Origin of the sequence: Dyella monticola (assembly GCF_003363155.1) — a bacterium.
GTDB lineage: Bacteria > Pseudomonadota > Gammaproteobacteria > Xanthomonadales > Rhodanobacteraceae > Dyella_B > Dyella_B monticola.
Genome location: NZ_QRBE01000009.1, coordinates 115,015 through 172,685 on the forward strand (window position 1 = coordinate 115,015; position 57,671 = coordinate 172,685).

A 57,671-nucleotide genomic window follows, 5' to 3' on the forward strand; every position below is an offset into this window, starting at 1 on the left:
TTGTAACTGCCGTGCACCGCTTCGGTCGCGAATACCGCATCGCCACCACGGCGCTGCGTGCTCAGCTGCTGCGCAAAGTACGCACCATGCTCATAGGCGTACGTGCTGCCGTCATCGTCGTAGTAATTGAAGTGAGTGGCGTGATCGGCGGGAAATACATCGACGGTCAGCTCGCTGACCGGCTGCTGCCCCACATAGTCCATCGCAGGCTGGGTGGGGATGATCGCGCCTTCGCGGATAAAGAGTGGAATATCGTCCCAGCTGGCACTGTCCACGGTGAAGTGGAGGGTTTGTCCGCCTTGATAGGTCTTGCCGGTGAAGTAGTCGGTCCACTGGCCGGCCGGCAGGTAGATGTCCTTTTCCGTCTGTCCTTTGTTCACCACGGGTGATACGAGCAAACTGTCGCCGAACATCCACGCATCGACGTCATCGCGCACCTTCGGATCACCGGGGTAATCGAAGGTAAGCGGACGCACGATGCCGATGCCCTCGGTCGTGGCCGTGCGGTCGTAGCTGTAGATGTAGGGAATCAACGCATAACGCAGGCGCATGGCGTCGGTGGCGGCTTTCTCCGCCTTCGCGCCGTAGAGCCATGGCTGACGTTTCTCGCCCAAGGTACCGTGCACGCGGAAAATCGGCACGAAGGCAGCAAACTCGATCCAGCGCGCATAGTTTTCATCGTCTGGATGGCCTTTGAAACCGCCGCCATCCATGCCCCATTTCATTTCGCCGACATCGATGGCGCTGAGCATGCGCTGGCGTTGTGCCGCCATGCTGTCGAAACCGGTATCGATGTCGCCCGACCACAGGCCGTAGGCATAACGTTGCGCGCCAAGGTAGAAATCGCGATTGATCGACCACACGCGCGCCGGCGCATACGCGCGCTGTCCGTCGTAGAGCGCACGCTGCATGTTGAGGAATTGCGTATTGCTGTCGGTATCGTCCGCTTCATCGTTCCACCAGCCGACAATGCCGGTGTCGAAGGAGTGCTTGAGCGCGGCATTGAAAAACCATGCGCGCGCCGCGGCCTGATCGAAATCCACCTCGCGCACCGGCTTGAGCGAGAAGTAATCCATGTTTTGCGGCCGGTTGGTGACCCAGAAGCCATGCGTCTGGGCATAACGGCCTTCCACGGTATCCACATGGATGCGCGGCTTCATGATGCCGGTCATATGCATGCCCAGCTGATCCATCATGGTTTTCAGCTTGCCGGTGGGGCCATCGGGGAATTTCTTCTCGTTCCAGCGGAACTCGCCGTAATGGTCGTCCCCCCAGGCTTTCCAGTCGAAGTCGAAGGTGAAGTTGTCGATGGGAATGTGCCGGCTGCGATAACCGCGCACGATGGCGAGGAATTCCTGCTCATCGATGCCCCACTGGCTGTTGGTGAAACCCATCGCCCATTTGGGGAACATCGGCGGCGCACCGCTGAGCGTGGCGAGGCCTGCGAATATCTGCGACGGCGTGCCGGCGATCACGTCATAGCTGACGTCCTCGCGGTTGATGCCGCTCACGACGATTTGGCCGTCCAAAAGATCGAACTTGGCGCCCACCGTATCGACCAGCACACCGTAACCGTGCGTGCTCCATACGAAGGGACCACCCGGATAACCCTGCTCACCCGCCTTGGCGATCTGCACGCCATGGCGCAGCAAACCACCCTTGGCAGGTTCGAAGGCGTCGTAACCGCCAATGCCGTACAGCGGATCGGACGCATCGTGGTGTAACGCGATTTGCTGCTGCATCAACGTGGCCGGATCGGTTTGCACCAGCACATGGCCTTGCGCGTCGGCAATGGTCAAGCGGGCCGAGGTCTTGTCCCAGCTGGCGATCGCGTCATGACTCGCCACAGAGACGCCGTCGGCGGTGGTCTGGGTGCGCAGATTCGATAACGTATCGCGCGAGCCGCGCGGATCCATCACGATGCCCGGACGTGTGCTCAGTCCATCGGGCATACCGTGGATTTGCACGATATTCGGCGTGACAAAACGAACGCTGATGCGGTCTTTGCCATGCGCCAGCTCGATACCGCGTGCATCGGCATGGTCAAGCTGAAAAGCCGAGGGGGTTTGTTCGGTAGTGGCCGCGTAAGAGGCCGGGGCGATCAACAGGCCGCAGAGGGCCACAATGCGCAGGGTTGTCATCCACCCATCCTTTTTTGTTGCGATGTCGCTGCGAGCGGGAGCGGCGTCCTCCTCAGTCGAGGAGGACCAGGCCATGCCCGAAGTGCCCGACTATAACCGCACTTCGCCGACGCAGGGGACAAACCGGGCTGCGCTCACCCGATTACTGAAGTATCGCCGTCGCATACGCTGACAGCGTCAGTTTGCCGTTCGCCAGCACGGCGCCCGGCTTGGTTTGCAGCAGCACGGAGGAGGCGTGCACGTTACTCCCCAGATCGAACACGCGCACGTCGCGCGAAAGGTTATGCACGACCAGTACGCGCGATTGCGCATCCGCGAGCGTGTAAGCCAGCACATGTGGATCGTCCGCAGGAACATTGGTCAACGCGCCATCACGCAATGCGCTGACCTGTGTGCGCCAGCTGATCAACGTGCGATACAGGTTGAGCAATGAGCCGGGATCGGCATTCTCCGCTTGCACTGACACATCCGCACCATCATTCGTGCTCCAGTCTTTCCAGCTCGCCGTGCCCGGCCCCTTGCCGTTGCGATACCAGCGCATCGGCTCGCGGATGTCTTCATCGGGCTTGGTGCCCTGCATGCCGAGTTCTTCGCCGTAATAAATGAAAGGCTCGCCAGGCAAGGTCAGCAGCAGCGCGGCGGCAACGCGCATGTGCGCCATATTGTCGTCGAGCTGGCTCATCACGCGTTCCTGATCGTGATTGGACAGGAACGGCGCATCGTCGAAATGGCCACCCGCATGGGTGCGGTAGGCCGCATACGTAAATTGAAGGCTGTTGCCGATACCGAGGTTGCGCTCCTGCCTGACGCTCTCGATGAGCTGCGTCGCCACGGGGAAATTGAACACCGTATTCAACGGGCCCAGGTAGGGGGTCAAATCATCGGGATTCTGCCGCGCCACTTCGCCGACCAGCCACACGTTGGGATTCGTCGTTTCCAGCGCGTGCCGGTATTCGGACCACCAGCGCACGTTTTTCTGCAGTGCGATCGGATCATCCATATCCGTGCGCAGGTCGTCATAGATATGTTGCGCGGCATCCAGACGGAACCCGTCCACGCCCTGGCGCAACCAGAAACGACCCACCTCGATCATGGCCTTGCGCACGACCGGATTGTCATAGTTGAGATCGGGCATGGCGCCCGTGAACGTACCTTCGTAATACTGGCCATTGGAGGCGCGATGCCAGGCCGGACCGCCCACGGCGCTGATGGCGTGGATATCCGTGCCGGGCTTGGCCCAAAGGTACCAGTCGTGATGCGGATCGTTCGGGTTCAGCGCCGCCTTGAACCATGGATGCTGATCGCTGGTGTGGTTGATCACCATATCCATCACCACCTTGATGCCGCGCTTATGCGCTTCGTCCAGCAGATGCTTGAAATCCTGCATCGTGCCGTATTGCGGGTTGATGGCCTCGTAATCGGTGATGTCGTAACCGTGGTAGCTGGGCGACGGATTGATCGGCATCAGCCAGATGCCGCTGACGCCCAGCGACTTGATGTAATCGAGCTTTTCCGTGATGCCGTTGAGATCGCCCACGCCCTGGCCTTTGCTGTCGTAAAAGGCGCGGACGAAGATTTCGTAGTAGACGTCGGAGGGCTGGTTTTGTGCAGCTTTCGGTTGCCCGGCCAATGACACGCCGGAAAACGCACAGAGCGCTGCAGCGATGGCAACGGCGCGAAGCATGGAAAGGAACTTTGGCATGACCGTCTCCCGGGGATGGAGCGTTGTCGTAGGACTATCGACTGATTGCTATCCCTTGCACAGTCTACGCTTGCGATAACGTCATTCCGGCGCAGCCCGGAATGATGCTGTGGCAGTTACCACTATCTCGAATGGCGGACACCAAATAAAAGAACCCGGCTCCCTAAACCAACAACGGAACCGGGCCGGGGAGGTCCGGCCGGGCATGGCCGCAAAACAATGCCCGACCGGTGGTTTTTACAGCTTCAGGTTGAAGCCACCGTAGAACGTACGACCGAAGTACTGGATCGTGCCGGTTTCCGACGGCAGGCCGAAGTAGGTGCGCGTCGGCTGGTTGGTGATGTTCAACACCTGGAACAGCAGGCTGATGTTCTTGGTGAGATTGTACGAGGACTGGAAGTCGTAGACCGTTTCCGGTGCGAAGTACACGATCTGGTTGGTGACCGAGATCTGCGAGTCGGAGACGAACTTCGAGCGGTAGTTGCCTTCCAGGTTCGCCGAGAACTTGCCGTTGTCGTAGAAGATCTGCGCGCTCGCCACGTTACGTGACAAGCCAGGCAACGCCTGCACTTCGACCGGACCGCCCAGCGTGGAAGTCGCACCGAACGGACTCTGCGTCAGCGAATAGTTGGCGCCGAAGCCCAGGTTCTTCCAGATACCCGGCAGGAAGTGTGTCTTCTGGAACGACAACTCCAAGCCGCGCACCATCGTGCCCTGCGCATTGTAGGCCGTCGCATACGAACCGTTGAGGTACGGCTGCCCGGTCGACGGGTTGATCGGCACCTGGATGCCAACCGACGAGAACGGGAAGTTGTTGTAGCTCACCAACTGGATAAACGTATCGATGTGCTTGACGAACACGCCGGCGGTGAACAAACCACTGGAGTCATCGAAGTAGTGCTCGTAATCGAGGTCGTACTGCATGGCCGTCAGCGGACGCAGCAGCGGGCTGTAGCCACCCCAGACGTTGAAATAACCGTTGCTCTCGTATGACCCGGCGCCCGCCAACATGTAGTTGATCGTCGGACGCGACAACACTTTGGACACCGAGAAACGTGTCTGATCCTGATCGGTCCAGTGATAGATCAGGTTCGTCGACGGCAGCCACTTGGTGTAGCTCATGCCCTGGTTGAGCGGGGCGTAACTGGTGGAGGTGTAGCCGAAGCCATCCGTCATCGGGACGCCCGTACCGGTCGGCACTTCTTCCAGACCGCTACTGGATTGCGAGGTATGCGATACGCGCAAGCCGATGTTGCCGGTCAGCTCGTGGCCCCACAGCGTCGTATCGATATCACCCTGGAAGAACAGGTCACGCACCTTCTCCGACACGGTACCGCTCTGCACGCCCGTCCAGGATTGACCGTTCGGGTTGAGATCGAGTTCCGGATTCGGCTTGAGACCATAGGCCGCCAAAATCGCCGGTGCATTGAGCTTCAGGAAACACGGGAATCCACTGAACGAACCCTTCCAGCACACCTCCGACGTGTCGCTGCTGCTAAGCGGCAGCGGCGGCTGGCCCGCCACGGGGTAGGAGCCCCATTCCGAGCCGTACACCCACGCCGTGCGATTGGCCTCATAGAAATGGTTGTTGATGTAAACACCGGCCTGCAGATCCGTGAAGATCGGGTTGCTCTCGAGGTCATACTGTACGGTGCTGCGGAACGCCTTGTAGCGGTCGTGATAGATGTACGGATACACACCGTAACGCGACAGCGCCATGTCGTTCGGATTGGTATAGATGCCCGGATTGGTGAACGATATCGAGCCGACGTTCAAGCCGTTGAGCTTGTACGTGGTCGACTGATTCATCAGCGTGGGATTGGACGTGCCAAGGCCGTTGTACGGATCGGCGGTGGTATCGACGTTGATTTCGTTGCTTTCGGCGTGCGACAGCGAGGCATCCGCCTCCACATGCCACGGACCATCGTTCCACTTCAGATTCAGACCGCCGGAGAAAATACCCGTGTCGGTCGTGTAGTTGTCAGCGGTCGTTTCATTCGAGAACTGCGCATTGGCCAGACCCGGAATGCTGGTCACGGTGCCGCCGACCAACGTATCGCCCGGACCATATACCGGATTGGTAATGGTCGCGTTGTTGCTGCTAAATAGCTGCGAGCGGAAGCCGTAGCCATAGTAGTCGTCATCGAACTTCGAATAGTAGGTATCGCCGGTGATCTGCCAGTGGTCGTCCGGACGCCACACCACCGTGGCCAGGTAACCGGTACGACGCTCGGTGCCCCCGTCCTGCTGCAATTGCGTGCCCTGCGGCACATAAGCCTGCGGCCCCGTGTTGGTCGGCGGGTTCAGGTACTGATAGTCGCCATTGGCCTCGCCCACGAACTGCTCGGAGATATGCGGCTGATACAACTGTGCGAAACCGGCGCCGACGCCCAGTGTGTTATCCAGGAACTTGCCCTGCCAGGCCGCGCTGACGCGGTAACCCTGCGTATTGTCGCCAACGACGTCATGCGCCTGGCCGTTGTAGCTGCCGCGCGCGTCGATGTCGAGCGACTGATCCTTCTTGCTGTCGAGCGGATTGGCCGTCTGCATGTTGATCGTGCAGCCCACGCCGCCTTCGATCAGCGATGCCTGCGAGGACTTGTACACCGTCGCCATGTTGATCAGTTCGGAAGGATACTGATCGAACTGAATGTAGTTGGTGCCGCTGGTCGAGGGTTGCTCGCGACCGTCCAAGGTGGTTTCGATGAAGTTACCGGAAAGACCGCGACAGTTGATCTGCGAGGCCTGGCCGGCAATGCGCTCGGCGGAAACACCCGGCAGGCGGGTCAGCGAATCGGCGATCGACTGATCCGGCAGGCCGGTCAGGTCGGCGGCCGTCACCACGTTCTGGATCGTGTCGGCATAACGCTGATAGTCGATCGACTTCTCAACGCTGCTGCTGAAACCGGTAACCGTTACGGTGGCCAGGCTCTTGGCAAGCTGCTGCTGGCTCTTCTGGTTGCTGGTGGTCTGACTGGTTCCGGTGGCTGTGGTGGTTGTGTCGCCCTGCTGCGTCGGCGCCGACTGCGCAACGGCATCGCTCACCCCAAAGGCCATGCAAAGGCTCGATGCCAATGCCACGGCAAGCACATTACGCTTGAGTATCACGCTATCCCCTCCCCAAAAAATTATTTGTAGTCGCCTCTTCTGGTCGCTGCCTTGCGTGTCACTCGCAAATACGCTCAGCGCCCACGCAGACGGACAAAACCGGCGGCGTGAGTGGATGGTAGGGCGCGCTTTTCCAAGCAGACTACACTTTGCATACGTATTCATGTCGTGGCCCTGGACACGGTCATCGCAGTGCAACATGCGCATTGCGCAGGCGTGCGCCGCGCCGCCGAACCACTGAAAAACAGGGTCTTTACGGCGATTTTACGAATTATCCGGTGCGCAACGCGCGGCACGGCGCAGCTGCGCAGCGCACCTCATGACGCAATCGCAGCACGAATGAATACGTATGCAGACTGTGCAAGCAATGGGAACCCGCCAACTAAGCTGCACCACGCCAACATGCTCTGCTTTCTGCCTTGAAAACCTTAGCCTGGTGCGTTGGGAATCGTGTCTTGCCATCCTTCGCGAAAGCGAAATGCCATTTGCTTTGAAGTGCAAAGCAAAGATGAATTCTCGCCTTCGCGGGGATGACGGCAAGAAAGACCCAAGCGGCAGTCTGCTAAGTTTTACGCGAGGAAGCACGCAGAGCCGGCAAGTTTGGGCTTAAGCAGGGAACACGTTTACACATGACCGATGCATTCTGGTGGCGTGGCGCCGTCATCTATCAAATCTATCCACGCAGTTTTCTGGATACCAACGGCGACGGCGTGGGCGACCTGCCGGGCATCATCCAGCGCATGGATTACGTAGCAAGCCTGGGCGTGGACGCCATCTGGGTTGCGCCGTTCTTCCGCTCGCCGATGGCCGATTTTGGTTACGACATTGCCGATTACCGCGATGTGGATCCGTTGTTCGGCACGCTGGACGATTTCGACCGCCTGCTCGCCAAAGCCCATGGCGTTGGCGTGAAAGTAATGATCGACCAGGTACTCAGCCACACCTCCGATCAGCACGCATGGTTCAAGGAAAGCCGCGAAAACCAGCACAACCCTAAAGCCGATTGGTACGTGTGGGCAGATGCCAAACCCGATGGCAGCGCGCCGAATAATTGGCTGTCGATCTTTGGCGGTTCTGCGTGGCAGTGGGAACCGCGACGCGGTCAGTACTACCTGCACAACTTTCTAGCCTCGCAGCCGGACCTGAATTTCCACCACCCCGACGTGCGCGCCGCGGTGCTGGACAACGTGCGCTTCTGGCTTGACAAAGGTGTGGACGGCCTGCGCCTGGACGCCATCAACTTCTGCTTCCACGATCGGCAGTTGCGCGACAACCCGCCCAAGCCGAAGGAAAAACGCGTCGGTCGCGGTTTCAGCCCGGATAACCCGTACGCATTCCAGTATCACCTTTACAACAACACGCAGCCGGAAAACCTCGATTTCCTGCAAGAGCTGCGCACGCTGCTCGATCGCTATCCGACTGCGGTAACGCTCGGCGAGATTTCCTCAGAAGACTCGCTGGCAACGATGGCCGAATACACCCGCGATCATCGCCTGCACATGGGTTACAGCTTCGAATTGCTCGGCAGCGATTTCAGTGCCGGATACATCCGCAGCACAGTCGAAAAACTGGAGGAGCAAGTCCGCGAAGGTTGGCCGTGCTGGTCCATTTCCAATCATGACGTGGAACGCGTGCTGACGCGTTGGGGCAACGGCAATGCATCGCCGCGCCTGGCCAACCTGCTTACCGCCATGGTCTGTTCGCTGCGCGGCTCGGTGTGCGTGTACCAGGGGGAGGAATTGGGTCTGACCGAGGCCGAGGTACCGTTCGAATCGTTGCGCGACCCCTATGGCATCACCTTCTGGCCGACCTTCAAAGGCCGCGACGGCTGCCGCACACCGATGCCCTGGGATGACGCCTCCTTCGCCGGCTTCAGCAAAGTCGAGCCATGGCTACCGATCGATGGAGCACACAAGGCGCTAGCCGTCACCCATCAAGAAGCCGATCCCAACTCCGTCCTGCATGGCTTCCGTCGCTTCATGCAATGGCGCGCCACGCAAACGGCTCTGCGACGCGGCGACATCCGTTTCCTCGACACACCCGAACCGGTACTTGCTTTCGTGCGCAGCCATGAGAGCGAACAGGTATTGGCGGTGTTCAATTTCAGCAAAAAAACACAGTCACTGAACTTGCAAGGGTTCGCCGCTGCACAACCGCTAGCCGGCCACGGCTTGCAACAAGGTACGCTACAGAATGGTCGCCTGGAACTTCCCGGCCACGGGGTGCTGTTCGCGCGACTCTAGGGCCTTTCCATCGTTACCCTAGGCGTGCAGAGAAGAGCCATGGAGGCCTTTCTCTATCTAGAAGGAAGCCGCACCTAGCGTCTTTCCCTGACGTCACCAGACCAGGCTTCCGCCATCACGCACTAGAGCGCACTGATGCGAAAACGCCGCGTGATCATCGCCACGAAGGGCAATGCGAGCGCACAGGAAAGAGCAAACGTAAAGCCCACGAACACATCCTCAGCGACCTCACAATTGCAATTTAATGGATCTAGCGCGACAAGATGCATAACGAAGGTTGAGTAAGCGTGCTGCCATCGCTCCATGTTCTTCAGCGACAAAAACATAGCGCCTGTCAGCAGCCTTCCCACGATAAGCATGGTGATGATATTCAGGTTAAGTGCGAGCACATACCGGACTACACTGCGCGCTGGACGTATAGATCGCTTGCCGTGGTATAGCCTGCCGCCAGCGACAGTGAGCGCTGCCAGCTCGAAGCTCGTTAAGAGCGTGAAGAAATAAAGTAGCGGCAAATAGCGATCATGATCTGAAATCGTCCAGGCTGCATCAATAAATCGTGCCATCAGGTAGAGCAAAAATCCGGTTAGACATACGGTCAAGGCGATCAGCGCCACGTAACGAAGAAAAGCTTTCATTACATGACTTCCAGTGTTCCAAATGCCTTGAGCGAGCTGCCTGGAATGGGTAAATCCGGATCACGCGAACGCAGATAGCCTGAGATTTTTTCAAAATCACACTTTTTATCGACCGTGACACATCCCAAGCTGACACCCATTGGCCCTCTTGGATGGAGCCGAAAATTGCCGCGCGTAACGCCATTCACGTTCTGGCTATCGCACAGGGCGCATTGCCATAGAGCAAACCACTCGCTCTTATTGGGAAGGTCGAATTGTTCATAAAAGAAGTTTCTCGCTTGAGATAGATAACCCCCCGACTGTCGGTTGACGACATAGTAGGCTCCAGGCGGAATAGCGCCGCTATCTTTCCATGCGATACCGTCGGGATTGTTCCGTCCTTTACCATCCCCGGAAAATGCCGCGAAGTCACCTAATCCAGGCACGTGTAGGATGGACATATTTTGCCGATTGAGCGTGTAACACATGCGCACCGGACCAGGTCGGATCGGCCCGGCGTAGAGTGGGCGCGGTGCATAGAGGACCACGTCCCTGCGCATGTAATGCGGAGCAGGTCCCTGCAAAGGCATGCTCAAATCCACCAGTTATCGGCATAGACAATATTGCCGTCGCAATGCGTCCAAGTAATTTTCCCGTAACGCAGGCTCACTGCCTCCCTATGGTTGTAAACGGCTTTGCCTTGCTCCTTGATGTCATGCATGTGCGGTGTCACGGCCGTGATCCGCACGTCTTCCATTTTCATTATGAAATAGACAATTTCACGGCCACTCCCATCAACTTTGTACCAGCGCAATTCAGCAGTCTTGATCGGATGGCCACTGGATACCGCCCGGTAGAGATAAGGTGATGCGCGATCGAAATCCTTATGGATGACCATGGGTTCATGCATACGACTGCCAAGCAATCGTCCAGTGCGGGCATCGGCTGGTGCATATACCCCGTGCGCGAAGCTGAGCACCTCGATACTGCCTTCACGGTCATTTACCAGACTGCCGCCGCGTATCGGAGAGCCCGCTTCATCAGTGATCCAAAGATATGCGGGTATTGCCATGGCATAGTCCTTATGCTTAGTAGTGAACGTCCGAGGTTATCGCCCTGGCTCGCGCCGATATGTAGGCCTGCTGCCCTTCGAACGTCGCTGGATGCAGGATTCGCCTGTGCATGCTCAGCGCGCCCATCTCGAGGAGTGAGGTCCTTTTCTACTTGGGCGGCAGCCCGCTCGCGCTGTCAGCGATCAGTGACTTGGCGCGCAGCACAACCCCCATGCCCGGCGTAGCCATGTCGCCCTGGCGCCGATATGGGGTTAAAATCCTGTAGTTCCGGCCGGGCGCACGCGTCATCCCTGTTTGGACGGCTTTCCGGCCGCTGGCCGGTTGGATCCGGCATTCGGCGCGCTCCCCACGTTCATGTACGGGCGTGCGTTCGTGCGCGCAGGCATGATGGTTGCGGCCGGCGTTGCCCCGAAAACACCGAGGAATACAGGTTTTGAATACAGCGAACGATACGGCAGCACGACGCAATCCTGGCGTGAGCGGCATGAGCCTGTACGTACCCCAGCCCCGTGTCCCCCTCAAGGACTGGTGCGAGTGGACCGGCAACTCCTGGGATAAGGTCCAGGCCGTGGTAGGCCGCAGTTTCCGTCGCCCCGCACCGTATGAAGATGCCTACACCATGGCGGCCACTGCCGTGCTCCGGCTGATCCGCCATTACAACGTCGATCCGCGCAATATCGGCCAGCTCTCGCTTGGCACCGAGAGCAGCAAGGACAACTCCGCCGGCGCCGTGATCGTGCGTGGCATGGTGGATCGCGAGCTGGAACGCCTGGGGTTGCCGCGCCTGTCCCGCAACGTGGAAGTGCCTGAATTCAAGCACGCCTGCCTCGGCGGCGTGTATGCGCTCAAGAGCGCGTTGCGCTACGTGGCGTTCGATGCCAACGGCAAGCAGGCCATCGTGGTGTGCAGCGATATCGCCGAATACGAGCGCGGCTCCAGCGGCGAGCAGACGCAGGGCGCCGGTGCGGTGGCCATGCTGGTGGAAGCGGATCCGAAACTGTTCGAGGTGGATCTGGCTCACGCGGGCAGCGCGTCGGATTACCGCGGCCCGGATTTCCGCAAGCCGTTCGCCCGCCATTTCGATCAGGAATACGGCCAGCGCAGCAAGCGCGCGCACGATTTCCCGGTGTTCAGCGGCAAGTACTCCACCTTTGCCTATCTGGATGAAACCGGCCAGGCGGTGGACGCGATGCTCGAGCGCCTGGGCGTTTCGGATCTGGATTTCCTCAACGGCGCGGACGGCCTGTTCTTCCACCGCCCGTATCACATGATGCCGTTGCAGGCGCTGGCCTTTATCTACGCACGCGCACTGGCGCGCGCGCCGCAACCCAATGCCGAATTCCAGGCATTGTGCGCGCAAGCCGGCGTGGCACCGGAAGCGGTGGTCGAGGAATGCCGCAACAAGCCGGATCTGTTCGGCGAATTCGTGCGCCTGGGCGGCCACGCCGACGCTGCGCACGATGCGCATCCGCTCACCACCAAGCTGTCCGGCGTGGTGCGCAAGAGCCACGCCTTCCAGCAGTTGCTCGCCACGCGCGTGAAGTACGGCACCGATTGGGCGATGGATCTTGGCAACCTCTACACCGCCGCATTGCCGGCGTGGATCGCCGCCGGCTTTGAGCAGGCGCTGGACCAAGGTGCGGAACTGACGAATGCCACGTTCTACGCGATCGGCTACGGCAGCGGCGATGCCTCTGAAGCGATTCCGTTGAAGGTGGTGCCGCAGTGGCGCGACGCCGCTGGCAAGATCGGTTTTCGTAAAGCGCTGGCTGCTGCGGCCGATCTGTCGCAGCAACAGTACGAAGCCTTGCACGACGGCAAGCATCCCGAATTGAACTGCCCGCCGCAGGATCAGTTCGTCATCGCCCGTACCGGCACCACGTACGAAGCGGCATTCCAGGATCTGGGCGTGGACTACTACGATTTCGTGCGCTGACAACGCGCCTCACGCTTGCGTGGGTTCCAACAAACGCCTCACTCTTTCGAGTGAGGCGTTTTTGTTCAGGCGCCTATTTGCAAGGTCCAAGATTCTTCCACGGTTGCCCCATGCCGTTGCGCTGCTCCGGATCGTCCCCTTGCGTCCAAAATTGTTGCTCGTAGTTGTGTCCTGATTGGGACACATATGCCGGCGGGCTGGTGGGTGTAATCACTCCATACACTTTGCTTGCGGACCACGGCTCGTGACACGGCGCGACGCCGCCGGAATCGGCCAGAATCGCCACCGCTTGCGCTGGGGTGGTGTAGGTATGGATTCCATCGCTGATGTTGACGTAGATTTCGCCAGTCTGGCCCTCACCCGCCGCTTTCGCCGTGTACGTTCCGGTTGGGCTGTTGCCAATGTCTCCGTCGAAGTAGGCCGCCGTGTGGTGCCAGCTGTAGCTCAAGGCTTTGCCCGTGGCGCTCTGGGCATCCACGCGTACGGGCACACTGGCGCCAACAGTCACCGTGGACGGCACGGTCAACGTGGCCGTGATCGGCGCTACCGGCACGGTGACGGTAACCGGCTGCGATAGATCGAGCGTTTTGCCCGCGTCATTGGTCACCCGCACCGCGATCGTTGCGTGGCTGTCTTGCGTCACATCGGGCGCAGTGAGCGTCACCGTTGCCGTATTTCCAACCGTGCCGCCCCAATCGACAGGAGTGCTCCATGCGTAGGTCAACGCGCCGCCTTGAGGGTCGGTAGCGTCTACGGTGAACGTGCCTATTTCACCGGCGCCGAGGCTAGCCGGGCCGCTGATCGTGCCTGTCGGTGCCGTGCTGGGCAGCACGGTGACCGCCTTGTTCGGCGTGGTGTACTCGCTGCTACCGACTGTCACCTTCAGATTGATGTTGCCTCTTATCGCCTGGCCGACTTCAGCAGCGGTGTACGTGCCGCTCGCGTTATTGCCGATGGAGCCAGCGAACTGACTGGTTTTCGACCAGGTGTACTTCACCGTCCCACCGATGGGATTGACGACCGTTGCACGCACCGGAACGGGTTGTCCGCTATACACCGTTTCCGGCGCAGTGATCGTCGCCGAAAGACTCGGAGGATGCACCCTCAGCCTGACATGCTGGCTGTCGGACAAACCCACCGCATTCGTCACCACCAATTGGAATTCGAAAAGGCCGCCTTGCTCGATGGTAGGAACCGCCACCGTCGCCGCGGCTTGGTCGCTGTGATCGATGGTCAGCATGGGAGAACCACTTACCTGCATCCATGCGTAATGCAGCGCGCCGCCCACCCCGGTTACCGAGGCCGTACCATCGAGTTCCACCGTTCCAGATGCCAGCTCAGTTGGCTTCGCTCTCGCCACCGCCTTGGGAGGCAGTGAGCCTTCAGGCGGCGAGTAAAAGTTGGCGACGATATCGCGCCGCTCATTCATAAGACGCGCTACATCCTGAAATTGCGCCGTACCGGTAGGAACACCTCGATAGGTCACCTCCGGATTGGAATAATTGGGAAGCTTGGGACACGACGGCTCCGTCTTTGCGCAGGCATACGCCATGCCGGTGCGCCACGAATCGTCTTTAATGCTCGATGGATGTTGCAGCCCATGCGCGTACGGGATGGCTTGCGGAACGCCGCCGTATTGGCCCAGATCGTGAAAGGCGCCGAAGTTGTGCGCGACTTCATGCGCACTGGTAATTTCGCCGGCAAAGCAGGCCTGCTCATCCACTGAAAAGGGCATGTTGTCGGTTGGCGGAGCACCTTTTTCATTGCGTTTGGCTAAGCCGCATAACGACTTGTCCGTCACCAGCATCACCACCACGTCGGCGTGGTGCGTCTTCCTGAATGCGCTTACCGCCGACAGTGGCCCGAGGCCTTTCGCAAGGCTATCGAGCATGACGGAAAAACTCGATTTGCCCGGGATCGCCGGCTGTTCGTCGTAGTCCACGTTCATAACGCCCGCGTTCTCGACCGTCATATCCACGTGACTGTTGACGTTGGTCTCATTGAACACGGCGATACCGAGCGCCGCGAGCACATCGACGTCGGTACCGCTCTCCCGTACCTGGTTGGTGGTCACTACCATCATGCGTACGATGCTGTGTGTCGACACCGCCGAACGCGCGGTACGCGCCTGCGGCACTGACGGTGCAGGCATATCCTCGACATCGGTTCCTTCGGGCCCGGCCTCGGGGGGACGTTTTTCTGGATCAAGCCGGGTCACGGTCTCCTGCCCGTGTCCGTCGGGCATGATCATGTACACGTCACCATCGACCATGACGCGTCCACCAACGCGATGACCGCGTCGTACCAGCACCACCGAATTCAGTGCATCGACCGGTACTTCATGCCGGGTGTCCTTCAACAGCTTGCGCTGGCGTTCCACTTCGCCGTACCACACACCGGTACCGTCGGTTTCTGTCTCGAAGCGTTGTTTACGCGCGGTTACCCAGAGGCCCGGTGATACATCGATCTGGATCTGCTCATCGTCGTCGACCAGGGCAGACGCATCCGCATGGCCGATAAACGTTTCGCCATTGCTCATCGCCTGCGCGACAGCGGGTAGCAAATGCTGCGTTCCAACCGGTGATATCGCGTTGAACAACTTTGTGGGTGTAGCGGCCTGGCCGGCTGCCATCACCGAGGGCACTGCGCCACATAACGCCATCGTGGCAACTGCGAACAGCCAACAACCATTGTGATGACGCATCCACGTAACCATGACAGACTCCTCATGATCCGAGTACGTTGAGTTCGCTATCGATTGAAGGCGGCTGACAACCGGTGTCGCCCCACTTGTATCGCTACGTGTCGTCAGCTGCACATCAACCACCGCTTGACGCCCTGCATCAGATGACTGGGTACACCGTCCTTGGCGCGCGACGCGCTACCACAGTATCCACATCACCACCGGCGGGCTCTTCATCAACGCGTGGTGCCGGCTGAACGCTGCAATGACAAAAAAGCAGCGAGCTCTTGCATATTGATGGTCGCTGGACGTTGCCTCGGCCCTCGCAATGTCCAGGCAGCGCAAACGTCGAAAATCCCGACGCGTGACATCCGTATCAGCGAAGCTCGATCAGATATTTTTGAATCTGTTGAACAGGCCGGTTGCGTTGCGCGCGGCGCCTATCAGTATCGTTGGATACGCTTCGTCTCGTGAGCATCCATTGCCCAGATTCCACCTGTTACTGATTTCGCCAGCAAAAAGCCCGTTCGCTGGCCGTTGCCTCGCGTAAGCAGCCTTCGTCAACAGTGGTAGCAAAATGTTGCATCGTTGCAAGCATTGCATGAAGCCTTTCTTCTTTATCAGATTTCATATACCCCCGCAATATCGTTTTTCTCAACGTTTGCACCTGGCCATGCGTAATCTCGGACCGGCTTTTATTGCCGCGCAATGGGCGCTAACGTGAGTCACGGCATTCGGATAAACCCGTGCAGCGTTTCGGCAATCTTAATTAATGGATGAGTGAGCGCTAAGACTATGTTCAAGTACAAAGGCACGCTTTCGCTGCACGTCGGCGACCAGGCATTGGGCGGCGCCGATCGCATTGCGCTCTTGGCCAAGATCGATGAGACCGGGTCGATCACCGCTGCAGCGCGCGCCATTGGAATGAGCTACAAGGGCGCATGGGATGCCATCGACGCCATGAACAACCTGGCCGAAGAGCCTCTCGTGACGCGCATGACAGGCGGCAAAGGTGGCGGCGGCACCCACCTGACTGAACGCGGTCAGCGTCTGATCGAAGCCTTCAGTGCACTGGAAGAAGTGCATCGCCGATTTCTGGCGCAGTTCGAAACGCTGACCGAAGCATCCGCCGATGACATCAAACTGATCAGGAGCCTTATGTTTCGAACCAGTGCGCGCAACCAGTTCCTGGGCCGCGTAGCGGCGATCCACAAGGGCGTCGTCAATGACACGGTGGAGCTGGAACTGCCGGGCGGCGAGCGCGTCGTGGCTGTGCTCACCTGCGAAAGCACACACGATCTTGGCTTGGCCGTGGGCACCGAAGCGATGGCGCTGATCAAGGCGTCCTCGGTGCTGGTGGGGTTGCCTGACCCGGCCCTGCGTCTTTCCGCGCGCAACCAGTTTCCTGGCACGGTGATCCAGATCACCGAGGGTGCCGTGAATGCGGATGTGCGCATCAAACTGACCGGCGGCAATGTCATGAGCGCCGTGGTCACGCTGGAAAGCGTCGCCGCATTGGGTTTGCGCGAAGGCCTGGCGGTCGTGGCGGTTGTTAAGGCCTCTAGCGTGATTCTGGGCACGCGCCGTTAAGGGCAGGCGGCCGGGCGCCCGACGGCACATTTCTCACCCCTGTACCGTCATATACTCGACCTTATAACGCCTGGATCGGGCGCGGGGATAAGGCCATATGCGTTTCGGAAAGGGTGACACCTCTGCCCGGCGGTCGCACCGCGCGTGGGGGCAAATCAAAGGCGTGGTGTTGCTGCTTGGCCTGCTGGCGCTGCCGTTTTCGGGCATCGCGGCGCAAACGGCAGCGGTCCCGGCGACCGTTCGAGTGCTGGTCGAAGGCAAGCCCGCGGTAAGCCTCGACCGCCAGGCCCTGGCCGCAATGCCACGCACGCGCATCGACACCGCAGCCACCCATCACGAACCCGCCGCCCAGTGGCAAGGCGTGCGCCTCGAAGACGTCTTGCAACGCGCCGGCGCCGTCAGCGGCGAACAACTGCGCGGACATGGCATGACCACCATCGTGCGCATCACCGCATCGGATAACTATCAGATTGTTTTCAGCCTCGGCGAACTCGACCCGATGCTGGGCAACGAGCACGTCGTTCTTGTCGATACGAAAGATGGCCAGCCGCTGACCAAGGATGGCCCCTTCCGCCTGGTCGTGCCCGGTGACAAACGACCGGCCCGCTGGATTCGCAACGTGATCACCATCGAAGTCAGCAACGATCGCACAAGGCCCTGATTCATCGCTTCCGCGCAACAACCGTCGTGCATGTGATGTGCCACTCACCAGGAGTCCCTCATGTCCAAGCGCTGGAACCTTCTTTTCGTTGCCCTCGCCCTTGCAGGCTGCGGCATGGCCGCACACGCCGATGACGACTATGGCCTGGATGACATCTTCAGCAACGGTCACGTGGACGGCGATCTTCGCCTCTACAACTTCAATCGCTTGTACGACAGCAAGACCACGCCGAACGCCAGCGCGTTTTCGCTGGGCGCATTGATCAACGCGCAGACCGGCACCTTCTTTGGCGGCTTCAGCATCGGAGGCTCGTTTGTCACGGTGAACTCGCTGGGCACGCATTCCAATGAAGTGGCCAAAATCGACACCACGCTTGCGGGTCCGAACAATTCGATCGGCGCATTCAGTCAGGCGTACCTGCAATACAAAAACGACATGTTTCTTTTCCGCGGCGGTTATCAATACCTCACCGACGATCCGTGGATGGGCAATAACGATTCGCGCATCATCCCTTCTTCCTACAACGCTCTACTGGCACAAGTCACGCCGATCACCGGCTGGAATATCTTTGCCCTGCGCGAATACAGCTGGAAGAGTCGCACTTCGTACGGCATGTTTCCGGACAACCTGTATTACCCATCCAAATACGACGGCGATTCGATGTACGGCAACAACGGTTCGCTGCCGCTGGATTCGCGATCGGCGCCCGGCACATGGGAAGCGGGTACCACCTACATGCAGGGCGGGCTCAGCGCGCAGCTGCGTTATTACGACTTCCTGAACTTTGCGCGCACCTTCTATACGGTGGACAGTTATGTCGTGAACACCGGCAGCGGTTTCAACCCGGTGCTGGGCGTGCAGTATTTGTTGCAGAACGATGGCGCGGACAATCGCTTTACCGAAACCGACACCGCGCTGTTCGGCACCCATGGCGACCGCGTGAAGAGCCAGGCAATTGGCGGTGATCTCGGTGTGGTGATTCCCAACGGCCGCTTCGACATTTTCTACAACAAGCTTGCACACGAAGATGGCGCGGTGGGTGGCGGCGCGCTGATTTCCCCGTACACCACCAACTATGGCACCGATCCGCTGTTCACGACGTCGATGATCCGTGGCCTGGTGGAAGCCGGCCCTGGTCGCGCATGGAAGGGCAAGTTCACCTACGACCTGTTCGACAAGAAACTCGAACTCACGGCCGCCTACGCGAAATACTTCACCGACTACCGCGGCAACAGCCACGATCTGTATTTCGACGTGATCTACCACTTGGATGGCTACCTCAGAGGCCTGACGTTGCGCGATCGCTGGGAGCTTTCCAACGGCGGTGCCGACAACCTCAACCCTAGCAACAAGACCTTCGTCTACAACCGCGTGATGATCGACTACAAATTCTAAGCATTGTGAAGGCAGCTCGCAGCACCTTTCCTTTGCCATGCGCCAGCACCTATGATCAGTCTGTCCTCACTGTGGAGCAGACCATGCGCATCATCTTGATCGTCGTTGGCCTTGTGCTGTTGATCGGCGGCTTGTGGGTGGTGTTCGGCCACGGCAGTTATTCGGCCACGGACACCGTGTTGCAAGTCGGCTCGGCCAAGCTGACCGCCACGCACGACAAGGCGGTGCCGGAGTGGGTCGGGATCAGCGGCATCGTGGTGGGTGCCTTGCTGGTGCTTGGCGGACTGTTTTCCAAGCGCTGATCACGTACCGCACACATTATGCTCGTCACTCCGCCGAAGGCGGGAATGACAGCAACGCACGCACGGACCATCCCATGCCCCACCGGCTACAATGGCTGGATGGATGTCTCCCACCTGATCGAATCGCTCAACGACGCGCAGCGTGAAGCCGTCTGCGCGGCGCCCGGCCACTACCTGGTACTGGCCGGCGCGGGTTCCGGCAAAACGCGGGTGCTCACCCATCGCATCGGCTGGCTCACCCAGGTCGATCGCGTACCGCCGTGGGCGATCCTTGCCGTCACCTTCACGAACAAAGCCGCGGGGGAAATGCGCGCGCGCCTGGACAACCTGATTCCGGGCGGCACCCAAGGGCTTACCGTAGGCACGTTCCACGGCATCGCCCATCGCCTTTTGCGTCGCCATTGGCGCGAAGCGGGCCTGCCGGAAAGTTTTCAGATTCTCGACGCCGACGATCAGCAGCGCATGGTCAAGCGGGTGATCGCCGGGCTTGGCCTGGACGAGGCGCGTTTTCCGCCGCGTCAGGCCGCATGGCAAATCAATAGCTGGAAGGATGAAGGCAAGCGGCCGGAAAACATCGAGCACGGCCAGCATCCGGTCACACGCACCTTGGTGCAGATCTACCAGGCCTATGAAGACGGCTGCCAGCGTGCCGGCCTGGTGGATTTCGCCGAACTGTTGCTGCGCGCACACGAACTGTGGCTCAAGCAGCCGGCGGTGCTCGAGCATTACCAGCAGCGCTGGCGCTATCTGTTGATCGATGAATTCCAGGATACCAACGCCTTGCAGTATGCGTGGATTCGCGTGCTTGCGGGCAAGACCGGCCAGGTGTTCGTGGTCGGCGACGACGATCAGGCCATCTACGGCTGGCGCGGTGCGAAGGTGGAGAACGTGCAGCAGTTCCTGCGCGATTTTCCCGGCGCACGCACGATCAAGCTGGAGCAGAACTACCGTTCCACGTCCACCATTCTGAAAGCCGCCAACAGCGTCATCGAACGCAATGGCAATCGCCTTGGCAAGCAGCTATGGACGGCAGGCGAGGAAGGCGATCGCATCGCCGTGTACGCCGCCTACAACGAACAGGACGAAGCGCGCTTCGTGATCGAGCGCATCCGCGAGTACATTGCCGAGCACGGCAATGCGAAGGATTGCGCGATCCTTTACCGCTCCAACGCGCAATCGCGCAACTTCGAAGAACAGCTCATCCAGCACGACGTTCCCTATCGCGTCTACGGTGGCCTGCGTTTCTTCGACCGCGCGGAAATCAAGGATGCGCTGTCTTATCTGCGCCTCACCGCCAATCGCCATGACGATGCGGCCTTCGAGCGCGCGGTAAACACGCCGCCGCGTGGCATTGGCGATCGCACGCTGGATGTGTTGCGCCGGCGCGCGCGAAGCGAAGCCAGCTCGATGTGGGAAGCGGCCATGCACGAGCTGACGACGGGCACGGAGCTGGCCGGCCGCGCGAAGAATGCGGTGAAGAGCTTTCTCGCCATGATCGATCAGATGGCCCGCACCTTTTCTCCCTCTTCGGTTTCGGCTGAGGGTTTGGGCGAAGCGTCGATCTTGCCGGACATGTCCCCGACCACGCCGACAACAGAAGCACTCTCGCTCGCCGAACAGATCGACCATGCCATCACGCAATCGGGCCTGCGCGACTTCTATGAAAAGGACAGCCGCGGAAACGCCGAATCGCGGGTAGAAAACCTGGACGAACTGGTCAATGTCGCCAGCCGTTTCGAACTCACGCCCGATGACATCGAAGCGGGCCTGAGCGAACTCTCCGCCTTCCTCTCGCATGCCGCACTGGAAGCCGGCGAAGGCCAGGGTGATTCATGGGACGACTGCGTGCAGCTCATGACGCTGCATTCGGCCAAGGGGCTGGAATTTCCGCTGGTGTTTCTCGTTGGATTGGAAGAAGGCCTGTTTCCCAGTCAGCGCTCCGTCGAGGACGACGGGCGCCTGGAGGAGGAGCGGCGCCTGGCGTACGTCGGCATCACGCGCGCGCGGCAGCGCCTGATCATCACGCACGCCGAGTCGCGCCGTATGCATGGTGCGGAAATGTTGTCGCGCCCCTCGCGCTTTCTGGCCGAAGTACCACCTTCCCTGCTGGACGAAGTGCGTCCGCGCGTGCAGGTCAGCCGTCCGCTCTATGCCGGCCGCTTTGCCGAACCGCCGCCGTCGCTCAGCGAAGATCTCCCTGTCAAGCTCGGTCAACGCGTCAGCCACCCCAGTTTCGGTGAGGGTGTGGTGATAAGCGCCGAAGGCAGCGGCGCGCACACGCGCCTGCAAGTGAATTTCGAAGGTGCCGGCAGCAAATGGCTGGTGGCCGCTTACGCCAAGCTCACGCCGCTGTAAGGACCGTGCGCGCATGAGCTCCCGTCCCATCCGCAGCGTCCGCCGTGAACTGGGCTACTTCCACCGGCAGTTGGAAGACGTCTATCAGCGCTTGCCGTGGGGACATCGACTGGCGAACGGTGTGTCGCTGGCCATACAAGCTGTGGCCGGTGCAAGTCTCGGCTACGGATTTGGATTGCTGCTGCATACCCAACAGGCGTTCTGGGGCGCGCTTACGGCTATCGCGGTAACGCAACAGAGTTATCTGGACACGCGCAAATCCTCCATCGACCAGGTGACGGGTGCGGCGATCGGCGCGACGATCGCGATGATCGGTTCGTACCTCGCCCAGGACAATTACCTGGTTTACGCCCTCACCATGGCGATCTCTATCGTGCTGTGCTGGTGCTTCAATGTCGGTAATGCCGGCAAGCTAAGCGCCACCACCGTCACCATCGTCATGCTGGTACCGCACTCGGGCGCGTTCTGGTCGGTTGCGCTCACGCGCCTGGGCGAAGTCACCATCGGAATTGCCAGTGCGCTGCTTGTTACCAGCATCGCGCACAAACTCGAACAACGCTGGCAAGGTAGCGATACCAAAGCATCGCCCTGAGGCCCCATGCAGCGTTGGATGGGACCGTAGCTTTTGTCGCACGCGCCGCTTGTGTTCAACGCGGGTATTCGCAATCGGCTGCGCGATGGCTGCGTATGCATGGTCGATCCTACAAAAAAGCGTGATTTCGGCCGCAAAGTTCGGGTTTTCATTTTTGCTAGCCTCGAACTGCATCGCCTCGTTGCGATGTCTATCGATGAGGGAGGGTGCGGTCCTTAACCACAAGGAGTAGTGCCATGAGCAAAACGCGATTGATCACGTCCTTAGCCCTTGCGCTGTGTGGCAGCAGCTTGGCAGCGGCGGAACCGGTTCGTTCCGAAGACCCCGCACAACGGCCCGAGCCGGGCATATTGACGGGCGCAGCACTCACGAATGCACCTTTGCTGCGTTCGGACGATGTCGGCGCCGACCGCTTCATACCGGTTGGAAAGCTGCTGACAGGGTCAGGCGGTTACCACTGCACGGCGACGCTGATTGCCGGACCGATGTCGCCACCGCCCAATCAACCCGCATTGATCTTGACGGCCGGACACTGCGTCAATGATGACATGCGCGCCAACGACGTTGTCATCGACCAACCCGCAGGCAACAACTGGTCCTACACACCGGCCTATTTCATCGATACACCTTCGCAACACGTACCTGTTGCGGTGAGTCGAACGGTGTATGCCACGATGAAAGGTGTCGACCTTGCCGTGCTGCAATTGAATGCTACCTACGGCCAGTTGGCAGGTAGAGGCGTGCATCCTTTGCGGCTGGCGCGTGTGCCAGCAACACCGCAGATGGCGATTGAACTGGTGCACATTCCGGTCGTCGGCGTGCCGATCGAAGAACAGTTCCTGCGACATTCCCTATGCCGCACACAGACCGAGGCCACGCACCTGGTCGAAGGCTATTACCCCTGGTTTTGGTCCGCAGCCGTAGCGAACGATTGCGAAGGGGTTGCGGGTGGAACATCGGGCTCTCCCGTATTCCAGCTTGGCGATGCCACCGTTGTGGGTGTTTTGAATACCACGGTGACGCCGGGTTATACCGGGTGCGGGCTGGGGCGTCCTTGCGAACCCACCGACGCAGGTGATTATTCGCGCGAAGGCAGCAGCTATTACATGCCGGTCGACCGGATTGCCCGGGCACTCAACGACGATGGAACGCTGGACCTGGCCCAATTGGATCCAGGTAATGGCGTGACGCTGGAGCGAGAACATCCAAACTGGATCACGCAGCGAAATGAAACCATCGACGGAGAAACGCGTTCGGCCCGCTGGGGTCTGCGCATTGGAGAGAGCTTCGACTGGATCTGGTACAAGACAAGTACAGCCAGATCGGTCGATTGCGCCAACATCAATGGCTACCAAGGCCCGTATCCGTCGATCGATCAATCGCTCCTTCCGCTTCAGACGCCCGCCGCCGAAGGTGTCTATGCGCTATGCGTGATCGGACAAACGCCGAGCGGATTCCGGCAACCGTACGAACATGCCACCGTTGTGCTGCGTCAGATCGATGAAACGCCACCGACCTTGGCGCCGCAGATTCACGAACAAGCGGGCGGCGATGCCATCCGCGTCGCGCCACTTTTCTCGCAACATGAGCTGGTCGATCTCTTCATTAAATATGGGCCGGTCGCGCAGACTGACTGCCAAAATCGCGAGGGTTATCAGCGATACAGGAGAAACCAATACGTCACGGTCGACAACACTCAAGCGTGGCGCTTCTGTGCATACGGTGCCGATTATGCAGACAACGCCGGGCCGCCCACGACACGGGATTATATTCCTTAAAATCCATATACACAGAGAGCGCAGGGACGCGAAAAAAGCCCTGTCAATGAACTGACCCCCAGAGGTTGGACACCCGTCCAACCTCTGGGGGTCAGTTCACAACGACGTGGCTTTTTTCAACTACGGCGCCACACCGTCATTCGCTGCCTGATAGATCGGGAGGAATGTTTCAGGCAACAGCCGAGGCTGCGGGTTCATGTCGATGTAGGCCATGACCCCGACCACATCGTATCCACCGGGATTGCCCGGCATCTGGACGATCGGGCCGCCGCTGTTACCCGATTGCGGCGAGCAGTTGAGTATCCCCACCATGCGTGCCGTCGCCTCGTCCGCGTCATCGATGTATGTGTGCGTCTCACATTGACGCTGGGCCGCAATCGGGTACTGGACGAGGTTGAAGCCGTTCAACCCGGGATAACCCACGAACCTGACGAGCGGAAATGTCACAGAGGCGGTGCTCATGCGTGGCTGAAGGCTTCCCCCCACGACGCTTTCAAGTGTTCGGTCGGGCCCGATCACCGAAGGAAGGGCGTAAACGCGGGCGACTGCGATATCGGCATACCTGGATATCGCTGCCGACGCGAATGGGAGGAAGGCGATCTCCACCGGCCATTTTTCGTAGGGTGTTTGCAGCACGCCATCCTCGCGCTCGCTGTAAGCAGGAACAAACATCAGGTTTCTATGCCATGTTCCGGACGAAGCGGTACTGCGCATGCAATGCGCCGCGGTGAGAATCAGATTCTGATGTGCGGAACGAATGACCGAGGCCGAACAGTGCTTGTAGGGCGTGGGGCTGCCCGGCTCCTCAAAAAAAAGGATACCGGTCAGGGCGTGCGGAGGACGTAGATAGCTCGATGGCGGCACGAGGGTATAGCCGTAAAAATCAGCACCCGGATCCAGGGGATTGTCCGGGCCGGTCGAACCGTGACCGAACACGGTCCACGCTTCTTTCATCCTGTCCTCGGTCCAAAAGTCGACGATGGCAGCGCGCCCGGGCCCCTCGGGGCTTATGCAGATTTGGTCGTCGCCGGGACAGAATGCTTCCTGGGCATGGGAATGCCCTGAAGCGATCAAAGCGAGCGCACCCAGTAACGCCAGAGATAGCTTTTGCATGGCAACTCTCCTTCATGGGTCTGTGCGTTGGCGATACGTCTTCATTGGCTTTCAAATGCGGCTTTCATGACCTCGGCCATTTCTGCGTAGCCCCTTGGATTGGGATGCAAGGCCGAATTCCATCCATTGCCCGGTTCCACGTTGATACTGGCGATCCAGCGTTCTGCAGGCTCCTTGCAGGCGTCGTGACCTTGGAAGTGCCGGTCCATGTCCGCAAAGGCAACGCCGTGCGCCCGTGCGGTGTCCGCCAGCACGCGATTGATGCGCTTCATGGCTCCGGTGAAATAGTTGATGTCGGCGGGCGTGAGCGGACCTGCGTAGTCATCCATCGAAAACGGACATTCAAAACTGTTCTCGGGAAATATCGAGGGATAACCGACCACAACGATTTTGGCGTTGGGTGCTCGCTGGCGGGCTGCATCCAACGCATCTGACAAGTCGTCCCCCAGCACTGCGATGCCGGCTTCAATGTCAGCTTCGTAGCGTCGTTTGCATGGCTCGCCAATTTCCGGATTGCTCTGTTGTGATCCGACGCAAAGATAGAGCGACGTTGCATAACTGGTGTCGTTGCCGCCGAACAGCATCGAGAGATATCGGGTATCGGGTCCGAGCGCTTCGACCTGCGCAGGGTGCTCGTTCGGAAAATCGAATTGCGGCTGCAAAAATCCCGTCGCTATTTTTGCGCCACCGCAGGAGCGATCGTCATCCGACCAGTTCAGCGTGGCCGACAGGATCGCGGATGGATTTTCGACAAAACGTCCGCATCCGCTGTCGTCTTTTTGCGGACTCAGTCCGGTGCCGGATGCATACGAATCGCCCGCCGCCACATAGTGTGGCTGAGGTTGGGTTTGCGCATGGATCATCGGACTCACCGCCAATCCGGACACGATGAGTCCGAAGGTTATGGTGTTGACGGGTGAGCAAGCATTCGCCTTCAGTAAAGAGGACATACGAACCTCCAGATGGTTGCGACGAGGATACTCATGGACCATCTACGGTGTTTACGTTTTACTGGATTACCCTCTGTTAGTTCGTATTAACACATTGATTAGCGTTGGCGATTGAGATAATCATTATTTCTTTTGTAGGTTTAAACTTTTCTCTTGTAGTCTGCGTAAGTGCCACTATAAAAACCAACCCCTGATTTTCTCATTCAAAACGGCAATACATAACCGTTTTCACGCAAACCGGCGGCACCGATGCATGCATTCATGCAGATCGCGCCTTATCCCTAACGCATGAGCGCAATGATCGGAATGGGCCAGTCGCGCCTTTTTCGGCAAGCCATGCCAGAGCAAGGCGAAAGTGCCGCTTACGTCTGCGCGAAACCATCCGGCACGCGCGCGGCACCCACTTTTACGGCAGCGAAAATTTTTACGCGTTGTTTATGCGGGACACCGTTTTCGCTACCCGCTTCTTATACGCCGGCGCCTAAAGTGCGCAGCTGAAAGGCTTTGAGCGGCACCTATGGACTTTGTCTACCTACTCTTCGGCTTCGCGCTGGCTGTGGCCACGCTTGGTTTCCTGTTGCTCTGCGATCGCCTGGGGCCACGCAGCTAACCGCGCACGGCGCGGCCACGACTTCCTATCGGAGCGATTTCCATGAACTTTTTCTACGGATTGGCTGCCGTCATCGCGGTGGCTTTGACGGTTTACCTGTGCGTGGCGTTGCTGAAACCGGAGTGGTTCGAATGACTGCCAACGATTTCATCCAGATCGGCATCTTTCTGGTGGTGCTGCTGGTGCTCATCAAGCCGATGGGCAGCTATATGGCACATGTATTTGCCGACGAACCGAACCGACTTACGCGCACCGGGGCCGGGTTCGAACGCGTCATCTATCGCCTCTGCGGCGTCGATGCGCACGAAGACATGGGATGGAAGCGTTATGCCATCGCCATGCTGCTGTTCAATGTGTGCGGCATGGTGCTGGTGTACGTCTTTCAGCGCGTGCAGCAATGGCTGCCGCTGAATCCGCAGCATTTCCCGGCGCTGAGCCCGGATCTGTCGATCAATACCGCCATCAGCTTCGTCACCAATACCAACTGGCAGGCGTATTCGGGCGAATCGTCGATGAGCTATCTCACACAGATGGCGGCGTTGGCGGTGCAGAACTTCATGTCTGCGGCGACCGGCATCGCGGTGTTGATCGCGGTGGTTCGCGGCTTCGTGCGCAAGACGGCAAAGGGCATCGGCAATTTCTGGGTGGACCTGACACGCACCACGCTGTACGTGCTCATGCCGCTGTCGTTTCTGCTGGCGATGCTGCTGGTGTCGCAAGGTGTGATCCAGAACTTCAAAGCCTACGTGGATGTGCCAGTCGTACAGACCACCACGTACGCCAACCCGGTGACCGATGCGGCGGGCAACCCCGTCAAGGATGCCGCCGGCAATCCTGTCACCAAGCTCGCTCCTCTCACCACGCAAACGCTGCCGATGGGCCCTGCTGCGTCGCAGATCGCGATCAAGATGTTGGGCACCAATGGTGGTGGTTTCTTCGGTGCAAACTCGGCGCATCCGTATGAGAATCCCACACCGTTCTCCAACTTTCTGGAGATGCTGGCGATCTTCCTGATCCCCGGCGCCCTCTGCCTCACGTTCGGCGAAATGGTGGGCGACAAACGTCAAGGCTGGGCGATTCTCGCCACCATGCTGTTGATCTTCATACCGCTGGCGATTGGTGTCACGGCGGCCGAACAAGCTGGCAACCCGGTGCTGCACACGCTATCGATCGATCAGCACGCCTCCGCCCTGCAATCGGGCGGCAACATGGAAGGCAAGGAAACGCGTTTCGGTATCGCTGCAAGCAGTCTGTTTACAGCGATCACCACGGCGGCATCGTGCGGTGCCGTAAACAACATGCACGATTCGCTCACGCCGCTCGGCGGCCTGGTGCCGATGTGGCTGATGCAGTTGGGCGAGGTGATCTTCGGCGGTGTAGGCTCCGGTCTGTACGGCATGCTCGCCTTTGCCGTGGTGGCCGTGTTCATCGCCGGTCTCATGGTGGGCCGCACGCCCGAATACCTCGGCAAGAAGATCGAAGCGTACGAAATGAAGATGGCCAGCCTCGCCGTGCTGATCCCCTGCGCGCTGGTCGTGATCTGCACCGCCATCGCGGTGATGACGCCATCGGCCGTGGCGACCGTGGGCAATCCTGGCGCGCACAGCTTCAGCGAAATGCTCTATGCAGTGACCTCTGCCAGCAACAATAACGGCAGCGCATTCGGCGGCCTTACCGCGAACATTCCGTTCTGGAACGTGATGCTGAGCGTGTGCATGTTCTGGGCGCGTTACACGCTAGCCATCGCAATGCTCGCGCTGGCCGGTTCGGTGGCCGCCAAGAAGCATGTGCCCGCCTCCGCCGGCACGCTGCCGACGCATACACCGCTGTTCGTCACATTGCTTGCCAGCGTGGTGATCGTGGTCGGTGCGCTCACCTTCCTGCCTGCGCTGGCGCTCGGCCCGATCGCTGAATACCTGATGTCGGCCCACTGATCTTTTTGGATATCGATCCATGACCTCGCATACACATGCTATCCGCACGTTTGATCGTGCATTGATCTGGAAGGCCGTTGCGGACGCATTCGGCAAACTCTCGCCGCGCTTGCAGTTCCGCAACCCGGTCATGTTCGTGGTATTCGTGTGCAGCGTGCTCACTACGCTGCTCTGGATCCAAGCCCTGGTGGGCCACGGCGAAGCGCCGACGGGCTTCATTTTCTGGGTGACGGTGTGGCTGTGGTTCACGCTGCTGTTCGCGAACTTCGCCGAAGCGCTGGCCGAAGGTCGCGGCAAGGCACAAGCCGCGGCGTTGCGCAGCACGCGCAAGGATGTGGTCGCCAAGAAGCTCGCCGAGCCCAAACGCGATGCAGCCGTTACATTTTGCCCTTCCAATGAACTGCGCGCCGGCCATTACGTGTTGGTGGAAGCGAACGAGCAGATTCCAGGTGACGGCGAAGTGCTGTTTGGTGCTGCAAGCGTCGATGAGAGCGCCATCACAGGTGAATCGGCGCCGGTGATCCGCGAGGGCGGTGGCGATCGCAGCGCTGTCACCGGTGGCACGCGGGTGTTGTCGGATTGGCTGGTGATCAAGATCACGCAAAATCCAGGCGAGAGCTTTCTCGATCGCATGATCGCGATGGTGGAAGGCGCTTCGCGTCGCAAGACGCCGAACGAGATCGCGCTGACCATTCTGCTCGCGAAGTTCACGCTGATCTTCCTGCTGGCCTGCGCCACGCTGCTACCTTATTCCATCTACAGCGTGCAGGTGGCGGGCAAAGGCAATCCGATCACCTTGACCGTGCTGATCGCCCTGCTGGTGTGCCTGATTCCCACCACCATCGGCGCGCTGCTTTCGGCGATCGGCATTGCTGGCATGGATCGCATGATCCGCGCCAATGTGATTGCCACCTCCGGCCGCGCCGTGGAGGCTGCCGGCGACGTGGATGTGCTGTTGCTAGACAAGACCGGCACGATCACGCTCGGCAATCGCCAGGCCGTGGCATTCCATTCCGCGCCCGGCATCGAAGAGCGCACGTTGGCGGATGTCGCGCAACTCGCGTCGCTGGCCGACGAAACGCCGGAGGGCCGCAGCATCGTGGTACTGGCGAAGGAACGCTTCAATCTGCGCGAGCGCGAACTGCAAGCACTGCACGCCGAATTCGTGCCATTCACCGCGCAAACGCGCATGAGCGGCGTGGATATGGGCGAGCGTCGCATTCGCAAGGGCGCGCTGGATGCGGTGGAACGTTATCTGGACAGCCTCGGCAGCCACCTGCCCCCGGCAGTGAAGCGCATGGCCGAAGACATCGCGCGCCGCGGCGCCACGCCGCTGATCGTCACCGAAGGCGAACGCGCGCTGGGTGTGATCGAACTGAAGGACATCGTAAAAGGCGGCATTAAGGAACGGTTCGCCGAATTGCGCCGCATGGGCATCAAGACCGTGATGGTGACCGGCGACAACCCGCTCACCGCCGCCGCCATCGCCGCCGAAGCCGGCGTGGACGATTTTCTTGCCGAAGCCACGCCCGAAGCCAAGCTGAAACTGATCCGCACCATGCAATCGGAAAGCCGCCTAGTCGCGATGTGCGGCGACGGTACCAACGATGCACCGGCGCTCGCCCAAGCCGACGTGGCCGTGGCGATGAACACCGGCACGCAGGCGGCGAAGGAAGCCGGCAACATGGTGGACCTGGATTCCAACCCCACCAAGCTGATCGAAGTGGTGGAGATCGGCAAGCAGATGCTGATCACCCGCGGCTCGCTGACCACGTTCTCGATTGCCAATGACGTGGCAAAATATTTCGCCATCATTCCGGCGGCATTCGCCACCACCTATCCGGCGCTCAATGCGCTGAACGTGATGAAACTCGCCACGCCGCAAAGCGCGATCCTGTCTGCGGTGATCTTCAACGCGCTGATCATCATTTTCTTGATTCCGCTGGCGCTCAAAGGCGTGAAATACCGCCCGCTGGGTGCCGGGCAGCTGTTGCGCCGGAACCTGTTGGTTTATGGCCTTGGCGGCATCGTGGTGCCGTTCGCGGGTATCAAGCTGATCGATATGCTGCTGGTCTTATTTGGACTCGCCTGAGGAGGCGTTGTTATGCAAACCCTGAAATTATCCGTGTCGCTGCCCGACGCCATGCACCCGCAAATGGAACTTCGCGTTTCATCCAATGATTCCGATTGCGATGTGGTGATTGAGCTTCCGATGCGAGGTCAATCAAAGGGGAGTGTCGACGCGAGTCGAGCGCCAATGACCGCGGAAGACGAATATGTGCTAGGCGGGTACGCCGGCATCTGAACCAACCCACTTAGGTGTCGCTGCTGGGCGATGCCGGCCCAGTAACGGTTTGTTTGAGGGGAAGACATGTATTTCAAAAACATTCTGGTCACTTCGATAATGCTGGCGGTCGCGCCGGTATCGCAGGTGTTGGCACAATCCACTAACGTCAGCACGATGCCTGCGAGCAATCTGCCGGCCTCTCCTGTTGCAACTGGCAGCAGCGACTGCAGCAGAGGTTTCGTCAACCGCCTGGTTGATGCATACAAGGAGGATGCGCAGCCGGCGGATCCGAATGCCCCTACGCCGGCACGCCGGGGAATGGATGCACCATTCGACTCCCCTCCTTTCCCGAACTCTGAATGGCAGCTCGGTGGCGTCGATGAACCCATCGGCGTGCCCGACACCAACACCACCTATCCGCTGGAAAAGGCACTGGGCTGCACCAGGCTCGGCCAGTGGATGCAGCGCAACCGCATCGAAACGTACGGCTGGATCAACCCGTCCGCCAATTTCAGCACTTCGAGCTTCACCAACTATCCGCTGTCCTACGCCACGCGTCCGAATCGCGTGGAGTTCGATCAGTTTCTGTTCCGCATTGAGCGCTTGCCCGATACGGTTCAAACCGATCATATCGATTGGGGTTTCCACTTCGACAACCTGTGGGGCTACGACTACCACTACACCACGATGAAGGGTGTATTCAGCAATCAGCTCTTGAACAATTCCAGTGTCAATCAACCGCTGCCCGGCAAGGTGTACGGCGACGACCCGATGATCTGGTATGTCGACTTATATATTCCGTGGATCGCGCAAGGCATGCAGATAACGGCTGGCCGCTACCTTTCGTTGCCGGATATCGAAGCGCAGTTCTCACCGGAGAACTACCTGTTGACACACTCCATCCTCTATACGGTGGATGCCTATACCAACGTCGGCATCATTACGACCACTAAGCTCAACAATCAGTGGACGATCCAGCTTGGTGTGCATGGCGGGGATGACTCCGCTCCCTGGAACAGCTCCAGCCGCCCAAGCCTGCAGGCATGCGTGCGCTGGGTGTCGGCCTCCAACAACGACATGCTTTACCCCTGCATCGAGTCGTATAACGGCGACAAGCAAACCTATAACAATCTGCAGGAATTCGTGACCACATGGGGGCATCGCTTCAGCAAGAACGTCCACATGCTGACCGAGGCTTACTACATCTACGTGAAAGATCAGCCCGGTGCGCCAGAGGGAGTTCCCGGCTATCCATTGGGCGAAGCTCCGCCTTTTCCGACGGGCATCAACCCCGCTTATGGCATCGTCAACTACTTCAACGTCGAGTTAAACGCCAACAACATGATCTCGTTCCGCAACGAGTTTTATGATGATGTGCAAGGTCAACGTACAGGATTCGCGACGCGCTATTCCAGTCATACCCTCGGCTTGACGCATTGGGTGACGCCTGACCTGGAAATCCGCCCGGAAATCCGCTACGAGCGCGCCTACGATTTTCCCGCTTACGACGCCGGCAAGAAGTACTACCAAGCCACTGCGTTAGTTGACGCAATCCTTCATTACTGAGGCAACTCCCATGAGCCGGTTGATTCGCAATGCCGTTTCTATGTTGGTAATGATGACCATCGTTACCGGCTTGGTATATCCCCTGGTAGCCACCGGCGTGGCACAGGTGCTGTTTCCGCATCAGGCCAACGGCAGCTTGATCGAGAAGAGCGGTAAGCCGATCGGTTCCGAACTGATCGGCCAGTCCTTCGACGACCCCAAGTATTTCTGGGGTCGTCCATCGGCGACCACGCCGCAGCCGAACAGCGGCACGGCGTCCAATGGTTCCAATTTAGGCCCCACCAATACGGCTTTGCGCGATCAAGTGCAGCAACGCATCGACGCGTTGCGCAAAGCCGATCCGGGTAACGTTACACCGGTACCGGCGGATCTGGTCACGGCCTCCGGCAGCGGTCTCGATCCGGACATCAGCCCTGCCGCCGCGCAGTATCAGGCGGCACGTGTGGCACGCGTGCGGCATCTGAGCGTAGACCAGGTGCAGGCACTCGTTGCGAAGTTCACCCAAGGGCGCCAGCTCGGCTTGCTGGGGGAGCCGCGTGTGAATGTGCTGCAGTTGAATCTGGCGCTGGATGCATCGCAGGCAAATCGGTGATCTGCCTGCACACGCTCTGCTCCACCCCTGCATGCAGGGATGGGTCGGGGCGGGGTTGCACGCGCTTGCCACACGATATGAATCCTCCGCGACATGGCCTCACCCCAACCCTCCCCTACTGAACCTCGGGAAGGGAGCATAAGATGCACGCATGACCGACACGTTCCGTGACGCCCGCGCCGACGCCCTGCTCGATGTCGTGCAGGAGGAAAGCAGTCGCCGATTGAAAATCTTCCTCGGCGCCGCGCCAGGTGTCGGCAAAACCTTCGCCATGCTTTCTGCTGCGCGCGAATTGAAGCGGCAAGGCGTGGATGTCGTGATCGGCCTGGTGGAAACGCACGGCCGCGCGGAGACGGCGGCGCTGCTGGAAGGCCTGGAAATGCTGCCGCGCCTCACGCTCAGCTATCAGGGTCGCGACTTCACCGAGTTCGATGTGGATGCGGCGCTGGAGCGCAAGCCAGACATCCTGCTTGTGGACGAACTGGCGCATCGCAACGTGCCGGGCAGTCGCCACGAACGGCGCTGGCAAGATATCGCCGAATTGCTGGATGCGGGCATCGAGGTCTACACCGCACTCAACGTGCAACATCTGGAAAGCCTCAACGACCAGGTGCGCCGCATTACCGGCATTACCGTGCGCGAAACCGTGCCCGATGCAGTTCTCGATCGCGCGCGGGACATCGTGCTGGTCGACTTGCCGCCGCGCGAACTGATCGATCGCTTGCGCCAGGGCAAGGTCTACGTGCCGGAAACGGCCGCCGCGGCGCTGGATGCGTTCTTTTCGCCCACTAACCTCGCTGCCTTGCGCGAACTGGCGGTGGATACCGTTGCCGGCCACGTCGATAGCGATCTGCGCGAGCACATGTTGGCGCGCGGCGGCAAAATGCCGGTACGCCGCCGGGTCATGGCCGCTATCGATGGTCATTCGCAAAGCGAATACCTGGTGCGCGTCGCACGCCGTATCGCCGAACGTCGCGGTGCGCCGTGGGGCGTCGTGTTCGTCGACACCGGCGCCACCTTGGACAACGCGCGACGCGAACGCATCGACACGGCCATGCGCCTGGCTCGCCGACTCGGTGGCGATGCCATGGTGTTACGCGGCCACGCGATCGCCGATGAATTGCTTGTGCACGCAGACCGCGAAGGTGTCGGTCAAATTATCCTTGGCCGCACGCGCGAACGGCTTATCGCGCGCATGCTCGGGCGCTCGCTGACGCAACAGTTGCTCCGGCGCGGCGCACACCTGGAGTTGACCATCATCGCCACGCCGGCCGAGCGCTTGCGTGCACGCAAGCGCCTGCGGCTGATGCCATCGTACGGTCGCCGCGACGAATACATCTTCGCGACCATCGTCACGGTCGTTGCGATGGGTCTGTCTTTCCTTGCCGATCGCTACCTCTCGGTCGCCAATCTCGCCCTTATTTTTCTCACCGCCGTCGTCACGGTAGCGGTGCGTACCCGCATGATGGTGGCCGTGTATACGGCCACCATGTGCTTCCTCGGCTACAATTTTTTCTTTGCGCCGCCGCGCTATACGCTGGCTATCGCCAGTTCCGACGACGTGCTCGCGGTAACGCTGTTTTTCGCCGCGGCATTGATCTGTAGCCGCCTCGCCACACGCCTGGCCAGCCAGGTCGAATCGCTGCGTGCCGCGCATAGTTATTCGCACGCATTGCTTACCTTGGGACAACGCCTTTCGACCAGTACGGATGCACATGGCATTCGTGATGTAGGCGCAGCCGCGCTAGCCCGCGCCTTGCGCTGCGAAGTGGCCGTGCTCGCACGGGATGTCGAGCATCGGTTGGAGATCGCGGCCAACAGCCCACGCACGCTCTCCTTGACCACGCAGGATCTGGCCGCGGCCGAATGGAGTGAACAGCACGCCGAAGCGGCGGGCCGCTTCACCGATACATTGAATGCCGCGCGCTGCTGGATGCTGCCGCTTGGCACTGAAGATCATCAACTGGGCGTGGCGGCGTTGCGCTTCGAAGGCGGCGCGGCGCCGGATATTGAACGGCGCAGCCTGGCCTTGGCGATGGTGCAGGATATCGGTCAGGCGCTGGAACGCGCCAGGCTCGCATCCGAACTGGAAGGCGCGCGCGTACAGGGTGAAACCGAACGCTTGCGCAATGCACTGCTTTCGTCCGTTTCGCACGACCTGCGTTCGCCGCTGGCCTCGATGATCGGCTCGGCCGGCACGCTTTCAAACTACGGTGATCAACTGCCGGCGAGCGAACGCAAAGAACTGCTTGAGGCCATTCTCGGCGAAGGCCAGCGATTGGATCGCTACATCCAGAATCTGCTCGATATGACGCGCCTGGGTCATGGCACGCTCAAGCTCAATCGTGACTGGACCGATGCCGCGGAAATCGTAGCGTCTGCCATCACGCGTATGCGCAAGTTGTTTCCCGAATTGCGCGTAGACACCATGCTCCCCAACGAAACTATATTGCTGTTTGTGCATCCGGCGCTGATCGAGCAGGCGCTGTTCAATATTCTGGAAAACGCCGCACGCTTCTCGCCACCGGGCGAAGCCGTGCGCGTGATCATGCGCGTGGCGGGCGACCGCCTGATGATCGACGTGGTGGACCGCGGCCCCGGCATTCCGGAGGAGGAACGCGCGCGCATTTTCGACATGTTCTACTCCGTGGCGCGCGGCGATCGCGCCCCGCAAGGCACGGGTCTGGGGCTGGCGATCTGCCGCGGCATGATCGGCGCGCACGGCGGCAGCGTGGAAGCCTTGCCCGGCGATGGCGTTGGTACCACCATTCGCATCAGCCTTCCCCTGCCGGCACCACCCACGCCATGAGTTCCACCCATCTATGCGCGCTGGTCATCGACGACGAGACGCAGATCCGCAAGTTTCTCGACATTGGTTTGCGCGCCGAGGGTTACGAGGTGTTGCTCGCCGCCAATGCGGCCGAGGGACTCGCCCTGGCGGCGACGCGCACGCCGGACGTGGTGATCCTCGACATTGGCCTGCCGGATCGCGAAGGCCATGAAGTGCTCGCCGAGCTGCGTCAATGGACGCAGGTACCCGTGCTGATGCTTTCCGTGCGCGACACGGAAAAGGAAAAAGTCAAAGCGCTGGATGCCGGCGCCAACGACTATATGACCAAGCCATTCGGCATCCAGGAATTGATGGCGCGCCTGCGCGCGCTCTTACGCAGTCGCGCCACCAACGCCGAAGTATCTCCGCATTACCAGGATGATCGCCTGTCCATCGACTTGGGCTTGCGCGAAGTCGCGCTCGACGGCGAACCGCTCGCACTCACCCGCAAGGAATACGCCGTGCTCGCGATGCTGGTGCGGCATGCCGGACGCGTGGTGAGTCAGCAGCAATTGCTGCGCGAGATCTGGGGTGGCACGCATGTGCACGATACGCATTACCTGCGCATCGTGCTGGGCAAATTGCGACAGAAGCTTGGGGATGATCCGACGACGCCGAGGTGGTTGAAGACGGAGCCTGGGGTGGGTTATCGGTTTTTGTCGGGGAATGGATGAGCACCACTTTCCCGTAAAGGTGAGTCTGGCTCCAGCCTCACTCCGGCGAAGGCCGGAACCCTGTTAAAAACATGCCGTGCACAGCACACGGAAATGTTTAGGGTGTGCTTCGCACAGTGTATTGAAACTGGATTCCGGCCTTAGTGCGCCGGAAAGACGGTGAGGCGTAAGTGGAGCACTGCGAAGGGGACGCCTACTCCTTCAATCGCGGCACCCCATGCACGTCGCGCTCTTCCACCGCGATCGGCCGCGTATCGAGTCGTCCACCGACCATCGTGGTTTCCGGCAACGGCTCGGTCACATCACCGCGTACCATCGCGATGGCGTTGCGATAACAACGCTGTGCGAGCGCCGCATCATCCAGGCCTGTGTATGCATCGCCCAAGGCTTCCCATGCACTTGCACTGGGCGCCAGCGCGAGCGAACGCTCCAGATATTGGCGTGCACGACTCCACAACTTCAGCCGCACGCACATGCGCCCAAGCGACAACTGCAGACTGGGATCGTTGGGGTGCGCGTCGAGCCAGCCTTCGGCGCGACGCAGGCGTGCATCCAGGTCGTCGCCGGCGAGCGATCCGTAGGTTTCCACCAAGGGCGGCGACCATTCGCGGCGCAGCGCCGATTCCACTTCATCCATGGCCGGCAGCACGAGCCCGTAGCTGGCGGCTTTGCGCGCATAGGCATCCACCACGGCAGGCGCGCGACGCTGTGCCTTGGGCCATTGCGACCACAGCGCGTTGAGCACGGCACCGTCACTGGCCGCTTGAATGCTGGCGATCAGTACCTGTGTTTCAAGCGCGTTGTAGGCGCGGGTGCCCATGACGCCGCTTTTTTGCAACGGTTCCAGTGCATTGCGCGCGCGGCGCATATCGCCTGCTGCCAGTGCGGCAAGCACTAATTCGCGCCAGCCACCCGGACTCAAACTGCCACTGTCGGCTTCGGGCGTGAGCAGCGTCAAGGCTTCCGCGGGTTTACCATCCCGACGCAGCACGCGCGCACGCAGCACACGCGCGGCTTGCGGCGCCACTTGCGCTGCTTGATCCAAGGCTTGCAGCGCCCGGGGGTGTTCGCCGCGACGCGACGCGGCTTCGGCGGCCGCGAGCAGCGCCGGGCCGCGCAATGCATTCAGACGCGAGGCCCGATGCAGATCGCGCTCGGCATCGCCATGGCGCCCTTCCATCAATGCAACCAGGCCATCGGCCAGCCGCTGCCGGCTTACGCGACGATGGCGGCGCGAAAACGCACCGAAAGGCCAACGCGCCGCGCGCCACAAGGCACCGAGTACCGCCCATGCCAACAGCAGCAGCACCACGGCGGCAAGCAAGCTTGTTTGCAAGGTATAACCGCGGAAACGCACCAGCACGTAGCCAGGATCTTCGGCTACCCAATGCCAGCAGAACGCCGCCAGCGCGGCGATGATCACCAACGCCAGAATCCAGCGCCATACCTTCATGGCTTGGCCCCGTTCGAGGGCGCGGCGGTATCCGGGCTGGGCTTGAGCGCGTGCACCGCGCGCAGATTGCGCAGTTCGCCCAACGCCGCGCCCAGCTTCACCGGTATGGCGGGCTTGAGCTGCGTGAGCAGCGTAGCGATGCGTTGATGCGCTTGTTGCAACGCGGGCGATTGCGGATCGAACTGCGCGTCCAGGCCAGCATCGGCACGCTTGAGTGCTGCAGCACTCGCATCGTTGTCCCACGCCAGCAACCCGGCCTGTGCCTGGGCAAGGTCCAGCGCGACCAATTCGCGCGCGATGCGCGCATCGGCGATATCGACTGGTGCGCCGTTGTCGCGATGAATCTGGATCACGCTGTACAGCGCACGACGAAAGCGCGCCCACACGCTGGTGCTTGCTTGCGTGGTGGGTTCATCCAGCGGCTTGAGCGGCCAGGTGGGAAGATCGTTGCGAAGCGCCATCACGCTATCGAGCAACTGCTCTGGATCGGCCGTCTGGCTTTTCACCAGTGCTTCGTGTTCGGCATCGATGCTCTGGCGCACGCCATTGAAGGCGTCGTCCGTGACGCCCGCCAGAGTCTGGCTCGCCAGTGCAAAGGCTTGCGCCGCGCCTTGGGCATCGTGGAAGAGGTTGTAGCGCTCGGCGCCCATGCGCAGCAGCGCTTCGGTTTCATCCAGACGCATGGCGTCCTGGCCGGAGAGCGTTTTTTCCGACAGCTTGCCTACGGCCTCTTCCAGATCGCGTACACGCTGGTCTTGCGACAGCAGTTCTTCGCGTAAGGAGCGATTCACTTCGTCGGCGTCGTTCAATCGCTGCAACAGCACGCTGCTCTGGCTGGTGGTGCCGGAGAGGGTGTGTTCCATGGCGTTGACCCGCTGCTCCAGCGTGGCGGTAGTAGTGAGCGCCTTGGCGTTTATGTGCAGAAGCTGCCATTGGCGCCAGGCGACGTAACCGACGCCGATGATGGCGATCAGGGCCAGCAGCAGGGCCAGCGCCAGGGCACCCCCCGCTGGGCGCGTCGGCGGCGTGGAGCGGCCGGGCCGGTCGGTGTTGGAGGGCATGCCCATGCTGGGCACCATGCGTTCGGGAGTGAGATCGTCCTGGCTCATGCGCGCATGTTAGGGCCTGTTCGCACTCTTTGCGTAGCCCGTGGCGCCGCCATCGTGGACGCGATGTGAACAAAGCGCGCACGCCGCGGCCAGCAGATCGGCCTGCACGGCCGAGGCAGCCCTGTGAATGCACGCGAATCCCGCCGCTTGGGCCGCTGCTTCGATCCGCTCGCTGCTGACGACGGCGGTGGCCCGGCACAACTGTTCCCATGCCGGCGACGGTAATTGCTGCTTGAGATTCTGGATCGCTTCCGCGCTGGAAAACAGCACGCAAGCCGTGGCAGGTAATTGCCGCGCCGACTCGCTATGGCGGCGGCTCAGGCGGGGTGCCGTGCGTTGATAGACATGCACTTCGCGCACGCACGCACCACGTTCGGCGAGTTGTTGCCGGAGCAGGCCGCGCCCGCCTGGAGCGGTGATCAGGGCAATGCGCTTTCCGTGCAGGTGTTCCAGCAAAGGCACCGCGAGCACGCCTTCGCTGTCCTGCCGCGTGGCGGGGGCATGCGCGGCGATGCCATGGCGTTTCAATGCGCGTGCGGTGCCTTGCCCAACGGCGATGACGCCGTCGCGTGCTTGAGGCCATGGCGCCAAGGCAAACGCGTAGCGCACCGCAGCGGGGCTGGTGAAGATCAGCACATCATCATGTTGCGCGTGGAGCCATTGTTCTTTCGCATGTTGCGGATCGGAAGCGCCACGCAGTGAGAGGCCGGGCAACAGCAGCGGCCTGCCGCCGAGCGCCGCGACCTGCTTGGCCAGCCGCGTGCCGGTGCCGGCGGGGCGGGTAATCACGACGATGCAATCGGCGAGAAGGGCGCTCATGCCAGCCCTTCTGCCGTCATGCCGCGCTCACGCCTGCCGCTGCTGCTTGGCAGGGGCGGGAGTCGTTCAGCGCCAGCGCAAACGTCAATCGTGTTGTCCATACCCACGGATCGGTATCGCAATATCGCGCAGTGTAGCGTCTACACTGTTCGCCCCCTTCCCCGCAACGAAGCCGATGAACGACCGCAACCTCCACGCCGCCGCCCAGGCCCTGGTGGCTTTTATCCACGACGGCATTCCCGTGGCCCGCGCCATGGCACTCGAACTGGGCAGCTACGACGGCCACACGCTGGTACTGAACGGGCCGCTCGCGCCGAACGTCAACGACAAGGGCTGCGTTTTCGGCGGCAGTTTGACCAGTTTGATGACGCTGGCCGGATGGGGAGTGGTGGAACTCGCCCTGCGCCAGCGCGGCAAAGACTGCGACGTGTATGTGGGCCAATCCACGGTGTGCTATCTCGAGCCGGTGTGGGGTGATTTCCAGGCCGAGGCCCGCTGCGCGGATGACGCGGATTGGGAAACCTTCTTCGCCACGCTCGACGCACGCGGACGTGCCCGCATCGCAGTAACGTGCCGCGTGCCCTGTGACAACGGCGAAACCGCCGCCACGCTTGAGGCACAGTTCGTGGCGAAGCGTCGCGCGCCTGCGGCAGAATAGGCCAGCTCTGGAGGGGACACTGCCATGCGTCGTATCACCACTACGGTTTTGCTTTCGAGCGTGTTGCTGCTGTCTGGTTGCGCCAGCGACAAGCGCGCCGACTCGCTGGACCACACCATGATCGCCTACGCCAACGCCGTACGCTGGGACGGTTTCGAATCGGCCTATCTGTTCGTGGACCCCAAGGTGCGCGACGCGCACCCTCTCACCGATCTGGACCGCGAGCGTTTCAAGCAAGTACAGGTCAGCGATTATGACGACGGCAATGGCCCCATCGCCGCTGGCGAGAATGAAGTACGCCAGGTCGTGCACATCAGCCTGACCAACGTGCACACCCAGACGGTACGCACCATCGTCGACCGCCAGCTGTGGCATTACGACCAGGCCAAGAATCATTGGTGGCTGGAGTCGGGGTTGCCCGATCTCAACCAGTAAGAGCCCCTGTTCACTCGCTCATCGTGGCCTGACCAGACACCCCAAGCGGCGAAAAACGGGGAAACTGACCTATAATCCACCGTTTACCTACGAACCATTGCGCCCGGCGGACCCCGCATGAACGATTTCCTCCACAAGCTGCCCCAGTTCGCCGGCAACCACATGGCGCTATGCGCGCTGTTCGTGGTGCTGGTGATTGCGCTGATCGTCACCCAGCTCATGGTGCTGTTTCGCAAGTACACAGAACTGACGCCGGCCGGTCTTACCCAGCTCATCAATCGCGACAGCCCGTTGCTGATCGATTTGTCGGCCATCGCCGATTTCGAAAAGATGCACGTCCCGGGCGCCAGGCACGTGGCCATGAGCCAGTTCGATCCGGAAAACAAGGATCTGGCCAAAGCCCGCGAATTGGCCGTGGTGGTGATGGACAAGGACGGGCGCAGCACCGACAAGGCCGCTCAGCGGCTGGTGAAAGCGGGCTTTACCCGCGTCTACACCCTGGGCGGCGGCGTGCTGGCCTGGCAGCAGGCGCAGTTGCCGGTGGCAAAGGGCAAGAACTGAGGCAATCTGGCGTCGTACCTCAATAGTTACTATTTGTCGCCCGGCGAACGTCGGGGCAACGGTACGTGCATCAATCCACCTGCTCCACTCTGATCCCTGCGCGACCGGAAAGTATCTGCGCCAGCACATCCGGCGCGTATTCGAACGAGTCGAAATACAGGCGATCCTCAGGCAAGCCCGCTTCGATGAAAAGCTTGCGTGCGGCATCGATCATGGCCGGCGGCCCGCTCATGTACACGTCGTGGCCGGAAAGATCCGGGTGGTTTTTCAGCACTGCTTCGTGCACCAGCCCCGTGCTGAAGCCGGTCATCTGCGCCTGCTCGGGATCTGAAAGCACCGCGTGAAAACGCAGCGTGTGCGCGCTGGCCGCCCATTGTTCGGCCAGCGCGCGCAGGTAGAGATCGGCCGCATTGCGCGCACCCCAGTACACATCGATCGAGCGGCGCGTGCCGAGCGCCATGAAATGCTCGAGGATGGCCTTCACCGGTGCGAAACCCGTGCCGCCAGCCATGAAAATCATCGGCCGTTCCGAATCCTCACGCGCCACGAACGTGCCCAGCGGTCCTTCGATGCGAAGCACGTCGCCTTCCTTGAGTACATCGCACACCCACGAGGTGAAGCCACCGCCGGTGACATGACGCACATGCAACTCGATCACACCGTCGGCGTGCGGCTCGTTCGCGATGGAAAACGGGCGACGACGCCCTTCATCCAGCAATACATCCAGATATTGCCCCGGCAGCCAGTTCAAGCGCGTCTCGCCCGGCGCAGGCATGAGATGCAGGCCGATCACATCCGGCGCGAGCTGCCATTTACGGCTCACCTGCACATCCAGTTGCCGGCGCGCGACGTCTTCCACGGAGGTGACTTCGCGGGCCTTCACCAGCAGATCGCTCGCGGGAACAGCCTGGCATAACAGCACCGCGTGCTGCAGGCGATCGTGCGCATCCAGCGCCGTGGGTGGATTGCGCGGGTATTCACACCGCCCTTTGACGAGCGTGGCCTTGCAACTGCCGCACACGCCCGCGCGACAGGAATACGGCAAGGCAATGCCGACGCGCTGCGCGGCCTCCAGCACGGTTTCGCCGGGCAGGACTTCAAAACGGCGACCGGAGCTGGTGAGGGTGACGGTGTACACGTGAACAGACCTTGGTGAGGCCCAATTGTCGCCGCTGGGGTGGTCGGCGGACAATGCGGGCTCTTTGCACGGGTATCAATCCATGGCCATCTGGAAACAGAGCACCGAGCTCGACCGCCTCAATGGCTGGAGCCGCCATACCTTGATGGAGGCACTGGGCATCCGCCTCACTGCCGTGGGCGAGGACTGGCTGCAAGGCACCATGCCGGTGGACCCACGCACGCATCAGCCGTATGGACTTTTGCACGGCGGCGCGTCGGTAGCGCTGGCCGAAACCCTGGGCAGCACCGCGGCCATGCTCACCCTGGATGCGGACAAGGAGCGCGCGGTGGGGCTGGACATCAATGCCAACCACATGCGCGGCGTCACGCATGGCGCCGTCACGGGAACGGCACGCCCGCTCCATCTGGGCCGTTCGACGCAAGTGTGGGAAATCCGCATCGAGGACGACGCCGGCAAGTTGGTGTGCATAGCGCGCTTGACGATGGCGGTGGTGCCGGCAACGGCGGTGGGCACGCGTTGAACATACCCGACGAAACGCCGTATGCGCGCCTCACGCCCGACCTGGTGCTTGACGCCATCACCGCCTGCGGCCTGTGGCCGGATGGACGTCTGCTCGCTCTAAACAGTTACGAAAACCGCGTCTGGCAGGTCGGCCTGGAAGAAGGCTCGCCCGTGGTGGCGAAATTCTATCGTCCGGGTCGCTGGAGCGACGCGGCCATTCTGGAAGAACACGCCTTCGCGCAAGAGCTGGCCGACGCCGAGCTGCCGATGGTTGCACCGCTCGGTTTCGCCGGACGCACGCTGCTGCATCACGATGGTTTCCGTTATGCCTTGACGCCGCGTCACGGTGGGCGCGCGCCTTCGCTGGAATCGGCCGATCAACTGGAATGGCTTGGCCGCCTGATCGCACGCATGCACAGCGTCGGTGCGCGCAAATCGTTCAGCCATCGTGGCTTCCTCGATCGCGACACATTGATCGTCCAACCGATGCATGCCGTGTTGGCATCCTCGCTGCTGCCCACCTCATTGCGCGAACGGTATCGCCAGGTGATCGAGCATGTGGATCGATGCATCGGCGCGCGCTTCCAAGCCGCCGGACCGGTGCGCAACGTGCGCCTGCACGGCGACTGCCATCCCGGCAACGTGCTGTGGACCGACGCCGGGCCGCATTTTGTCGATCTGGACGATGCGCGCATGGGGCCGGCGGTGCAGGATCTATGGATGCTGGCGCACGACGAGCGCGCGATGCAGGCGCTGCTGGACGGTTATGCTTCAATGCGTGATTTCGATCACGCAGAACTCGCGCTGGTCCCTGCGCTACGCGCCATGCGGCAAGTGCATTATGCGGGATGGATCGCGGCTCGCTGGCACGATCCGGCGTTTCCCGCGGCCTTTCCGTTCGTGGCGCAGGCGCGCTGGTGGGAACAGCATCTGACGGATCTGCACGAGCAGGCCGATGAACTGGAATAACCCAATGAGCTGGAGTGTTGCATGCGTCAAATTCTGTTTCGCCTGATCGGTATCCTGGAAATCGCCGGCGGTTGTTACGGCATGCTCAATGTGCTGCCGCGCCTGCTGGCGTTCGGGCCGCTGCATACCGCCGCCATCGGGCTGATCGAATTCGCGCTCTACGCCTTCGTGCTGGTGGCCGGCGTGCTATTGCTGGAAAACAGCGAGCGCGGCATCCACCTCTCCAGCATCGCGCAGTTGCTGCAGCTGCCGCTGATCGCCACGCCGGTCTTCAGCTATGCATTGCATTGCGGCGGCTACGTCAACGTATTCACGTCCATCCATCTGCACCCGCAGATTACATGGCACTTCGGTAGTGAGGGCCTCAAGCTGGCTTTTGCCGGCCCGTCGGTGTCATACCTGGGCGTGAATCTGCTGGCGCTGTTGTCCTGGCTGATTCTCAAGCTCCGCTGAGCTTCACATTCCTGCCGTGCACGCATAAACCGCTATCATTAGCGGATGAATGCGCCCGCCACACTGCCCGTCATCCGCCTGAAATCCGACCGCACGCCCGGCCACCCCTGGGTGTGGTCGGCGCAGGTGCACAAGCCCGAATCGCGCATTCCTCCGGGTAGCGTGGTGGATGTCATCGATGCCAAGGATCGCTTCGTCGGCCGTGGTTTCTGGAACGGCCATGCGCGCATTGCGCTGCGCCTGCTGACCAACAATGCGCACGAACCGATCGATGCCGACTGGATTGCAGCGCGCATCGACCGCGCCGTCACGTTGCGTCGCGAACTGCTGAAGCTCGATGGCGTTACCGACGCCTGGCGCGTGGTGCACAGCGAAGGCGACGGGCTTTCGGGCCTGATCGTGGATCGCTACGCCGATATCCTGGTGGTGGAATATTTCGCGGCCGGCATGTGGAAATTCCGCGACGCGATTCACGCCGCGTTGCTGCGCCAGTTTCCGGGTGCGCGCCTGTACTGGTTCGCGGAAAGCCATGTGCAAAAGCAAGAGTCATTCGATTGCCGTGCCATGGAAGCGCCCGCGCCAGTGGACGTGCACGAACACGGTCTGCGTTTTCATGCGGCCCCGGGTTATGGCCATAAAACCGGCTTCTTCGCCGATCAGCGTGAAAACCGTCGCCGCTTCGCCGAACTCGCGCGCGGCCGTCGTGTGTTGGATTTGTGCTGCAACGCCGGCGGCTTCGCCGTGCACGCCATGGCCGGCGGCGCGACGGAAGCGGTGGGTGTGGACATGGATGCGGGTATCCTGGACATCGCCCGCGCCAACGCCCAAGCCAACACGCTTCCCATCCGTTTCGAACAAGCCGATATCTTCGAGTGGCTGCGCCAGGCGATCGCGCGTGGCGAGCGCTATGACGCGGTGATTCTTGACCCGGCCAAACTCACCCGCGACCGCACGAAAGTGATGGACGCGCTGAAAAAATACTTCGCAATGAACCGACTGGCACTGGATGTGATTCCGCCCGGCGGATTGCTGCTCACGTGCTCATGCACCGGCCTGGTCAGCGAGGCGGACTTTCTGGAAATGCTGCGCCGCGTGGCGCTCAATGCCGGTCGCGAAATCCAGATTCTGGAGGTGCGCGGCGCCGGGGCGGATCACCCTGTGCGCACCGACGTGCCGGAAGGTCGCTATCTGAAGGCCGTGTTCTGTCGCGTCGACTAATAGCCGCGTCGTCCCTGCACCGCATGGGCGTCATTTGCGCGAAAGCGGCAATCGATTGGCTCCCTTGCCAGGGAAAGGGTGACCTAGCGGATGGCGCCATATCACCATCAGCACGTAGGCCACGATCAGAAAGGCGACCCACAGCGCTACGGCGTTGCGCAGCGTGATCGCGTAACCAAGCTGCGACACATCGATGAACGCATAGGGATAGCGCCCCATGAGCGCACCGCGCACCAGCACGTATACGAAATAGAGCACCGGATACAGGCTCCACCATAGTGGTGCGTTCCACGACAACGCCCTTCCCCGTATCGCGATCAGGCTATAGACGAGCACCAACACCGGCACGACATAGTGCATCAACACATCCGCCAGTAACTGTAATCCTGTTGGATTCCATACATGGCGCAGCAGCACGAAATAAGCCACGCCGACGAACGCAATGCTGGCAGCCACCCAGCCGATCGCCGTCGGCCGTGCAAAAAAACGCCCCCAGCCCGATAACGGCGCCACCACTGGCCCGGTCGCAGCTGCGGCAACCAGAAGGTTGGTAAGGACAGTGAAGTAACCGAAATAGATCGCCACACCCTCGGCCGTCGATGTGCCCATCGAATAGGTCAGGCGCAACGAAAGATAGAGCTGCAAGAGCAGCGCGAACCACGCAACGAGCGCGATCAACACAGCCAACGGCTTCGCCCTGACGATCGACGTGCTCATACCGGCTCCCGAGGATGTGCTGTGGCGGGATACTACCCCGGTCTCAAGCATTGATACGACTGCGCGTAAACTATGCGCCAGTACCACCGGAATGTGCCATGTCCCTGATCGAAATCTCGCTCGCCCTGCTCGCCGTCCTGCTTGTATTACAGGTGATCATCCTGCTACGTGGGCGCGGCGACGTGGGCCTCCAGGCACGCCTGGATACCTTGAAGGACGACGTCCGCCATCTGCGCGAGGCACTGGCCCAAGAGCAGCGCGCCGGCCGCAGCGAGCTGAGCCAGGCGCTGACTCAATTCGGCCAGCGCCTGGACACGCTCACCGAGCGCACGGACGCTGGCCTGCAGGCGCTATCGCAGCGTTTGATCGAGGAAGCACGGCGCGGACGCGAGGAATTGACCACCACGCTCAACGCGCTCGGTGAACAGCAAAAACATCAGCTGGCAAACCTCACCGCCGACAATGAGAAAAGGCTGGGTGAAGTACGTACCACGCTCGAAACCAAGCTCACCGCGATTCAGCAAGACAACGCCGCGAAGTTGGAGCAGATGCGCGCGACGGTTGACGAAAAGCTGCAATCCACCCTGGAAACGCGCCTGGGCCAGTCCTTCCAAATCGTATCGGAGCGACTGGAAGCCGTGCAGCGCGGACTGGGCGAGATGCAGTCGCTCGCCAGCGGCGTGGGTGATCTCAAGCGTGTGCTGAGCAACGTAAAAACGCGCGGCATACTTGGCGAAATGCAGCTCGCCGCGCTGCTGGATCAGATGCTGACACCCGAGCAATACGCCGCCAATGTCGCCACGGTGCCGGGTTCGGACGAACGCGTCGAGTTCGCCATCCGCCTACCAGGCACGGATCGCGATGAGCACGTGTGGCTTCCCATCGACGCGAAATTCCCGCGCGAGGATTACGAACGCCTGCTCGATGCCCAACAGCAGGCGGATACCGAGGCCGTGGAACGCGCCGCCGCCGCACTGGAACGTCGCATCCGCGATGAAGCCAAGACCATTCGCGCCAAATACATTGCGCCTCCCGCTACCACCGATTTCGCGATCCTCTTTCTTCCGACCGAAGGCTTGTACGCGGAAATCATCCGCCGCCCCGGTCTGTTTGAAAGCCTGCAACGCGAACAGCGCGTGACCATAGCGGGCCCCACCACGCTTTCCGCCTTGCTCAACAGCTTGCAAATGGGCTTCCGCACGCTGGCGATTCAAAAGCGCAGCAGTGAAGTGTGGCAGTTGCTGGGAGCGGTGAAAAACGAATTCGGCAAATTCGGCGATGTGATGAAGATGGTGCGCAAGAAACTGGATGAAGCCGGCAAGCACATCGATGCCACTGCGGTACGCACGCGCGCCATTGAACGCAAGCTGCGCGATGTGGAATCACTGCCAGGAGAACAAGTGCCGCAGTTGCTTGACGAGTCGCTCAGCAGCGATGAGGAAGTGGTGGAGGATTGACCCTCGCACCGATACGTCCGCGCTAGCCTGCCAGCGCATGCGCGGCCGCCCGATCAATCAATGCCTGATCGGGGCGCACACCCGTGTAAAGCACGAACTGCTCCACCGCCTGCAAAACGATAACCTCGGCGCCGGTAATCACCGGCTTGCGCAGTGAGCGCGCCAGCGTGATCAACGGTGTTTCCGACGGCAGCGCCACGACATCGAACACGGCCCGTGCGCGTTGCACGGCATCGTGCTCGAAAGCGAGCTGATCTTTTTCGGGCCCTTCCATGCCGATCGGCGTCACGTTGATCAGCAGATCCGCATCCAGACCATGGCTATCGGCGATCCATGTAAACCCGCTTACGGCGGCGAGCGTCGATCCGGTGACCTGATTGCGGGCAACGATATATCCATGGCGGAATCCTGCATCGCGAAACGCACAGGCCACCGCCTTGGCCATGCCGCCGCTGCCACGCAAGACCAGGCGCATGTCGGTGGTGAGCGCGTGCTGCTCGATCAGCCTGCGTACCGCCATGTAATCGGTGTTATAGGCATGCAGCGTTCCGTCCGTGTTGACGATGGTATTGATCGAAGCGATCGCGCCGGCCGAATCGTCGATGCGATCGACCAGCGGAATGCACGCTTCCTTGAACGGCATCGAGATGGCGCAGCCGCGGATACCCAGAGCACGCATGCCGCCGATCGCGGCCGGCAGATCCTTGGTGGTAAACGCCTTGTAGACGTAATCCAGATCCAGTGCTTCGTACAGGAAATTCTGGAAACGCGTGCCGAAATTGCCCGGGCGGCCGGACAGGGACATGCAAAGCAGGGTGTGGCGGTTGATGGAGCGGGCCATGGGCGAAAGCAAAAAACGAAGCGGGCGCCCATGATACCGTCGCCCCGGCCACTTCGAGGGCCGATAAAGTCTTGCCGCGGGCGCTACACTTGTACGCCTGAACCCGCACCCAGGAAGTCGCATGAGCGAGCATGAGCCCACCGAAGTCACCCGCGAGCAGGCCGAAGAAGCGGTGCGAACGCTGCTGCGCTGGGCCGGCGAGGACCCTACGCGCGAAGGCCTGCTCGATACGCCGCGCCGCGTGGTGAAGGCCTATGGCGACTGGTTCAGCGGCTACCAGATCGACCCGGGTGAATACCTGCGCCGCACCTTCGAAGAAGTGGCCGGCTACGATGAAATGGTCGTGCTGCGCGACATCGAGTTCGAAAGCCATTGCGAGCATCACATGGCACCCATCATCGGCCGCGCGCACGTGGGTTATCTGCCCACCAGCCGCGTGGTTGGCATCAGCAAGCTGGCGCGCGTGGTGGATGCGTTTGCACGCCGCTTTCAAGTGCAGGAAAAAATGACCTCGGAAATCGCGCGCTGCATTCAGGAAAATCTCCAGCCGGCGGGCGTGGCCGTGGTGGTGGATGCCAGCCACGAATGCATGACCACGCGCGGCGTGCATAAACGTGGTGTGTCGATGGTCACCAGCCAGATGCTCGGTGCCTTTCGCGAGGATGCTCGTACTCGCGCCGAATTCCTCGATTTCATCGGTATCCATGGCGGCCGTCGCTAATGCGCCACTGGCTGGCCGCGCTGTGGCTCGCGCTACCTGTCGCCGCACTTGCGCAAAGCACGGCGGCCGGACTGTTCCAGGCCATGGACACCCATGGCGACGGCCGCATCAGCGAAGCTGAATACGTGGCATACATGAGCCAGGGATTCTATCGCCTGGATCGCAACCATGATGGCGTGCTGGAAGCGGAGGAATTGCCCGGCGGCCACGGCAAGCCGGTGACACTGAAAGCATGGCAGGACGACCTGCGGCGCGAATTTCATCGTCTGGATCGCAACCACGATGGCTACCTGAGCCTGCAGGAATTGATGCAACCGCCGCGGTGAGGCCGGATCGAATGAGTCATTGCGGCGCCTGGATCGCCGCCCCGGCGCACGCCGGGGTCCGGTGACTTTCCACACAGCCCTGTTTCCCGTTCCTGCGAGGAAAACGCAACACCGCGACATTTCCTGCACACTCCAGCCCATGCCAAGCCACGCCGCATCGGCTATCGTTGCGCCTTTGGCCTGTCACGCTGCCATCGACTGCTCGCATGGATCCCGCACCGAAGACTTCCGCTTCCCGCTCCAAAGCCGCATTCGCTTTCATCTTCGTGACAGTGATGCTGGACATGCTGGCCTTCGGCATCATCATTCCCGTGTTGCCGCACCTGATCGTGGAACTCAGCGGCGGAAGCATCGCGCGGGCGGCCGTGTGGTCGAGCGCGTTCGGCACGGTCTATATGCTGATGCAGTTCGTGTTCTCGCCAGTGCAGGGCACCTTGTCGGATCGTTTTGGCCGACGCACGGTGATTCTCATTTCCAGCTTCGGACTGGGCGTGGATTTCATCGTGATGGCGCTCGCGCCGGTGGTATGGCTGCTGTTCGTGGGGCGTATCGTTTCGGGTATCTGCGCCGCCAGCTTCTCCACGGCCAACGCCTATATCGCGGACATCGTACCGAAGGAAAAGCGCGCCGCTGCGTTCGGCATGCTGGGCGCGGCATTCGCCGTGGGCTTCATCGTGGGCCCCGCGCTGGGCGGACTGCTTGGGCACTACAGCATTCGCCTGCCGTTCTGGGTGGCGGCCACGCTGTCGCTGATCAACTTCTGCTACGGCTTTTTCGTGCTACCCGAATCGTTGCAGCCGGAACAGCGTGCAAAGCGCTTTGATTGGCGGCACGCAAACCCTTTCGGCGCATTGGTGTTGTTGCGCCGCTATCCGCAAGTATTCGCGCTGGCCGCCGTATTCTTTTTGATCAACCTGGCGCAGTTCACGCTCAACTCCACCTATGTGCTGTACACGGATTACCGTTTCGGTTGGGGCGCCGATGCCGTGGGTTACTCGCTTGCGTTGGTCGGTCTGTGCAGCGGCATCGTGCAAGCGGTATTGGTGCGACGGCTGATGCCCAAGCTGGGTGAGCGGCGCCTGATCATGATCGGCCTGCCGCTGTGCGTGCTGGGTTATTTGTTCTTCGCGCTGTCGCCGGTGGCGTGGCTGTTCCTGGTTGGCATCCCCTTCCTCTGCCTTGGTGGCTTGGCCGGGCCGCCCGCGCAGGCCTTGATGTCGCAACAGGTGGACCCGCACGAGCAAGGACGCCTGCAAGGTGCATTGACCAGCCTGGCGAGCCTCGCCGGCATCTTCGGTCCGGCGATATTTGCCAACCTGTTCGCATTGTTCATCAGCGACCACGCCCCCATTCATCTGCCTGGTATTGCCTTCGTGTTGGCCGCATTGCTGCTGGTGATTGCTACCTTCATCGCCAGCCATGCGATCCGGCATGTCCATGCCGTGCAAGTCACTGCTCAACCTTCCACCGCGTCCCAACCGTGTGATTACTCGCCCGTTGCGGATGTGGTGACCCATGAGTCGCTTCCCCCTCATCATCAGCCGGAGTCATCCCCATGAGTCTTTCGATGTATCAAGCTTCCGCTCCCGTTTTCGTCCGGGCGCTTACCAACCTGCTCCACGTGCTCAAGCTCGGCGAAAAACACGCCAAGGAAAAAAGCGTGGAAGGGTCGGTCATGCTGCAATCCCGCCTGATCGCCGACATGCTGCCGCTGGTGAAGCAGGTGCAGATCGCCACTGACATGGCCAAGAACGGCACCGCGCGCCTGGCGGGTGTGGATCCGCTTAAATTCGAAGACAACGAAACGTCCTTTGAAGAACTCTATGCACGCATCGAACGCGCCATCGATTACATCAAAGGCTTCAAACCCGAGCAGGTCGACGGCAGCGAAACGCGCGCCATCACCTTGAAGACGCGCAACGGTGAGCAACACTTCGAAGGACAGGCGTATTTGCTGCACTATGTACTTCCGAATCTGTTTTTCCACTGCACCACGGCGTACGCCATCCTGCGCGAGGCCGGCACGCCGATCGGCAAGCAGGATTTCATCGGCAAGCAGTAAGTCCGCTCTTACATGCAGGGCGAGCGATGTCGCCCTGCATGATTTCCCTTCCAGTCGCCGTCGCCCTGCCGACACCACAAAACTCCCTCCCTGCGACTCGAACGCTCACACCCTTTCGTACTTGTACGCGCTTGCATTCATGCACGCGCCATTACTTCACGCTTTTCCGTTGCCATGGGTTAGCCCTGCATCAAATTAAGGCTTGTCCGATTGTTGGAAAAGCGTCATTGGCTTATTTGATCTCTGCGGCTCGCGTGATTTTTCTTCCCCTTAGGGATTGAGCCGCACCTACGCGAACGTCACTGCTTAAGCCGCTACCGCGGCTTGGAGGCGTCTTTCGCACTTTGTTATTTGCCATTCGTTGAACCGCTAGGCAATGGATGGACGATCCCAGGGAGAGAGAGATCTTGAAAGCAAGAAATACGTTTAATTACTCATTGCTGGCGTTGGCGTGTGCAATGGCGTTGGCAAGTACGGGTGTGTTTGCGCAGGCCACGACCGGCAGCATCGCAGGTCAGGCAGAAGCCGGGGCGATGATTACCGCTACGAGCAACACTGGCGTGGTGCGCAAGGCCACCGCAGACAACTCCGGTCGCTACAACATCACCAGCCTGCCTGTTGGCAGTTATAACGTCACCGTCCAGCGCGATGGGGCTACGGTCGCCACTCGCAACGACGTACAAGTCGTAGTGAACGCCAGCGCCGACGTTTCCTTCGCCTCGGCAGCCAACGCCAAATCGCTTGGCGCCGTATCTGTCAGCGCCGCGGCAATCCCGCCGATCGACGTAACCACGGTTGACTCGCGCACGGTCATCACCGCGAAGGACCTCGATACGCTTCCCATCGGCCGATCCGCAGAAGCTATTGCCATGCTTGCCCCCGGCGTTGTTGCTGGCAGCAGCTATTTCTCGGGGCCAACCGGTAATGCATTGGTGTCTTTTGGTGGCGCGTCGGTTTCCGAAAACGCGTACTACATCAATGGCTATAACACCACCGACCCGCTTAACGGCCTAGGCGGCATCGGCTTGCCTTACGGCGCCATTGATCAGCAGGAAGTCTTTACCGGTGGTTACAGCGCTAAATATGGTCGCTCGACAGGTGGCGTGATTAACCAGATTGGCAAACGCGGCACGAACGAGTGGCACTTCGGCGCTCAAGTGCAATGGGCCCCAAGCTTCCTGGCATCCAATCCAAAGAACGTGTATTACCCCGACGCCGCCCTACCTGAAAACTACGGTTACACGAATGATGATCTACCGGGAACCATCTATCGTTCGCGCAAAGACAATAAGAGCACAGTAACCACGTACGATGCTTATGTCGGCGGTCCCTTGATCAAAAACAAGTTGTTCCTGTTTGCTGCGGTCGAAGCACAAAACCAGGATAGCAAAGCAACATCTTCCTCTGCCGCATCGACGCCTAACGTCAACAACTACACTTACACCACACCCAAGCATTACGTTAAGCTTGATTGGAATATCAACGATAGCAATATCCTTGAATTCACCAATATCTCCAACAAGAGATCCTATAACAGCAACGAGTATGCGTACGACTACGCAACGGGTAAGACCGGCGGGCTCATTGGTCACGACTTGCAGACCAAGACCGGTTCGGACATCTATGTTGGTAAATTCACCAGTTACCTGACAGATGATCTGACTTTTTCGGCGACCTACGGCATAAACAAGGCCATTGACTTCAGTCAGAGCGCCGGCATAGATCCCGCTTTGCCATTCCTGAGAAATGTGCAAAATCAGGATCCCAACATCACCGGAGGCGTGCCCGTCGGCAACCTCAACAATGTGGGATACATAACACCGCCTGATGCTAAGTATCGGAGCCGAGGACTGCGCCTTGACCTCGAATACAAGCTTGGCGATCACGTGTTGTCCGCGGGCATCGACAACATCAACAGCTCGGCTAAAGATGAAGGTCAGACGACTTCCGGGCCTGGCTATTGGTGGATCTACGGCAAGACGAGCACGCCAGACACCCCCCTGAGCTCCCACTTTGGTATCGGCGCACCAGGTGGCGATGGCTATTACGTCTATAAGTACGTCAATAGCAATGCAACCAGCATGTCGGTTGATCAGAAAGCCCAATACATTGAGGACCGTTGGCAAATCAGCGATCGCTGGCTGCTGAATATTGGTCTTCGCAATGACCAGTTCACCAACTACAACAATGCCCACCAAGCTTTCGTGCACAACACCAATCAGTGGGCTCCCCGCCTCGGCTTTAGCTGGGACGTATTCGGTGACTCCACGTTCAAGGTTTTCGGTAATCTTGGCCGGTACTACCTCGCTTTACCCAATAGCGTAGCCATTCGTGCTGCTTCTGCATCCACGATGACCTACGAATACTTCACCTATTCGGGCATCGATCCTGCTACCGGCTCTCCGACCGGACTGAAGTCACTGGGGCCGATATTTTCGCCCAATGGCGAGTTCGGACAAGCACCCGATCCCAAGACCGTCACGGCGACGGACCTTCGCTCTCAGTATCAGGACGAGGCCATCCTTGGCTTCAACAAGATGCTAGGTAGCCAATGGGTATATGGCGCAAAGTTCACGATACGCAGACTGGAAACCGCTATTGATGACGTCTGCGATATGGATGCTTTGGCAACCAAGGCCATTGCACAGGGTGTCGATCCCGATAGCGTCGCACTTCCGACGGGTTGCTTGATCTTCAATCCTGGTCGAACCAATACGTTCTTGCTTGCAAACACCCACGGCGACGGTTATTCCAAAGTCACCATGAGCAATCAGGATTGGGGTTTCAGTAACGGCGCCAAGCGTAAATACTATGCTTTGGATATGTTCCTGGAGCATCCGTTTGACGGTAAATGGCAGGGTCGAATCGACTACACCTTCTCGCGCAGCTATGGGAACACGGAAGGCCAGGTGCTCTCGACCATTGGCCAGGATGATATTTCCAAGACACAGGACTGGGATTACTGGCAGCTTATGGAAGCCAGCAACGGCGTGCTGTCCAACGATCGTACGCATCAATTCAAAGCGTATGGCGCTTACCAGATCAATCCAGAATGGATGGTGTCAGGTTCGTTGCAGGTCGCCTCGGGCGCACCTAAAGCTTGCTTTGGCTATTACGCCGGTCCAGGTAGCGATGTAGACACCGATCCCGCCGGCTATGGTTCCGCCTACCATTATTGCAACGGAAATTCCGCTTCACTGGGTAGTGTCGGTCGCCTTCCGTGGACCAAGACTGTCAACCTTGGCGTAACGTATCGCCCTGCCTTTGCCGACAAGAAGTTGGCAGTCAATCTTGACGTCTTCAACGTGCTCAACGAGCGGCAGCCAACCGCCTTGGATGCCACGTACGAAACCATCCCGAACACGGTTTCCAATACATACGGGATGCCGCTGTATCAGCAAACACCGCGATACGTGCGTCTGTCGGCTTCCTACGACTGGTAAACCCATCGTTTAAGCATAAAAATCAATGGAAACGGGGTCGGCTATGCCGGCCCCATTTTTCCCGCAAACCAATACTGCCATTGACTTGATTCAAAGCACCCCCATCCATGGCCGGTATTGGGGTTACTCTGAATCGGGAACAAGCCATGGCCAACTCCACTCCCTTAAAAATCGATTTCGTCTCCGACGTCGTCTGCCCCTGGTGCGCCATCGGCCTCAAATCGCTGCAACAGGCGCTGCAGCAACTCAACGGCGAAGTATCCGCCGAATTGCATTTCCAACCCTTCGAGCTGAACCCGCAGATGGCGCCCGAAGGTGAAAACGTTGCCGAACACCTGGCGCACAAATACGGCAGCACGCCGGACCAAATGGCGAAGAACCGGGAAGGTATACGTCAGCGTGGGGCCAGCCTGGGGTTTATCTTCAACATGGATAAACGCGACCGCATCTACAACACGTTCGATGCACATCGCTTGCTGCACTGGGCCGAGCTCCAGGGCAAACAGCTTGCTTTGAAGACGGCCTTGCTGGAAGCCTATTTCTCCCATGGGGAAGATGTCAGCTCCCACCAGGTGCTTGCGCGCATCGCGGGCGAGGTGGGCCTGGACACCGCCGAGGCGGCCAAGGTGCTGGCGGAGGACCGCTACGCGCAGGATGTTCGCGAGCGAGAGCAGTTCTACCAGCACCAAGGGGTCCGTGCCGTGCCGTCGGTCATCATCAACGATAAATACCTTGTCCAGGGTGGCCAGCCCCCGGAAGTATTCGCCCAAACGCTACGGCAGGTGGCCGCGGAGGCCTGAAATCCCGTTAGGGCGGCCTCGCCGCAACGGCAGCGGGCGACGTGAGACAATGCGGGGCCGCGAATCCGCCCTGCCCGCATGCTGCGACTCACCGACATCAAGCTCCCCCTGGACCACCCCGAGGAAGCCCTGGCTGCAGCCATTCGCGCCAGGCTGCATGTCGGTGCCGCAGCGATCCGCGGGTATTGCGTATTCCGGCGCGGCTTTGACGCACGCAAGCGCGGCGCCATCACGCTTATTTATACGCTGGACGTGGACGTAGCGGACGAAGCCTCCATCCTGGCGCGGTTCGGGGACGATCCCCATGTGCGGCCCGCGCCGGACACGAACTATCACTTCGTCGCCAAGGCAACGGCACCGTTGACGCATCGCCCGGTGGTCATCGGCCTGGGCCCATGCGGCCTGTTTGCCGGCCTGCTGCTGGCACAGATGGGCTTTCGCCCGATCATCCTGGAGCGCGGCAAGGCGGTGCGCGAGCGCACCAAGGATACGTGGGACCTTTGGCGCAAGCGCAACCTGCATCCGGAATCGAACGTGCAGTTCGGCGAGGGCGGCGCGGGTACCTTTTCCGATGGCAAGCTGTACAGCCAGATCTCTGATCCCAAACATTATGGCCGCAAGGTGCTCACGGAATTTGTGAAAGCCGGCGCGCCGGAAGAAATCATTTATGTGAGCAAGCCTCACATCGGCACGTTCCGCCTGGTGACCATGGTGGAGAACATGCGCAACACCATCGAATCGCTGGGCGGAGACATTCGCTTTCAGCAGCGCGTGGATGATCTGCTGGTCGAAACCGATGCGCAGGGTGTGCGTCATGTCCGCGGTGTAACGCTTGCCGATGGTGAGCAGATTCGCACCGATCATGTCGTACTGGCGCTCGGCCACAGCGCACGCGACACGTTTGAGATGTTGCATCAGCGCGGCGTGTATCTTGAAGCCAAGCCGTTCTCGATCGGCTTTCGGGTGGAACATCCGCAATCGATCATCGATCGAGTCCGCTTTGGCCCGCAGGCAGGGCATCCCTTGCTTGGCGCGGCGGATTACAAACTGGTGCACCACTGTCGTAATGGCCGCTCGGTCTACAGTTTTTGCATGTGTCCGGGTGGCACGGTGGTGGCCGCTACCAGCGAGCCCGGCCGCGTGGTGACCAACGGCATGAGCCAATACTCGCGCAACGAACGCAATGCCAATGCCGCCATTGTGGTCGGCATTGAACCGTCCGATTTCCTGCCTTACGACAACAGCGGCAGTCCGCTCG

At 60.3% G+C, this 57,671-nt stretch carries 47 protein-coding genes (2 of these 47 only partly in view); 32 read left to right on the forward strand and 15 right to left on the reverse strand.

Annotated elements, in window-relative coordinates:
- The 3 genes from DWU98_RS14895 to DWU98_RS14905 form a co-directional block, all read right to left on the reverse strand.
- Window positions 1-2,141: the 5' portion of a glycoside hydrolase family 31 protein gene (locus DWU98_RS14895; RefSeq protein ID WP_115496351.1), read on the reverse strand. It extends 211 nt beyond the left edge of the window; only the first 2,141 of its 2,352 coding nucleotides appear in the window; the start codon lies at window positions 2,139-2,141; its stop codon lies beyond the left edge, outside the window.
- 142 nt (window positions 2,142-2,283) lie between these two features.
- The gene (locus DWU98_RS14900) at window positions 2,284-3,843 is read right to left on the reverse strand and encodes an alpha-amylase family glycosyl hydrolase (RefSeq protein WP_230474863.1); all 1,560 of its coding nucleotides are present in this window, start codon (window positions 3,841-3,843) and stop codon (window positions 2,284-2,286) included.
- 237 nt (window positions 3,844-4,080) lie between these two features.
- Window positions 4,081-6,951 (reverse strand): TonB-dependent receptor, encoded by a 2,871-nt coding sequence (locus DWU98_RS14905; protein ID WP_158545068.1) that lies wholly within the window; start codon window positions 6,949-6,951, stop codon window positions 4,081-4,083.
- Between the two features lie 629 nt (window positions 6,952-7,580).
- Here DWU98_RS14905 and DWU98_RS14910 point away from each other — a divergent pair.
- Window positions 7,581-9,194 carry an alpha-glucosidase family protein gene (locus DWU98_RS14910; RefSeq protein WP_115496354.1) on the forward strand — a complete coding sequence of 538 codons (1,614 nt, stop codon included), beginning with the start codon at window positions 7,581-7,583 and terminating at the stop codon, window positions 9,192-9,194.
- A gap of 122 nt (window positions 9,195-9,316) precedes the next feature.
- Here the strand turns inward: DWU98_RS14910 and DWU98_RS14915 are convergent, their stop codons facing one another.
- From DWU98_RS14915 to DWU98_RS14925, 3 genes are read right to left on the reverse strand one after another with little or no spacing between them, the layout of a single operon-like run.
- Window positions 9,317-9,829, reverse strand: coding sequence for a hypothetical protein (locus tag DWU98_RS14915; protein ID WP_115496355.1), 513 nt, complete (start codon window positions 9,827-9,829; stop codon window positions 9,317-9,319).
- Window positions 9,829-10,398, reverse strand: coding sequence for a DUF2778 domain-containing protein (locus DWU98_RS14920; RefSeq protein WP_115496356.1), 570 nt, complete (start codon window positions 10,396-10,398; stop codon window positions 9,829-9,831). The genes DWU98_RS14915 and DWU98_RS14920 overlap by 1 nt, the downstream gene beginning before the upstream one ends.
- 2 nt (window positions 10,399-10,400) lie before the next feature.
- Window positions 10,401-10,880 (reverse strand): Hcp family type VI secretion system effector, encoded by a 480-nt coding sequence (locus DWU98_RS14925; protein WP_115496357.1) that lies wholly within the window; start codon window positions 10,878-10,880, stop codon window positions 10,401-10,403.
- 434 nt (window positions 10,881-11,314) lie between these two features.
- On the opposite strand from DWU98_RS14925, the gene DWU98_RS14930 reads away from it, so the two are divergent.
- Window positions 11,315-12,817 (forward strand): hypothetical protein, encoded by a 1,503-nt coding sequence (locus DWU98_RS14930; RefSeq protein ID WP_230474864.1) that lies wholly within the window; start codon window positions 11,315-11,317, stop codon window positions 12,815-12,817.
- A 73-nt stretch (window positions 12,818-12,890) separates the two neighbouring features.
- Here DWU98_RS14930 and DWU98_RS14935 read toward each other — a convergent pair whose 3' ends face one another.
- On the reverse strand, window positions 12,891-15,533 hold the full coding sequence (locus tag DWU98_RS14935; protein ID WP_115496358.1) for a PKD domain-containing protein: 2,643 nt from the start codon (window positions 15,531-15,533) through the stop codon (window positions 12,891-12,893).
- Between the two features lie 762 nt (window positions 15,534-16,295).
- Here DWU98_RS14935 and DWU98_RS14940 point away from each other — a divergent pair.
- The 7 genes from DWU98_RS14940 to DWU98_RS14975 all read left to right on the forward strand — a co-directional run bounded on the left by DWU98_RS14940 (window position 16,296) and on the right by DWU98_RS14975 (window position 24,173).
- Window positions 16,296-17,090 carry a TOBE domain-containing protein gene (locus DWU98_RS14940; protein WP_115496359.1) on the forward strand — a complete coding sequence of 265 codons (795 nt, stop codon included), beginning with the start codon at window positions 16,296-16,298 and terminating at the stop codon, window positions 17,088-17,090.
- A gap of 97 nt (window positions 17,091-17,187) precedes the next feature.
- Window positions 17,188-17,751, forward strand: a complete 564-nt coding sequence (locus DWU98_RS14945) for a molybdopterin-dependent oxidoreductase (protein ID WP_115496360.1) — start codon at window positions 17,188-17,190, stop codon at window positions 17,749-17,751.
- Between the two features lie 60 nt (window positions 17,752-17,811).
- On the forward strand, window positions 17,812-19,146 hold the full coding sequence (locus tag DWU98_RS14950; protein WP_115496361.1) for a hypothetical protein: 1,335 nt from the start codon (window positions 17,812-17,814) through the stop codon (window positions 19,144-19,146).
- Between the two features lie 83 nt (window positions 19,147-19,229).
- The gene (locus DWU98_RS14955; RefSeq protein ID WP_115496432.1) at window positions 19,230-19,448 is read left to right on the forward strand and encodes a hypothetical protein; all 219 of its coding nucleotides are present in this window, start codon (window positions 19,230-19,232) and stop codon (window positions 19,446-19,448) included.
- Window positions 19,449-19,547: 99 nt separating this feature from the next.
- Entirely contained in the window at window positions 19,548-21,803 is a 2,256-nt protein-coding gene (locus DWU98_RS14960; protein WP_115496362.1) for a DNA helicase II, read from the forward strand.
- Window positions 21,804-21,816: 13 nt separating this feature from the next.
- Entirely contained in the window at window positions 21,817-22,395 is a 579-nt protein-coding gene (locus tag DWU98_RS14965) for an FUSC family protein (RefSeq protein WP_115496363.1), read from the forward strand.
- 236 nt (window positions 22,396-22,631) lie between these two features.
- Entirely contained in the window at window positions 22,632-24,173 is a 1,542-nt protein-coding gene (locus DWU98_RS14975; RefSeq protein WP_115496365.1) for a trypsin-like serine peptidase, read from the forward strand.
- Between the two features lie 120 nt (window positions 24,174-24,293).
- Here DWU98_RS14975 and DWU98_RS14980 read toward each other — a convergent pair whose 3' ends face one another.
- On the reverse strand, window positions 24,294-25,286 hold the full coding sequence (locus tag DWU98_RS14980) for a trypsin-like serine peptidase (RefSeq protein ID WP_115496366.1): 993 nt from the start codon (window positions 25,284-25,286) through the stop codon (window positions 24,294-24,296).
- 41 nt (window positions 25,287-25,327) lie between these two features.
- On the reverse strand, window positions 25,328-26,236 hold the full coding sequence (locus DWU98_RS14985; RefSeq protein ID WP_158545069.1) for an SGNH/GDSL hydrolase family protein: 909 nt from the start codon (window positions 26,234-26,236) through the stop codon (window positions 25,328-25,330).
- A 652-nt stretch (window positions 26,237-26,888) separates the two neighbouring features.
- On the opposite strand from DWU98_RS14985, the gene kdpF reads away from it, so the two are divergent.
- The 8 genes from kdpF (at window position 26,889) to DWU98_RS15025 (ending at window position 36,729) form a co-directional block, all read left to right on the forward strand.
- On the forward strand, window positions 26,889-26,981 hold the full coding sequence (gene kdpF / locus DWU98_RS14990; protein ID WP_115496368.1) for a K(+)-transporting ATPase subunit F: 93 nt from the start codon (window positions 26,889-26,891) through the stop codon (window positions 26,979-26,981).
- Window positions 26,978-28,780 carry a potassium-transporting ATPase subunit KdpA gene (kdpA, locus tag DWU98_RS14995; RefSeq protein WP_115496369.1) on the forward strand — a complete coding sequence of 601 codons (1,803 nt, stop codon included), beginning with the start codon at window positions 26,978-26,980 and terminating at the stop codon, window positions 28,778-28,780. The genes kdpF and kdpA overlap by 4 nt, the downstream gene beginning before the upstream one ends.
- A 19-nt stretch (window positions 28,781-28,799) precedes the next feature.
- Window positions 28,800-30,872 (forward strand): potassium-transporting ATPase subunit KdpB, encoded by a 2,073-nt coding sequence (gene kdpB / locus DWU98_RS15000; protein ID WP_115496370.1) that lies wholly within the window; start codon window positions 28,800-28,802, stop codon window positions 30,870-30,872.
- Between the two features lie 12 nt (window positions 30,873-30,884).
- Entirely contained in the window at window positions 30,885-31,085 is a 201-nt protein-coding gene (locus DWU98_RS15005) for a hypothetical protein (protein ID WP_115496371.1), read from the forward strand.
- A 66-nt stretch (window positions 31,086-31,151) separates the two neighbouring features.
- A complete protein-coding gene (locus DWU98_RS15010; protein WP_115496372.1) occupies window positions 31,152-32,633 on the forward strand; it encodes an outer membrane beta-barrel protein in 1,482 nt (493 codons plus the stop codon).
- Window positions 32,634-32,643: 10 nt separating this feature from the next.
- On the forward strand, window positions 32,644-33,225 hold the full coding sequence (gene kdpC / locus DWU98_RS15015; protein WP_115496373.1) for a potassium-transporting ATPase subunit KdpC: 582 nt from the start codon (window positions 32,644-32,646) through the stop codon (window positions 33,223-33,225).
- Window positions 33,226-33,376: 151 nt separating this feature from the next.
- Window positions 33,377-36,034, forward strand: coding sequence for a sensor histidine kinase (locus DWU98_RS15020; RefSeq protein WP_115496374.1), 2,658 nt, complete (start codon window positions 33,377-33,379; stop codon window positions 36,032-36,034).
- Window positions 36,031-36,729 (forward strand): response regulator, encoded by a 699-nt coding sequence (locus DWU98_RS15025; RefSeq protein ID WP_115496375.1) that lies wholly within the window; start codon window positions 36,031-36,033, stop codon window positions 36,727-36,729. Before DWU98_RS15020 ends, DWU98_RS15025 begins: the two co-directional genes overlap by 4 nt.
- 193 nt (window positions 36,730-36,922) lie before the next feature.
- On the opposite strand, the gene DWU98_RS15030 is transcribed toward DWU98_RS15025, so the two are convergent.
- From DWU98_RS15030 to DWU98_RS15040, 3 genes are read right to left on the reverse strand one after another with little or no spacing between them, the layout of a single operon-like run.
- Window positions 36,923-38,182, reverse strand: coding sequence for a heme biosynthesis protein HemY (locus DWU98_RS15030; protein ID WP_115496376.1), 1,260 nt, complete (start codon window positions 38,180-38,182; stop codon window positions 36,923-36,925).
- A complete protein-coding gene (locus DWU98_RS15035; RefSeq protein ID WP_115496377.1) occupies window positions 38,179-39,291 on the reverse strand; it encodes a uroporphyrinogen-III C-methyltransferase in 1,113 nt (370 codons plus the stop codon). Before DWU98_RS15035 ends, DWU98_RS15030 begins: the two co-directional genes overlap by 4 nt.
- Before the next feature lie 9 nt (window positions 39,292-39,300).
- Window positions 39,301-40,110, reverse strand: coding sequence for a uroporphyrinogen-III synthase (locus tag DWU98_RS15040; RefSeq protein ID WP_115496378.1), 810 nt, complete (start codon window positions 40,108-40,110; stop codon window positions 39,301-39,303).
- Window positions 40,111-40,285: 175 nt separating this feature from the next.
- Between DWU98_RS15040 and DWU98_RS15045 the strand changes: the two genes are divergently transcribed.
- The 3 genes from DWU98_RS15045 to DWU98_RS15055 all read left to right on the forward strand — a co-directional run bounded on the left by DWU98_RS15045 (window position 40,286) and on the right by DWU98_RS15055 (window position 41,764).
- Entirely contained in the window at window positions 40,286-40,768 is a 483-nt protein-coding gene (locus DWU98_RS15045) for a YiiD C-terminal domain-containing protein (protein WP_115496379.1), read from the forward strand.
- Window positions 40,769-40,792: 24 nt separating this feature from the next.
- On the forward strand, window positions 40,793-41,203 hold the full coding sequence (locus DWU98_RS15050) for a hypothetical protein (RefSeq protein WP_115496380.1): 411 nt from the start codon (window positions 40,793-40,795) through the stop codon (window positions 41,201-41,203).
- A gap of 117 nt (window positions 41,204-41,320) precedes the next feature.
- Window positions 41,321-41,764, forward strand: a complete 444-nt coding sequence (locus DWU98_RS15055; RefSeq protein ID WP_115496381.1) for a rhodanese-like domain-containing protein — start codon at window positions 41,321-41,323, stop codon at window positions 41,762-41,764.
- 70 nt (window positions 41,765-41,834) lie between these two features.
- On the opposite strand, the gene DWU98_RS15060 is transcribed toward DWU98_RS15055, so the two are convergent.
- Window positions 41,835-42,902 carry a 2Fe-2S iron-sulfur cluster-binding protein gene (locus DWU98_RS15060; protein WP_115496382.1) on the reverse strand — a complete coding sequence of 356 codons (1,068 nt, stop codon included), beginning with the start codon at window positions 42,900-42,902 and terminating at the stop codon, window positions 41,835-41,837.
- Window positions 42,903-42,984: 82 nt separating this feature from the next.
- Between DWU98_RS15060 and DWU98_RS15065 the strand changes: the two genes are divergently transcribed.
- Genes DWU98_RS15065 through DWU98_RS15080 form a run of 4 tightly spaced genes read left to right on the forward strand, consistent with a single transcriptional unit; the run spans window position 42,985 to window position 46,046 of the window.
- On the forward strand, window positions 42,985-43,425 hold the full coding sequence (locus DWU98_RS15065; RefSeq protein ID WP_115496383.1) for a hotdog fold thioesterase: 441 nt from the start codon (window positions 42,985-42,987) through the stop codon (window positions 43,423-43,425).
- A 2-nt stretch (window positions 43,426-43,427) separates the two neighbouring features.
- On the forward strand, window positions 43,428-44,375 hold the full coding sequence (locus tag DWU98_RS15070; RefSeq protein WP_115496433.1) for a serine/threonine protein kinase: 948 nt from the start codon (window positions 43,428-43,430) through the stop codon (window positions 44,373-44,375).
- Window positions 44,376-44,396: 21 nt separating this feature from the next.
- Window positions 44,397-44,828, forward strand: coding sequence for a hypothetical protein (locus DWU98_RS15075; RefSeq protein WP_115496384.1), 432 nt, complete (start codon window positions 44,397-44,399; stop codon window positions 44,826-44,828).
- A 45-nt stretch (window positions 44,829-44,873) separates the two neighbouring features.
- On the forward strand, window positions 44,874-46,046 hold the full coding sequence (locus DWU98_RS15080; RefSeq protein WP_115496385.1) for a class I SAM-dependent rRNA methyltransferase: 1,173 nt from the start codon (window positions 44,874-44,876) through the stop codon (window positions 46,044-46,046).
- Between the two features lie 30 nt (window positions 46,047-46,076).
- Here DWU98_RS15080 and DWU98_RS15085 read toward each other — a convergent pair whose 3' ends face one another.
- Window positions 46,077-46,763, reverse strand: coding sequence for a Pr6Pr family membrane protein (locus DWU98_RS15085; RefSeq protein ID WP_115496386.1), 687 nt, complete (start codon window positions 46,761-46,763; stop codon window positions 46,077-46,079).
- A 98-nt stretch (window positions 46,764-46,861) separates the two neighbouring features.
- Here DWU98_RS15085 and DWU98_RS15090 point away from each other — a divergent pair, with 98 nt between their 5' ends.
- On the forward strand, window positions 46,862-48,220 hold the full coding sequence (locus DWU98_RS15090) for a DNA recombination protein RmuC (RefSeq protein WP_115496387.1): 1,359 nt from the start codon (window positions 46,862-46,864) through the stop codon (window positions 48,218-48,220).
- 22 nt (window positions 48,221-48,242) lie between these two features.
- On the opposite strand, the gene DWU98_RS15095 is transcribed toward DWU98_RS15090, so the two are convergent.
- The gene (locus DWU98_RS15095; protein WP_115496388.1) at window positions 48,243-49,061 is read right to left on the reverse strand and encodes a shikimate 5-dehydrogenase; all 819 of its coding nucleotides are present in this window, start codon (window positions 49,059-49,061) and stop codon (window positions 48,243-48,245) included.
- A gap of 121 nt (window positions 49,062-49,182) precedes the next feature.
- Here DWU98_RS15095 and folE point away from each other — a divergent pair, with 121 nt between their 5' ends.
- The 7 genes from folE to DWU98_RS15130 form a co-directional block, all read left to right on the forward strand.
- Window positions 49,183-49,782 (forward strand): GTP cyclohydrolase I FolE, encoded by a 600-nt coding sequence (gene folE / locus DWU98_RS15100; RefSeq protein ID WP_115496389.1) that lies wholly within the window; start codon window positions 49,183-49,185, stop codon window positions 49,780-49,782.
- Window positions 49,782-50,108 carry an EF-hand domain-containing protein gene (locus DWU98_RS15105; RefSeq protein WP_115496390.1) on the forward strand — a complete coding sequence of 109 codons (327 nt, stop codon included), beginning with the start codon at window positions 49,782-49,784 and terminating at the stop codon, window positions 50,106-50,108. The genes folE and DWU98_RS15105 overlap by 1 nt, the downstream gene beginning before the upstream one ends.
- A 206-nt stretch (window positions 50,109-50,314) precedes the next feature.
- Window positions 50,315-51,667 (forward strand): TCR/Tet family MFS transporter, encoded by a 1,353-nt coding sequence (locus tag DWU98_RS15110; protein WP_115496391.1) that lies wholly within the window; start codon window positions 50,315-50,317, stop codon window positions 51,665-51,667.
- A complete protein-coding gene (locus DWU98_RS15115; protein WP_115496392.1) occupies window positions 51,664-52,170 on the forward strand; it encodes a DUF1993 domain-containing protein in 507 nt (168 codons plus the stop codon). The genes DWU98_RS15110 and DWU98_RS15115 overlap by 4 nt, the downstream gene beginning before the upstream one ends.
- Before the next feature lie 380 nt (window positions 52,171-52,550).
- On the forward strand, window positions 52,551-55,613 hold the full coding sequence (locus DWU98_RS15120; protein ID WP_115496393.1) for a TonB-dependent receptor: 3,063 nt from the start codon (window positions 52,551-52,553) through the stop codon (window positions 55,611-55,613).
- A gap of 146 nt (window positions 55,614-55,759) precedes the next feature.
- Window positions 55,760-56,413, forward strand: coding sequence for a DsbA family oxidoreductase (locus tag DWU98_RS15125; protein ID WP_115496394.1), 654 nt, complete (start codon window positions 55,760-55,762; stop codon window positions 56,411-56,413).
- A gap of 78 nt (window positions 56,414-56,491) precedes the next feature.
- Window positions 56,492-57,671 carry the 5' portion of an NAD(P)/FAD-dependent oxidoreductase gene (locus tag DWU98_RS15130; RefSeq protein ID WP_115496395.1) on the forward strand. Its footprint extends 467 nt past the window's final position, so 1,180 of the gene's 1,647 nt are visible here — the first part of the coding sequence; its start codon is at window positions 56,492-56,494; its stop codon lies off the right edge, out of view.

Excerpts from the sequence above, each read along its gene's own strand:
- DWU98_RS14900 (WP_230474863.1), bottom strand. The coding sequence starts at position 3,843 with ATGCCAAAGTTCCTTTCCATGCTTCGCGCCGTTGCCATCGCTGCAGCG.
- DWU98_RS14910 (WP_115496354.1), top strand. The coding sequence starts at position 7,581 with ATGACCGATGCATTCTGGTGGCGTGGCGCCGTCATCTATCAAATCTAT.
- DWU98_RS14915 (WP_115496355.1), bottom strand. The coding sequence starts at position 9,829 with ATGAAAGCTTTTCTTCGTTACGTGGCGCTGATCGCCTTGACCGTATGT.
- DWU98_RS14920 (WP_115496356.1), bottom strand. The coding sequence starts at position 10,398 with ATGCCTTTGCAGGGACCTGCTCCGCATTACATGCGCAGGGACGTGGTC.
- DWU98_RS14925 (WP_115496357.1), bottom strand. The coding sequence starts at position 10,880 with ATGGCAATACCCGCATATCTTTGGATCACTGATGAAGCGGGCTCTCCG.
- DWU98_RS14935 (WP_115496358.1), bottom strand. The coding sequence starts at position 15,533 with ATGGTTACGTGGATGCGTCATCACAATGGTTGTTGGCTGTTCGCAGTT.
- DWU98_RS14940 (WP_115496359.1), top strand. The coding sequence starts at position 16,296 with ATGTTCAAGTACAAAGGCACGCTTTCGCTGCACGTCGGCGACCAGGCA.
- DWU98_RS14945 (WP_115496360.1), top strand. The coding sequence starts at position 17,188 with ATGCGTTTCGGAAAGGGTGACACCTCTGCCCGGCGGTCGCACCGCGCG.
- DWU98_RS14950 (WP_115496361.1), top strand. The coding sequence starts at position 17,812 with ATGTCCAAGCGCTGGAACCTTCTTTTCGTTGCCCTCGCCCTTGCAGGC.
- DWU98_RS14955 (WP_115496432.1), top strand. The coding sequence starts at position 19,230 with ATGCGCATCATCTTGATCGTCGTTGGCCTTGTGCTGTTGATCGGCGGC.
- DWU98_RS14960 (WP_115496362.1), top strand. The coding sequence starts at position 19,548 with ATGGATGTCTCCCACCTGATCGAATCGCTCAACGACGCGCAGCGTGAA.
- DWU98_RS14965 (WP_115496363.1), top strand. The coding sequence starts at position 21,817 with ATGAGCTCCCGTCCCATCCGCAGCGTCCGCCGTGAACTGGGCTACTTC.
- DWU98_RS14975 (WP_115496365.1), top strand. The coding sequence starts at position 22,632 with ATGAGCAAAACGCGATTGATCACGTCCTTAGCCCTTGCGCTGTGTGGC.
- DWU98_RS14980 (WP_115496366.1), bottom strand. The coding sequence starts at position 25,286 with ATGCAAAAGCTATCTCTGGCGTTACTGGGTGCGCTCGCTTTGATCGCT.
- DWU98_RS14985 (WP_158545069.1), bottom strand. The coding sequence starts at position 26,236 with ATGTCCTCTTTACTGAAGGCGAATGCTTGCTCACCCGTCAACACCATA.
- kdpF (WP_115496368.1), top strand. The coding sequence starts at position 26,889 with ATGAACTTTTTCTACGGATTGGCTGCCGTCATCGCGGTGGCTTTGACG.
- kdpA (WP_115496369.1), top strand. The coding sequence starts at position 26,978 with ATGACTGCCAACGATTTCATCCAGATCGGCATCTTTCTGGTGGTGCTG.
- kdpB (WP_115496370.1), top strand. The coding sequence starts at position 28,800 with ATGACCTCGCATACACATGCTATCCGCACGTTTGATCGTGCATTGATC.
- DWU98_RS15005 (WP_115496371.1), top strand. The coding sequence starts at position 30,885 with ATGCAAACCCTGAAATTATCCGTGTCGCTGCCCGACGCCATGCACCCG.
- DWU98_RS15010 (WP_115496372.1), top strand. The coding sequence starts at position 31,152 with ATGTATTTCAAAAACATTCTGGTCACTTCGATAATGCTGGCGGTCGCG.
- kdpC (WP_115496373.1), top strand. The coding sequence starts at position 32,644 with ATGAGCCGGTTGATTCGCAATGCCGTTTCTATGTTGGTAATGATGACC.
- DWU98_RS15020 (WP_115496374.1), top strand. The coding sequence starts at position 33,377 with ATGACCGACACGTTCCGTGACGCCCGCGCCGACGCCCTGCTCGATGTC.
- DWU98_RS15025 (WP_115496375.1), top strand. The coding sequence starts at position 36,031 with ATGAGTTCCACCCATCTATGCGCGCTGGTCATCGACGACGAGACGCAG.
- DWU98_RS15030 (WP_115496376.1), bottom strand. The coding sequence starts at position 38,182 with ATGAAGGTATGGCGCTGGATTCTGGCGTTGGTGATCATCGCCGCGCTG.
- DWU98_RS15035 (WP_115496377.1), bottom strand. The coding sequence starts at position 39,291 with ATGAGCCAGGACGATCTCACTCCCGAACGCATGGTGCCCAGCATGGGC.
- DWU98_RS15040 (WP_115496378.1), bottom strand. The coding sequence starts at position 40,110 with ATGAGCGCCCTTCTCGCCGATTGCATCGTCGTGATTACCCGCCCCGCC.
- DWU98_RS15045 (WP_115496379.1), top strand. The coding sequence starts at position 40,286 with ATGAACGACCGCAACCTCCACGCCGCCGCCCAGGCCCTGGTGGCTTTT.
- DWU98_RS15050 (WP_115496380.1), top strand. The coding sequence starts at position 40,793 with ATGCGTCGTATCACCACTACGGTTTTGCTTTCGAGCGTGTTGCTGCTG.
- DWU98_RS15055 (WP_115496381.1), top strand. The coding sequence starts at position 41,321 with ATGAACGATTTCCTCCACAAGCTGCCCCAGTTCGCCGGCAACCACATG.
- DWU98_RS15065 (WP_115496383.1), top strand. The coding sequence starts at position 42,985 with ATGGCCATCTGGAAACAGAGCACCGAGCTCGACCGCCTCAATGGCTGG.
- DWU98_RS15075 (WP_115496384.1), top strand. The coding sequence starts at position 44,397 with ATGCGTCAAATTCTGTTTCGCCTGATCGGTATCCTGGAAATCGCCGGC.
- DWU98_RS15080 (WP_115496385.1), top strand. The coding sequence starts at position 44,874 with ATGAATGCGCCCGCCACACTGCCCGTCATCCGCCTGAAATCCGACCGC.
- DWU98_RS15085 (WP_115496386.1), bottom strand. The coding sequence starts at position 46,763 with ATGAGCACGTCGATCGTCAGGGCGAAGCCGTTGGCTGTGTTGATCGCG.
- DWU98_RS15090 (WP_115496387.1), top strand. The coding sequence starts at position 46,862 with ATGTCCCTGATCGAAATCTCGCTCGCCCTGCTCGCCGTCCTGCTTGTA.
- DWU98_RS15095 (WP_115496388.1), bottom strand. The coding sequence starts at position 49,061 with ATGGCCCGCTCCATCAACCGCCACACCCTGCTTTGCATGTCCCTGTCC.
- folE (WP_115496389.1), top strand. The coding sequence starts at position 49,183 with ATGAGCGAGCATGAGCCCACCGAAGTCACCCGCGAGCAGGCCGAAGAA.
- DWU98_RS15105 (WP_115496390.1), top strand. The coding sequence starts at position 49,782 with ATGCGCCACTGGCTGGCCGCGCTGTGGCTCGCGCTACCTGTCGCCGCA.
- DWU98_RS15110 (WP_115496391.1), top strand. The coding sequence starts at position 50,315 with ATGGATCCCGCACCGAAGACTTCCGCTTCCCGCTCCAAAGCCGCATTC.
- DWU98_RS15115 (WP_115496392.1), top strand. The coding sequence starts at position 51,664 with ATGAGTCTTTCGATGTATCAAGCTTCCGCTCCCGTTTTCGTCCGGGCG.
- DWU98_RS15120 (WP_115496393.1), top strand. The coding sequence starts at position 52,551 with ATGGACGATCCCAGGGAGAGAGAGATCTTGAAAGCAAGAAATACGTTT.
- DWU98_RS15125 (WP_115496394.1), top strand. The coding sequence starts at position 55,760 with ATGGCCAACTCCACTCCCTTAAAAATCGATTTCGTCTCCGACGTCGTC.